This window comes from Gangjinia marincola (genome assembly GCF_039523415.1).
GTDB classification, from domain to species: Bacteria; Bacteroidota; Bacteroidia; order Flavobacteriales; family Flavobacteriaceae; genus Gangjinia; species Gangjinia marincola.
In genome coordinates this window covers 189,953-235,064 of the sequence record NZ_BAAAFG010000013.1, presented here as the reverse complement: position 1 = coordinate 235,064, position 45,112 = coordinate 189,953, and the positions used below count along the sequence as shown (strand labels likewise).

Sequence of the window (45,112 nt, the reverse complement as noted above, 5' to 3'; positions counted from 1 at the left end):
GTTGTCTCTTTAACAATACAACAAATTAAATCTTAATCGCTACTCTTAATCTCAAATGAACTTTTATCAGTCTTAATTCTTTTTTCTTACCAAGTATACCCCTAAAGGTATTCTTGTGCTGTCAATCAATATATCAATGAACATACATCTCACCACATAAACCTCAATCAAGAAGCGTATCACGTGAAACTTAACTATCGCTACTACTCAAGGAATCGAACCTCAATCAAATTAGAAATTCTCAACCGAATCCCTAACCCTAAAACCATCGTAATCTTTTAATGAACTTTTAACTTCTCAAAACATCTTGTCTCACATGTTTCTCTCAAAGCGGGTGCAAATATACACCAACCTTTTCCATTCTACCAAAACTTTATCCAAAAAAAAATGAAGTTTTTTTTATTCTTTTCTCAAACCATTGATTTACTTGTATATGTACACTGAAAAAACATGACTTTTTTTTGAATGGGGATTAGGGATTAGTTCCCTTAGAGGAGGAAGTGCGTCAGTTCATATCGGGTTAGACTTGGTTAGATGGGTTAGACTTGGTTAGATGGGTTAGACTTGGTTAGATGGGTTAGACTTGGTTAGATGGGTTGGTAGGTTGGTATATTGGTAGGTTGGTATGCTATATTGGTAGGCTGGTCCTACCGCGCTAAGGCTTAGGAGGTTGGAGAGCGTTATTGAGTTATTCATTATTAAGTTATAGGTTATTGAGTTATTGAGTTATTGAGTTATTGAGTTATTGAGTTATTGAGTTATTGAGTTATTAAGGAAATATACTTTTTTAGATGATGCTGAGGCTGAACACTGAATATTGTGACTGAATACTGAGAACTGAGACCAAGGTAATAGATTGCGTTGAAGCTGACGCTTCTCGCAATGCCCCCCCGGGAAGGGATTGAACGGCGTGTTTGAGCTCACCCCAAACAAGGTGGGGTAGCGAGTAGTGAAAGCCCGGTCGAGTCGCGAATAAGCGACGAGAGCACGCAGAAGAAATAGTATGTTATTTATTGTTCATTTTAGTTTCTATCTTAGAGGCTTTAATTAATACGTCATGAAATTTACTTCTCTTATTTTCCTTATTATTTGTTTTACCGCCGGGTTAAGTTTTGGTCAACAGCGCAAACTGCCGATCGATACCATCGTAGTAACCAACCATCAAGTGACTATTAATGGAATTCTTTTGAATTATAGCGCAGAGACCGGAACGCAGCCTGTTTGGGACAAAATGGGAGAACCCATTGCTTCTTTACACTATACCTATTACAAAAAAACACCTAAAAAAGGTGAAAAGGGCATTCGGCCGCTAGTTATTTCCTTTAACGGCGGACCCGGATCTGGAAGTGTATGGATGCATTTGGCGTATACCGGTCCGCGAATCTTAAAAATTGATGATGAGGGATATCCCATACAACCATACGGTGTGAAGGAAAATCCATATTCTATTTTAGATGTGGCTGATATAGTTTATGTAAATCCTGCTAATACCGGTTATTCACGTACAATTCCTGAAACCGGTGAAGAGGTTGACCGCAGTAAATTTTTTGGAATCAACGCTGACATTACTTACCTAGCCGAATGGCTTAATACGTTTGTAACCCGACATAATAAATGGCGCGCGCCCAAGTATATTATTGGAGAGAGTTATGGGGGAACGCGAGTTTCGGGATTAGCGCTTGCTTTGCAAGACCAACAATGGATGTATTTGAATGGGGTGATCTTGGTTTCTCCTGCCGATTATAAAGTATTACGCACCGGCGGACCAGTGAGCGATGCATTGAATCTACCTTATTTTACGGCTGCTGCCTGGTATCAAAAAGCCCTAGATCCTTCATTACAACAAAAAGATTTATTGGAGATATTGCCTGAATCTGAAGCATATACCGTGAGTACTCTTATCCCCGCATTAGCAAAAGGTGGTTTTATTACGGATGAAGAAAGAGAGGCTGTCGCCGAGAAAATGGCTTATTATTCTGGTTTGGAGAAAAAGGAGATATTACAGCAAAATTTGCGCGTGCCTACATCCTATTTTTGGAAAGCGCTGTTACGCGATAAAACGGGAAATACGATCGGGCGCTTAGATTCAAGATATTTGGGTATCGATAAAAAGCTTGGAGGTGAATCTCCTGATTATAGTGCTGAACTTACCTCCTGGTTGCATTCTTTCACTCCTGCGATAAATTATTACCTCCAAGAAGAACTCAATTTTAAAACTGACATCAAATACAATATGTTTGGTCCTGTAAGACCCTGGGATAATAGTGATAATAATACGAGAGATAACCTGCGCCAGGCGATGGCTCAAAATCCTTACCTCAACATATTATTTCAATCCGGGTATTACGACGGTGCAACAACCTACTTTAATGCTAAATATACGATGTGGCAAATTGATCCTAGTGGGAAATTGAAAGATCGTTTTGCGTTTAAAGGATATCGCAGTGGACATATGATGTATTTACGTAAAGAAGATTTACAAAAAGCGAATGAGGATCTGCGTCAATTTATTGTAAAAACATCTACCAATGTGGGACCTGCAAAATACTAGACGTGTTTTCCAGAAAGCTATGATGCTTTGGATAATTCTATTTTCCATGATAAGGGTTGATGTTCAGGCTCAGGATTTGAGCCCGGAGGCTATATCGGGATCGTATTCATTTCCTTCTACTAGCCCTGAGGGAGGTGCTCATTTAAGTATTTTTGAAGATACTTCTTTTATACTTACATACTTTGGTGGATATGTAAAAGGGATATATCGCATTTCTTCTCAACGTATTAATTTTATACCTGACGTGGCCAAACAATCTCTGGTAGTTTATGGAAGAAAAACTATACCCCTGAATGACAGCGTACGATTTACCTACTCCAACATTGATGATATGAGACTTTATGTAGGACTTTTGTCCAAAGATTATCTTGAAATGACCCCTATATTTAATAAGAGTCCAAATTGCTTTTCTTATCCCTATAAGGATATGAAAACCTCGATTCCTAAAAAAATACATTTCTATCTCAACAGCGATTATACACGTAAAAAAGAGATTTTGTATACTCTAGTGGTTGCTAACGAAGAAAATGATTTTATAGTTAGCACTATATCTTCGCAACGAACAGATGTATCTCCATTTATGGGAAGTTTTAAGGAAGATCAACTCTCCATCGACGGAAACCAACCCATGAAGAGGCGGCCTTTTGAGAATAAAAATGATGAAGATTATCTATATTTAAAGTACTTGGCTCAAAAAAAGCTCATTTCAGATACTGTTTACTATACGCATGATCCTAAGGAAGAACGATTCTATACTAAAGAGCAGGTCACTTCTACACCGTACGACATTACGAAAGATCATTATCGCTACCCTATGTACAATCGTGATACCAGAGACTTAACGGATACAATAATCGTCCATCCTTTATACAGGATGAAATTAACCGAAATCAGAAAAATACCCAAACGACTTACGCTGAGAGAAGAGCCGCTTTTCAAAGTGACTTGCGACTACTAATATTTTGATTAAAATATCCCTATGTTCACCAAAAGAAGTATTACGCTCACATCCATATACACCAGTATCGCATTTATCATAGCAATCTCTTGTGCCGATGGAAATGCTATTAAAGAAAAGAACGCTACAAGCAATCCATATGTAGGAACCTGGAGATTGTTCAAAACCACCGGAAATATGGTCGGAAGCGAAAGAACCGGTGAGGACCTTCCGTTTTACGAAGAATATCTCATTGATCCAGATGGTACCTTCACTAAAATACGCATTGACCATGGTATTACTAAAAGAGCTGAAGGTTCCTACACTTTTTCTGAAGAAAATAACGAAGCAACACTCACTTATTCTTCACCCGAAAATATGATTGTTAATTGTACCCAGGATAACACCGAGCACCTCATCTTCAGCTCCAAGAAAACATGCCATAACAGTGCTATGGCATGTGATCAACCAGGGTTGTTTTATGAAAAAGTCACGAATTAATTCGCATCTTTTAAACTCTGCATATCAATTACAAATCGGTACTTAACTTTACCGTCTTGCATACGATCGTAGGCATCGTTAATGTCTTGCATATCGATAAGTTCAATGTCTGAAGTAATATTATGCTCACCGCAAAAGTCTAACATTTGCTGCGTTTCTTTAATTCCGCCGATGAGCGATCCCGCAATTCTTTTACGCCCCATAATAAGATTCCCGCCGTGTAGCGGATCAATGGGTTCGATCGCACCCACCATCACCATTGTAGCATCACGTTTAAGTAGATTTACGTAAGGATTCACATCGTGTCCAACGGGAATAGTGTTGAGTAAAAAATCAAAACTACCCTCCTGTTTACTCATAGCATCTTCATCCTTAGAGATCAATACCTCATCTGCTCCAAGGCGTTTGGCGTCTTCGGCTTTCTCTGGGGAGGTCGTGATCATCACCACATGTGCGCCCATAGCAGCCGCGAATTTAATTCCCATATGACCAAGACCGCCAAGACCAATTACTCCTACTTTATCACCTTCACTTACCTTCCAGTGATGCAGCGGACTAAAGGTGGTAATACCTGCACATAATAGCGGAGCTGCTCCTTTGGGATCAAGGTTTTCGGGCATTTTTAGCACAAATTCTTTATTTACGACGATTGTTTCAGAATATCCTCCAAAGGTGTGACCATCTAAATGTTTATTCTTGCTATTGTAGGTCATGGTTGCCCCATTTTCACAAAATTGTTCAAGATCATCTTTACACGCGCTACAGGTCTGACAAGAATCTACCATGCATCCTACCCCAACCCAGTCGCCTTTGTCAAAACTATCAACATTATCTCCCCTCTTCGTTACTTTACCGATAATCTCATGACCGGGAACAACAGGATATTTGCTCCCACCCCAATCATTGTGAACCTGATGCAAGTCACTATGGCAAACTCCACAGTACATTATTTCTATATGAACATCATCGCTGGTGGGCTCCCTGCGATCGATAGACATTTGCTTTAAATCTGCTTTTTCTTCTTTAGCACCGTATGCTTTTACTGTACTCATTATTTTCTGTTTTTGTGAAATATACAGGAATTCCTTCTCTAATTACTTTAAGATTTTGTCTTTAACCCAACTTTAATGAGTTCTCTTAATTTTTCAAAAACATATCTGCGTCTGATATAACAAATGATAATGTTTTCTAAAGTTACTCAAAGCCTTGTTATTATTTCCTACTTTTCTGAAAATCAACATGGAACATGTCCTCCCTAAAAAAGTATGTAGAAAAAATTTTTAATGTTCTGCTTTCTGAGGAAACCCGAACTAAAACAGAACATGCCTTTATACTTGTTGCGGTACTTAGCTTTGTAGTTCATCTTCTCCTCATTTTTTTAGTAGACTTAGGCTGGATTGAAAATGTAAGAGACTCAGCTTTACTCACAGATCCAATTGCCGCTATTTATACCCCTTTTTCATTTATTCTTTTGTATGAAGTCTATTTGCTTATTTTTTATCTGCCTAAATCAATTTCAAACTACATTGTTAAGCAATATGAGATCATTACATTAATTGTTATACGGCGTATTTTTAAAGACTTAGCAAACTTAGAAATGACACCTAACTGGTTTAAAGAGCCAGACGATTTACAGTTTACTTACGATATCATTACGACTCTTATTCTCTTCTTTTTAATTTACCTGTTTTATAAAATGAAGTCCAGGTATGCATTTAAACATCAAAATGATCTTCCAAAACGGTTAAAGAAATTTATTTATCGTAAAAAAATTATTGCTATCGTGCTTGCTCCTACTTTTATTGCAATGGCTGTTTATAGTTTGTGGAACTGGATTTACGAGAATTTTATTTCGGTTGATCGAATGGTAAACAACCTCTCTGATATTAATGATATTTTCTTTGATGAATTTTTCACCTTATTAATTCTTACTGACGTACTTCTTTTACTTTTATCGTTTTTTAATACAGATCTATTTTACAAGATCATTCGTAACTCTGGTTTCATCATTTCTACTATTCTCATAAGGCTTTCCTTTACCGCTAGTGGCGCATTGAATAATGCTTTGATCGTCATGGCGGTCTTATTTGGCGTCTTAATTTTATATCTTCACAATTCATTTGATCGTTATAACGCTTCACTACGAGAAGAGGAACGCGAGATTCAAGAAGAATGATTTTTATGAAAAAATTTTTGATGTATTCCTTCGGAATTCTTCTCGCATTTATTGTGATTGGAGGAATTATTTATGTGATTAAAAACGAAGCTCTGCCTAAGGGTTCCTCTTCTACCGAAGCTGATCAACTCGCCCAAAAAATGCTTACAGCACTCAATTATGATGCTTACAAAGATACGCGATATCTAAAATGGACCTTTAGAAAGCGTGATTATGTATGGGATCGTGAGAATAACCTGGTGGATATCAAGTGGGATAATACAGTGGTTAACTTGCGGATTTTGATTCCCGAACTAAGCAATGTGTTTATCAATGGTGAAATCCCCAGTGCCAAAGATAAAACCGAAGCCATTGAAAATGCAATAAGTAGATTTAACAATGATTCCTTTTGGCTTATTGCACCCTATAAGGTGATGGATCCCGGAACTATACGAAGTTTAGTCACCTTAAATGAATCCACTCAGGGACTTAAGGTGACTTACTCCACAGGCGGAACAACTCCCGGCGATTCTTATGTTTGGGTGCTGGATGAGAATTACATCCCGCAGTATTACAAAATGTGGGTAGATATTATCCCGGTTGGCGGACTCAAAGCCACCTGGATTAATTTTGAAGAAATGGAAAGTGGTGCGCGCATTGCACAAAAGCGAGAAATAGAAGGTCTTATGGAAATTCCCTTAAGCAATGTGAGGGCTTGGAATTGAAGTGAGTGAAGATGAATTCGATGTTGAACTCGAATCTGAACTTGAACTTGAACTTGAAATTCAATTTCAGAATTACAGAACACTGTAATCGCTATTCGCACCATTTTGAAGACAAAATCACTTCCTAAGGTTTAATAAATTCTTAATTATTATGTCTCTTTAAAAATCGCGCTATTTTAAGTATCTTCGCGTCTTGCAGTTCTATGAGAAAAGAAGACGATTTTATTGAGGTTTTAGGTGCCCGAGTACACAATTTAAAGAACATAGATGTTCGCATCCCGCGGGAGCAGTTAGTAGTGATTACAGGACTTTCGGGTTCAGGTAAGTCCTCTTTGGCTTTTGATACAATCTACGCTGAGGGTCAACGCCGTTACATTGAAACATTTTCAGCGTATGCACGCCAATTTCTAGGTGGACTGGAGCGACCAGATGTGGACAAAATTGATGGTCTCTCCCCTGTGATTGCCATTGAGCAAAAAACTACGAGTAAAAGTCCGCGGAGTACCGTAGGCACCATCACAGAGATTTACGATTTCCTGCGGCTTTTATACGCACGTGCCAGTGACGCTTACAGTTACAATACGGGTGAAAAAATGGTGAGTTATAGCGATGAACAAATCAAAACGCTCATCATAGAAAATTTCAAGGGAAAACGCGTTAACGTGCTTGCTCCTATTATTCGTTCGCGCAAAGGGCACTACCGTGAGCTTTTTGAACAAATTGCCAAGCAAGGTTTTGTCAAAGTGCGGGTAGATGGCGAGATAAAGGACATCGAAAAAGGCATGAAGCTGGACCGTTACAAAACCCACGATATTGAAATCGTAGTAGATCGTCTTAATGTAGATGATGATGTTGATGAAAATAATCGTTTGACAGAGACTATCAAAACCGCTATGTATCACGGGGATGATGTGCTTATGATTATTGAGCAGGATAGCGAAGAAGCCCGTTTTTTTAGTAGGAATTTAATGTGTCCCAGTACCGGAATCTCTTATCCTAATCCAGAACCAAACACCTTTTCGTTTAACTCTCCTAAGGGCGCTTGCCCTAAATGTAATGGTATAGGAACGGTGCATGAGGTAAACCTCAAAAAAATTATTCCGGATCCAAAAAAGTCTATTAATGCCGGTGGACTCGCACCACACGGAGAAAAAAAGAGCAATTGGATCTTTAAGCAATTACAATTGATTGCAGATCGTTTTGAATTTAAGCTTACTGACCCTATTGAAAAAATACCGCAAGAAGGGCTGGACATGATCCTTTTTGGTGGGAAAGATAAATTTGAAGTCAATTCAAAAACGCTTGGTGTCACCCGAAAGTATAAAATTGACTTTGAGGGAGTCGCTACGTTTATTGAGAATACCTACACTAATAACGATTCCACTTCTTTACGCCGCTGGGCAAAAGAGTACATGGATAAAATCCACTGCCCGCAGTGTGATGGCGCACGCCTGAGAAAAGAATCACTTTATTTTAAAGTGGGCGGACTTAATATTGCTGAACTTGCCTCCAAGGACATTCAGGAGCTTACGGGTTGGTTTGATGAGTTAAAGAGTAATTTGAGCGAACGCCAAGAAAAAATCGCCGGGGAGGTGATTAAAGAGATTAGAACGCGCCTACAGTTTTTAGTGGATGTAGGATTAACCTATTTATCCCTAAACCGTGGATCAAAATCACTCTCTGGTGGTGAGGCGCAACGCATTAGACTGGCCACGCAAATAGGTTCGCAACTAGTAGGTGTATTATACATTTTGGATGAGCCCAGTATTGGATTGCACCAACGCGATAATGAAAAGTTGATCAATTCGCTGGTTTCACTTCGTGATGTAGGAAACTCTGTCATTGTGGTTGAACACGATAAAGACATGATTGAACGTGCCGATCATGTGATCGATATTGGCCCGTTGGCAGGAAAACATGGCGGGGAGATTATTAGCGAGGGAACACCTGCAGAATTGATGCTTCAAAACACCCTAACCGCTGACTATCTTAACGGAAACAAAGAAATCGCCGTTCCCCAAAAGCGAAGAGAGGGAAATGGCAATATGATTGTATTAAAAGGGTGTACAGGAAATAATCTTAAAAACGTTTCGGTTAAGCTTCCGCTTGGAAAAATGATTTTGGTTACCGGTGTTTCAGGAAGTGGTAAATCCACGCTAATTAATGAGACGCTCTACCCTATTATGAATGCGCATTATTTTAACGGGGTCAAGAAACCGCTTCCGTATAAATCCATCAAAGGATTAGAACATATCGATAAAGTCATTGATATTGATCAATCTCCTATCGGAAGAACACCCAGGTCTAATCCCGCTACCTACACGGGAGTATTTAGTGAGATACGAAGTCTGTTCGCTAAAATGCCCGAAGCTATGATACGTGGATACAAACCGGGGAGATTTAGTTTTAATGTAACCGGCGGTAGATGTGAGACCTGTAAAGGTGGTGGACTTAAGGTGATAGAAATGAATTTTTTGCCAGATGTTTACGTAGAATGCGAGACTTGCAATGGCAAACGCTTTAATCGTGAAACTCTGGAGATTCGATATAAAGGTAAATCTATTGCAGATGTTTTGGCTATGACAATAAATGAGGCCACAGCATTTTTTGAACATATCCCTAAAATTTATCGCAAACTCAAAACGATCAAAAGTGTAGGACTGGGATACATTACCTTAGGTCAACAGAGTACAACCCTATCTGGTGGTGAAGCACAACGCATCAAGCTTTCTACAGAGTTATCAAAACGCGATACGGGTAATACCTTTTACATCTTAGATGAACCTACTACAGGGCTTCATTTTGAGGATGTTCGTGTTCTAATGGAAGTATTAAATAAACTCACCAACAAAGGGAATACTGTATTAATCATAGAACATAATCTGGATGTAATCAAACTCGCAGACCATATCATCGATATTGGACCAGATGGTGGTAAAAACGGCGGTATGGTAGTTGTATCTGGAACACCTGAAAAAGTTGCTAAGTCAGCTAAAGGTTTTACTGCTCCTTACCTTAAAAAAGAATTAGAATTAAACGTATACACATGAATTTAGAACGTCGCCCCAAAGGATGGAACGAAATTAAGACTAATGATAGTTGGGCCATATTTAAAATCATGGGCGAATTTGTCGATGGATTTGAGCGCATGAGTAAGATTGGACCATGCGTCTCAATTTTTGGATCAGCCAGAACCAAACCTAATCATCCCAATTACCAATTAGCAATTGATATTGCCGAAGGTATAGTTCAACACGGGTATGGTGTCATCACCGGCGGCGGTCCAGGGATTATGGAAGCCGGTAATAAAGGAGCGCACCTGGCGGGAGGAACATCTGTTGGACTTAACATAGATCTACCGTTTGAGCAACATGATAATCCATATATTGACAATGATAAAAGCCTAGACTTTGACTACTTTTTTGTACGTAAAGTCATGTTTGTAAAGTATTCACAAGGATTTGTGGTTATGCCCGGTGGTTTTGGAACCTTGGATGAACTTTTTGAGGCGATGACTCTCATTCAAACGCATAAAATTGACAAATTTCCTATCATCCTGGTAGGAAAGGACTTTTGGGGTGGATTAGTGGACTGGATAAGAAGTACTCTTTTAGAACGTTTTGAAAATATCAGCCTTGGCGATATGGATATTTTTCACGTAGTTGACACCAAAGAAGAGGTGATAGACATCCTGGACAAATTTTATGACGAGTATAATTTATCTCCAAATTTCTAAATGAAATTCAGATTAGTTTTTTTTATTCTGGTTAGCATAGGTGGTGTGCACCATGTGTTTGGTCAGGCTACGCTGCGCACTATGTTTTATAATGTATTGAACTATCCTTCAGCTCCGCCCTCTAATCGTGAAGATTTGCTAGCAGAGATTTTGGAGGATATCAATCCGGATCTATTTATGATCTGCGAATTAGAAACTGAAGCCGGTGGAGACGAAATTTTGAGTGAGAGCTTTGCAAATCTTCCGGGGACGTATGACAGGTCAGAATTTGTTCCAAACGCTTCGGGAGGTGCAGAAATACATCAGATGATTTTCTACAATACGCAACGCTTCGACTTAATCGCTCAAGGAGAAATAGTTTCGGTCACCAGAGATATCAACTATTTTCGGCTTAATGTACTGGATCAAGGTTTTCCCACTCCAGTGAGTTTATACGTATTCGTTGCCCATCTAAAAGCCGGTCAGGGTGATTATAACGAGAACCGCAGATTCATCATGGCAGATGCCTTTACTGACTTCTTAGAAACTATCCCAGATGATAGTAATGTCATCTTTACAGGTGATTTAAATGTATATTCCTCGCAAGAGTTTGCTTACCTTGAAATAACAAATACATTAAATGGTACCAATAACATTACCATGAGGGATCCCATTGGTCAGGCCGGCGGCTGGCATACCAATTTTAATTACCGCGCTATACATACCCAAAGTACCAGAACCAGCAGTTCTACGGGTGCAGGTGGCGGACTGGATGACAGATTTGATTTTATCCTGGTGTCTCAAAATATGATGGATCCCAATCACGAGATTAGCTACGTAGAAGATACCTACGAAACCTACGGCAACAACGGCAATTGTTACAACGATAATATAGGAGACGTAGATTGCAGCGGATTTTACGGGCAGGATTTACGGCAAACCCTGGAAGATATGAGTGATCACTTGCCCGTAATCATGAATCTTGAACTCAACAGTGATCTGCTTTTAGTTGAAACTCCTCAAGAAAAACCACGTAAACCGTTGCTCAAAAACTCACTAGTTCGGCAAAATGTATACCTTAATCTTCCGCCGGATCAGGCAGAATTACATGTGGCTATTTTTGATTCCTTCGGAAAAAAAGTACTGGCTACACGCATCCCAACCGACCAGGAATCGCTTGAAGTAGCTACATTATCTCCCGGTGTCTATTTCTTTACCATTGAAGATGCCCGTTACTCACCTGAAAAATTTGTAATCTACCATTGAGACTAATTGCCTCCTTTTTATGCTTTTTCCTTTTACAAGCTGTACAGCTGCAGGCTCAGCATACTATGGATATCAGTGTGAAGTTGCTGGAGGAGAAAAGGTCGTTACAAATCGACCAGACAATTACCTACAAAAACACCTCTCCTAATGAACTTTCTGAGATTTACCTCATGGATTGGGCAAATAGCTTTTCGTCTAAAACCACTCCGCTGGGTGAACGTTTTTCTGAAGATTTTAGAAGACGGTTCTTTTACGCCGGGGATGATTCTCGCGGAGAAACCACACTTTCTAAACTGGTTAATACCAAAAAAGGAACAATTTACACCTGGGAACGTCCTGAAGGATTTCCAGATGTCATCAAAGTAACACTATCAAATCCATTATTACCCGGCGAAGAAGAAGTTCTAAACCTGCAATATACTGTTCGCGTTCCAGATGCTCAATTTACGCGTTTTGGTTACGATAATGGTAATTATAAGCTACGTTACTGGTATATTTCACCAGCAGTATATAACAATGAGGGTTGGCAGTTCTACAGCAATAAGAATATTCATGATCATTATACTCCGCCGGCTAAGGTTGATCTAAAAGTACAGGTTCCACGGGACTATTTTACACATTCAGATTTAGCAGTAAATGATACCCCCGGGGAACAACCGTATAATGAACGAAGATTTAAAGGAGATCAAGTCGTCAATGCTACATTGTACATTACCCGTGATCCCGATTTAGAAAAAATTATCGCCGAAGATTTTACAGTCACCACTAATTTAAAAGACGGTGAATTAAAAGCACCTATGCGTGCGTTGGCAATTGATCGTATACTCAATTTTTTAGAAGAGCGACTGGGAGAATATCCTCATGAATCTATGCTGATTACTCAAGAGGAATATAAGATTGATCCTGTCTACGGTCTCAATCAACTGCCCTCTTTTATTCGGCCGTTTCCAGATGGTTTTCAGTATGAAATGAAACAGCTCAAAACCATTACAGGAAAATACCTTAAGAACACGCTGTTAGTCAATCCCCGAAAAGAAAAATGGTTGTTGGATGGAATTCATATTTATCTCTTAATGGAATATGTGGATAAATACTATCCCAACATGAAAATTATAGGAAGCTTGAGTGATTTCTTTGGAATACGCTGGTTTCATATTGCCGATAAAGAATTTAATGAGCAATACACGTTTCTATATCAAAACACAGAGCGTTTAAACCTGCAGCAGGCCTTATCCACCTCACAGGATTCCTTGGTGAAATACAACCAAACGCTGGCAAATCCCTATAAAGCGGGCGTAGGAATTAAGTACCTAGACAGCTATTTGCAGGATAATGCCGTGGCTCAAAGTCTTAAGGATTTTTACGAATCCCATCGGCTTGAGATTTCTTCGGCGGCTGATTTTAAACGTATACTTCAATCCCATACCGATCAACCTACCGATTGGTTTTTTGAAGAATACGTAGATACGAACAAAACGATTGACTTTGTTATCAGTCGGGTACGAAGAAAGGAAGATTCGCTGGTCGTAACCATCAAAAGCAAATCTGATGCTATGATGCCGGTGTCTCTCTATGGATTAAACAAGAAAAAGGTTGTATTTAAAACCTGGATTGATCCCATTCGTAAAAAAACAAAGGTCACTATCCCTGCAGATAGCATCAGACGCCTGGGACTAAACCATGAAGGTATCATTCCTGAAATCAACCGGCGTAATAATTATAAAGCTGTCAAGACCTTGCTCAATAAACCCTTACAGTTTAGATTGCTTACCGATATTGAAGACCCACGATACAATCAGGTGTTTTTCATTCCAGAGTTTGATTTCAATGTGTATGATGGTATATCCGTTGGTCCAAAAATTTATAACAAGACTATCTTAAAACGACCCATTGATTACAAAGTAGCCCCTAAGTATGGTTTTAACAGTAACCAGGTAAACGGCTCTGCGGGGATTTCGTATACCCAGTTTTTTGAGAATAGTAACCTAAATTCTATTCGATACGGGATTAGCGGGAGTACATTTTCATTTGATGATGATCTGCGCTACACTAAGTACAACCCTTTTATTCAGTTTAGGTATCGCGATCCATATCTGCGTGCTAATGGAAAACAGTTTTTAACCTTTAGGTGGGTATCAGTGGATCAGGATGAGAACGAGGAGAATCCTTTAGAAGAGCCCAACTTTGAACTTTTTAATGCGCGTTACGCCTACATTGATTCCAACCTTACCAGTTTAGTGGGCGCATCTATGGATTATCAACTCGCTGAAGATTTTGGGAAACTCGCTGTCACGCTGAATTACCGAAAGCTATTTGTCAACAACCGCCAGTTCAACCTTAGGTTTTATGGTGGAGCGTTTCTGTATAACAGTACTGAGGGTGATTTCTTTAGCTTTGCCTTAGATCGCCCTAATGATTACCTGTTTAGCTACAATTACTACGGGCGTAGTGAGGAAGAAGGCTTGTTTAGCCAACAAATTGTGATTGGTGAAGGAGGCTTTAAATCACAGCTGCAACCAGAATTTGCCAACCAGTGGATTACCACAGTCAATGGAAGTGCCACAATCTGGAATTGGATCTTTGCCTACGGTGATGTAGGATTGGTCAAGAACAAAGGGTTCTCGCCGGAGTTTGTCTATGATAGCGGAATACGATTGAATTTAGTAGAAGATTATTTTGAACTGTTTTTCCCCGTATATTCTAATTTGGGTTGGGAGATCGCTCAGGATAATTACGATCAAAAAATCAGATTTATCGTTACGCTTGATTTACAAACCCTAACCGGCTTATTTACCCGGCGTTGGTATTAAGATATTTCTTCTTAAAACCCTCCTGACTTTTTTCATTGCATAAAAAGCAACAAAAATCAACTTCTATTCATTTTGTTGCATAATTAGTAGTCAAACAGCTTTTTTACTGCATTTTTAATAGTTTTTTCACGTGACAGGCTATTGTGAGACTAGGTGGTATTCGCTATTTTTACACTCCTTAAAACTAAGCTATGCAAACGCCAGATACTTCAAAACAATCCTTGTCTTTTGATCAGTTTAAAGCCCAGGTTCTTGATGACTATACACTTGCTGTGACCAGCCGTGAGTGCAGTTTATTGGGTCGGCGTGAGGTGTTGACGGGCAAGGCTAAGTTTGGGATTTTTGGTGATGGGAAAGAAGTACCTCAATTAGCCATGGCTAAAGCCTTTAAAAACGGGGATTTTAGATCAGGATATTACCGCGATCAAACCTTTATGATGGCCATTGGTCAATTGAGCATAGAGCAGTTTTTTGCGGGGTTATACGCCAATACAGATTTAGCCCAGGAACCCATGAGTGGGGGCCGACAAATGGGCGGGCACTTTGCTACCCATAGTTTAGACGAAAACGGAAACTGGAAAGACCTTACCAAACAAAAAAATTCCAGTGCAGACATCTCTCCTACCGCAGGGCAGATGCCCCGACTATTGGGATTAGCACAAGCCTCTAAAATTTACCGTCATGTAGAGGGTATTGACGGCACCAACTTTAGCGAAGCGGGAAATGAAGTTGCCTGGGGAACCATTGGAAATGCCAGTACCAGCGAGGGCTTATTTTGGGAAACCATTAATGCTGCGGGGGTCTTACAAGTCCCCATGGTGATGAGTGTGTGGGATGATGAATACGGGATTTCGGTCCACGCGCGGCACCAAACCACCAAAGAAAATATTAGCGAGATTTTAATGGGCTTTCAGCGGGATGAAGACCATAACGGATATGAAATCATACGCGTACAAGGATGGGATTATGTCGCCTTGGTTGAGGCATATGAAAAAGCTTCGGGCATTGCCCGTCAAGAACATGTACCGGTATTGATTCACGTGCAGGAGCTCACTCAGCCGCAAGGTCACTCCACTTCAGGTTCTCACGAACGCTATAAGAGTAAAGATCGATTGGCTTGGGAGGCTGCGCATGATTGTAATGTAAAGATGCGGGAATGGATGATCGCGAACAGCATCGCCACCGACGAGGAACTTTCCGCCCTAGAAAAAGACATTAAAAAACAGGTAAGAGACGGTAAAAAAGCTGCCTGGAGCAATTACCTCAATCCTATTACGACCAAACGCGATGAAGTAGTTGAATTATTGACCGCTTGTGCGGAAAATTCCGAAGAAAACAACCAGCTTAGCCCACTGATCGACCGACTTAAGGGATTAGACACGCCCACCAAGAGTGATTTATTGAGTAGTGCCCGAAAAGCCCTGCTTTATTTGCGCCATGAGAGCACCTCTGAAAAACGGCAGCTTTCAAACTGGGCCGAAGATTTTAAAAACACCGTACAACCTGAATACAGTAGTCATCTCTATAACGACACAAACAGCGGAGCATTAGGCGTTGCTGAAGTGTTGCCTCAATACGATGACCAAGCCGAAGAAGTGGATGGTCGCGTGATCCTTCGGGATAATTTTGATCACATCTTTAGTCAGGATAAAAAGACGCTCATATTTGGTGAAGATGCCGGAGAGATTGGGGATGTGAATCAGGGATTAGAAGGCTTGCAAGAAAAACACGGAAAGCTGCGTGTTGCAGATGCCGGAATACGTGAAGCGACCATCTTAGGGCAAGGCATTGGGATGGCGATGCGGGGCTTACGCCCCATAGCCGAAATCCAGTACCTGGATTACGTGCTATACGCGCTACAGATCATGAGTGATGACCTGGCCACCCTACTCTACCGCACCAAAGGAACTCAAAAAGCACCTTTGATTGTACGTACGCGCGGGCATCGCCTGGAAGGTATTTGGCACAGTGGTTCACCGATGGGTGGGATTATTCACTTATTACGCGGAATGCACATTTTAGTCCCCCGAAACATGACCAAAGCCGCAGGTTTTTACAATACGCTACTAGCAGCAGATGAGCCTGCGCTGATCGTAGAATGTTTAAACGGGTACCGATTAAAAGAAAAAATGCCGTCCAATATAGGTGCATTTAGGACTCCGCTGGGTGTGGTTGAAACCCTTCGTGAGGGAAGCGATATTACGCTGGTATCCTACGGTTCTACCCTACGCATCGTTGCCCAAGCTGCAGAAACCTTGGCTAAGATTGGCATAGATGCCGAAATTATTGATGTACAAAGCTTGCTTCCGTTTGATTTAGCGCATAATATCGTAAAAAGCGTGGCCAAGACCAACCGACTGCTGGTGATAGATGAAGATGTACCCGGTGGCGCTAGTGCGTATATCTTACAAGAGATTTTAGAGCAGCAAAATGCCTACCGCCATTTAGACAGCAAGCCTCAAACCTTAACCGCCAAAGCCCACCGACCGGCCTACGGGACGGATGGAGATTACTTTTCTAAGCCCAGTGTAGATGATGTGGTAGAGAAAGTGTATGCCATGTTTCATGAGGTAGATCCTGGGGAGTATCCTAAGTTGGGGTAGGTTTTTTTAGTAGTTGCTTTTTTTACTTTAATTGGGATCGGCGGATTTAATTTTCCTCATTACCATCTAATTGTCTATTTGTATCCAAAGGTGTAAAGGCTAAAAGTGTTCTGAGCGAAGACGAAGTACATTTCACATAATGTATCCGCCAGTGGTCAGACAAGTAACCATGGGGCGTCCCGAGACTTCGGGAATAGCTATCTGTGGTGCCTTACCCCACTGCCTGCACTGAGCGAAATTGAAGTGCCATAAATAAATCCTGGAGCGGATTTTTTTGAAAATACGTAAATCATATAAATTTATTTATGATAGTACTCTCTAACTTTATTAAATAATTATTTAAAAACCAGTATTGCCTTATAAATAAATGCTTATTACCTAAATTTGGGATTAGTAAAGATTTAAATAGTCACTATATGAACGAAATAAATACTACTTTTTTAAGACTTTCTAAACGTGCAGAAACTAAGGATAATTCTTATTTGGTTAATACATTTGTTAACGTCGGTCCGCTATTTACGATTCTATCAAACAGAGATCATGAAATACTTTATGGTCGAAGAGGTACTGGTAAAACACACGCTTTTGCATATTTAGGTAACTCATTAAAAAATGAAGGAGATATCGTAATCAATGTTGATTTAAGAACAATAGGATCAAATGGTGGTATATTTTCTGATAGTTCTTTGCCAATTACTCAAAGAGCAACTAGGCTATTAATCGACACTTTAACATATGTCATAGATGGAATAATTGATGAAGTTATAAGCGATCAATCTGATAAGTATGACTTAAGTATTATTAGTCCGTTGGCAGATAGCTTATGGGAGGCAATTACAGAAATAATAGTTGGTGGTAATATAGAAATTGAAACAGATAAAACATCTAATCGAACTGAAAATAAAGAAATAGGAACCAGTTTAAATATATCATTGAAAAATCCATCTTTAGATTTATCCGATAAGAGTGTAAAATCAGATAATGTATCAAAAACTGAAAAAGTAAAAAGGCAAGGAGTTGAACACCACAGAATTCATTTTTCTTCGGTATTCAAATCATTACAACTTATGTCTCAAAAACTAGCTGTTCATATTTGGATTCTATTTGATGAATGGGCAGAAATTCCTCAGGAACTTCAACCATATTTATCTGAATTGATAAGAAGAACCATTTTACCTAATACAGGTATTACAGTTAAAATTGCTGCAATAGAGCAAAGAACTAATCTTTCATTATTTGATGCTAATCATACTAGAATTGGAATTGAAGAAGGAGCAGATATCTCTACAAGCCAAAATTTAGATGAATATATGGTATTCGATAATGATGAAGGAAAATCATTAGAATTTTTTAAAGAATTATTGTTCCACCATTTTAATGGTATAAATGATTCAGCAAACATTATTGATTCTAATGACTTAATTAATAGAGCTTTTACTCAATCCAATACGTTTCACGAATTTGTAAGGGCTTCTGAAGGAGTTCCAAGAGATGCAATAAATATTTTAGGCATTGCGGCTACTAAAGCTTCTGATTCTAAAATCTCAATGGATAACATTAGAAATGCTGCAAGAATATGGTTTTCCAGAGGTAAAGAAAAAGCTATTTCCACGAATGAAAATGCGTTTAATTTACTTCAATGGATTCGTGATAAAGTTATTGGAGAACGCAACTCACGTGCATTCCTCTTAAGAACTAATCATAAAGACCCTTTAATCGATTATTTATTCGATGCAAGAGTAATACATATGATTAAAGAAAACGTATCTGGAAAAGATGAACCAGGGGCACGCTACAATGTATATAGTATTGACTACGGATGTTATGTAGACTTGATGAATACAAATAACGCTCCTAAAGGATTATTTGAGGCGACAGAACAAGATTCTGAAAACTCTATTTATGTTGATGTACCTAGGAATGATTATCGTGCAATTAGAAGGGCAATATTAGATTTAAGCGAATTCTATGAAAACGTCGCTTAACATCAGTATAGAATATAGAGATATTTTGTTCTTAAGAAAAAGGTCTTTGTTCATTAGCTAAGTTGTCAACTATAATGTTTGACGTTTATAAAAATGATAAAAGAAAATATTTATTTTGCTTAGTATCAATCCGAAACATTGTGGTCATAACCTGCCTACGTTTCTTATACGAAACCGTTGATGTACAATTCACCTAAAGGTGAACTCAAGTTGCTACATTGTCGCTGCGCTCCAATTCCTGCTCATTGAGAATTGTACATCATCGCTGGGCTATGCCAGATTTCATAGGAATATAAATTAAAAAGATAGCTTACAATCACCTTTAGGTTAGATCGAAGTATGCCTTCCTCTCTCCGTCAGTTGGCGTATCGTCGGAGGCACTATCAACAGCTATATGCTACCTGTCCACATTTAACATGTATTTTAAATTATCAGCAATAAATTGTATAAATTTAAAATCCATAACGTGGCTTCACATAGTCCAGCGTTGGCAACAAGCTAAAAAAACCAGAACTAAATTAATGGACAGAACTAAATCTTTACAATTAGAAAAAGAAATCAAAGGAACTGAATTGAATGGATATAAAGTTATTTCATTAATAAATAACGGAAAATCCGCAGCTGTATTTAGAGCGACGAAAGATGGTAAAGATTTTGCTTTAAAAGTTTTTGACAACTACTTGGTTGAAAGGTTTGGTCATGAAATTCAAACTAAAAGAATTCAGCAAGAAATAGATTTGAAAAATCATACAATACCAAACTTGATAAAGATATTCGAAGGTGGTAATACTGATTTTGACAATCAAACATATTATTATCTCGTTATGGAATTTATCCTAGGAGTTAATCTTAAGGATTACATTTTAAAGAAAGATTACTCATTTGAATTCATCAAAAATGTTCTATTAAAACTTGTGACAACTACAAGCAAGCTTCTTGAAGAAAAAAACATAGCTCACAGAGACATAAAGCCTGAAAATATTATGGTTTCAAATAGCGGAGAAATTATTTTAATGGATTTGGGTGTTTTAAAACTCGTTGGAGCAAAATCATTTAGCGATGAAGAGGAGAAATCGTTTGTCGGAACTTTAAGATATGCAGCACCAGAATTTTTGTTGAGAACTGAAGAAGATTCCATTTTAGGATGGAAGTCTCTGAATATTTATCAAATAGGTGCGACTCTTCACGATTTGGTTATGAAAAGAGAAATCTTTTCGGACAAAACACCATATTCGAATTTAGTCATAGCTATTAAAGATGATATGCCCGAAGTATACAATGACAAATATCCATTTGAACTACTGCAACTTATAAGAGATATGTTGGTAAAAGATTGGAAACGAAGATTAACTTTAATAGACAATTCAAGATTAAAAAATTTAGATTCGATAAAAGAAACCTTTGATAATTCATTTGATGAAGATGCTGACGTATTATTAAAGATGACTATGGGTCATAAAACTAAATTTGAAGAAATAGAAAAACTTCGGAGAACTCAACAAGAACTAAAAAAAAAAGAAAAACAAATTGGTGAAGATTTGAAAAATTCTGTTGATTTATCTTTTCAAAAGATTAGAGAGAAAGGAATTTATAATTCTTTGAAAAAATCTAAAAATTTTAGGTTTAATTCTGATAAAAGAAATCCTGATGCATTGATTCAAAATTATTTATATGAAGTACAAGGAGATTTAAAATCAGGCTTTCCAAGAAGTCTATTTGTATTAGTTAGGATTTCAAACGATTCATCAAGTTATTCAGAAATTGAAGTTTTTGGAATATTCCCTTCAGTATTTTTAAAAGCAGATGTAAAACAACCTTTAAGAGTATTTCAAGAATTAGCTAAAGAATCACAAGTCGGAAACAGATATGCTACACAGGCTAATAAGTATCATTCTTTTCAAACTTTTAATATTTATAGAGGAGTTGCAGAAATAAATGATTCTTTTGAAAATCATTTAAGTGGACAACTTTTAAAACTTTTTGTTACCGCTTTAAAAAGAGTAGAAGATTATGTGAAGAAAGAAATCCAGTATTATGAAGATATGGCTAATAATAAAAATACTGGAAGTTCAAGAATTACTACAGGTATGAAAAACATAATAATAAATAAATTAGGAACGTGAAAAGCCAATTGCCAACAACAGCTCCTATAAAAAGCCTTAGTCCAGTACTTTAACGTTAAATAATATTTTTTTACTTAAACCACCTTTTTTTTCAGTATAACTTGCACTCCCCTGATCCATCAGGATCATAGGATGTAATACTCCCCATTACAATTGAATTGTCTATTTTTATCCTAAGGTATAAGGGCAAAAGTCGTGCTGACCGAAGACAAAGTGCATTCAACACAGTGTATCCACCGGTAGTTGGACAAGTAACTATGGGCGTCCCGAAGCGTCGGGAATGGCTGCCCGTGGGGCTGCGCCTTTAAAATGCCTTCCTCTCTCCGCCGGCTGGCGGATCGTCGGAGGCAGGACATAAATCCCCTTAGCTTTAATTTATACAAACTCTTTTGGCAGAAAAGAAAGACATAGAGAAACTAATAGTTCATAATAAAAAAAGTAATCTGAAAAACCATTGGAATGATGCATTTTTCTACAACACTACAAAGTACAGCGGAGAAATTAAACCGAATGAACTTTTGATTTGGCGTTCCTCTTATTTTTTGCGTGGTGTATATCCTATTTTCCATCTGACTTTTGACCAGAACAAAAAACTGACCGGAATAAAAAAGGAAAAAAATCCCTATCACAAATTCCTAAATAAAATTACTATGGGATTTTTAATTGTTATGATTTCAGGTTTGTTTCTATCCACTGATTTTAAAATGGCAATAATTGGAACATTCGGGATTTTAGTTATCGGACTGTTATTGAGTTTTGTTTTGGGAAAAGCCAAGAAATACGAAACCAAACTACTGACTGATGAATTACAAAGGGACATCGAGAATATTGAACTAATAAATAATCCTGGATTGACTGATAAATCGAAATTAAAACAGGAAAAGATTAAAGAATGGACTTTTATAAAAATATTGACAAGGTTTATCCTTTATCCTTTTTGTTTATTTATCCTTTATTTATGTATTCAAATGATTTTAAATCCTGACCCAAATCACCAAAGACAAATACTATTAGGAATTGTAGGTATTGTAATTATTTTGGGATACTTAACAGCTAACATAACGATTATTTTTAAAAATTTAATAAAAGATAGAAACTATAATTAATAATGTGAATAATTCATTGCTAGTTCTCGCCTAATTATGAATCCAGAAATTTCTGGGATTGCGAATTTCCAGTTTGGTGTGTATTCTTATAAAGTTAAGTTGCATTGCCTTCCTCTCTCCGCCAGCGGGCGGATCGTCGAAGGCACTACGCAACTATTATTATTCAAACACGTAGCTCCAATACTTTGAGAAAAACAGATGCTGCATGACAAAAAAAGAACCTAAAGAAATATTCTATAAATCTCTTATTGCCTGTATAGCTATTGTAGGATTTGGAATTTACTTATCCATTAGAGGAAGTAAAGAAAAAACTGAATTTGAAAGCGTCACTGGAAAAATAGATTATTTTGACAAAACATTTCAAGAAATAAATTATCGTAATAAAGGAAATCATCGATTTATACACATTGAAGATTTCCCTCTTGTCTTTGACATATTTGTTGGAAAAGAAAAAGGAGACTTCGGCCCCAAATTTGAACAATTGGACAACTTAAAAATCAGAGATGAAATTACCGTTTATCACGCGGACAAAACACCGCTTCAACGAAATAGGGATTTGAGATTTAATAAGACTGTGCAATTCATCGATAAAGGTGGAGAAGCATATTTTATTCGGGGAAATAAAGACAAATTTGGAGGATATATTCTTAGCGGAATTGGGATCTTACTTGGAATAACCCTATTGATCCTAAAGAATATAGGAAAAATAAAATAACATTTAAACGTTTGTTACAAACCAACATAGAAAAATTACCGAAAGAGGCACTCAATATACTAATCGCTCAAAAAGGGCGATATAATTATTTCTATACATATCAGTCTAAAACATAGTGGTTCCTATGCAGTGGCTCAACTCCCCATATCCGTTACTACAAAACGCTAAATACAAGTGGCTATTTGCGTTATTGTCGGGTATTTTTGTTTTTGTATTTTTAATTGTTTTTCAACCTTTTGGTGCAGCGCAGTCAATATCTTATAAGTATGTATTCTTGGCGGGTTTTGGGGTTTCAGTTTTTCTTGGTGTGGCTACCACCTATTTTATTCTTCCTGGACTATTTCGAAAGTTTTTTAACCCAGAAAAATGGACCATAGCAAAGGAAATTCTATTACAATTTTGTTGCATCTTGATCATAAGTGCGTTTAATTCCTTGCACAATTACAATTGGTGGCGCACTATTGATTTATATCACAACTTTTTTATTTTTCTAAAAATTACTGCTTCGATAGGGATTTTCCCTATCATAGGTTTAATCTTTTATAAAGAGCGAAAACTTTCAAAACGTAATATTGAGAGAGCACGATTACTTTCTAATCAGTTATCACCCTCACGGGTAGAAGAGACCATTACAGTTCAAATACAAGACGAAAGTGTAAAAGCATCACCTCTTGTAATGCTATTATCAGATTTTCTATACGCGCAATCAGAAGGGAATTATATCACGATATATTATTTGGACGGTAGTACGTTGACGCATAAACTAATCAGACTTTCTTTAAAACAGCTTGAAATACAAGTAGAACATCTTTCTCAAATAAAACGTTGTCATCGCTCTTATCTTATTAACACACAACATATAATGGCTATTGATGGTAACGCCAGGTCACTCAACATACATTTAGATAATGTTGCTACGAGTATTCCCGTTTCCAGATCCTTTTCAAAAGCTGACTTTTACTAGCCTTCCCGTTTATCACAAAAGAGGCACACCCATCCCAATTTTTTATAACGTACTGATTTCAGGACTATTTTTGAGCTAAATAACGTTAAAAAAAGACTTATGAAAATTCAGATGCATATCATCTATATCTTAGTGGGAGGTGTCTTCTTATTAAGCAGCGCTACAAGTATGGAGTCAAACAAAGAAAATTCTGATCTTGAATTAAAACTGAATGAGGCGGCATCCTATATTGCTCTAAGGGATACCATAAACCTTGAAGTGTCAGAAGCTCCAGTTGCGTGGCATATGGATCACATTTATTTAATGGTAAATCAGTTACACAAAGCACTCCAATATTCTGATGAAAGTAATTACCAAGGGGATTCCAATACGACACGAGACTATGTCTTTACCTCTTACACGTTACCTAGAGGAAAAGTGACTGCGCCAGAGTCCGTAAGTCCAAAAGGAACTATCACTATAAACACCTTACAAACACATTTTGATGAAGCCATTGCTACAGTCGAAAAGTTACCGACGCTTGCAGAAAAGAAGCACTTTAATCATCCTATTCTTGGGACTATGAATAGAGACGAGACTATTAAGTTTCTTACTATTCATACAGAACATCATCTTAAAATCATACGGGATATATTAAAGGAAAAGTAGTTTTCTAGACCATAACTCATTAAACGAGGTAATAAATCGTAAACCATCTAAAAATGAAAAAAATAATTATCCTTATAGTTCTCATTCAACTATCGTACAATGGATTTTCACAAACGTCTGACTGTGCTGCGAACCTAAAATGGCTCACTGAAACATTTGAAAAAAATGATGCAGGATTTCAATATGTTATTGACCTAAAAGGAGAAGGTTCTTATGCGATACATAATACACATTATATTGAAAAAGCGTCAAAAATATCAGACTTGAATGAATGCCATAAATTACTAAATGACTGGACAAGGTTTTTTAGAGAAGGCCATCTCAATGTTCAGTTAATAGCTCAAAGCCAAAATACAGGTGAGCAAACTCGACCATCAGACGAAGAAATCATAGAGAAGTATAAAAATTCAGAGAAATATCTAATTGAGGAACAACAATTTAATGACTACATCGATAAACTTGGAAACAATCCAGGTTTTGAAGGTGTATGGTTTTCAGAACCTTATACAATTGGAATAATAAAAGACGATAAATATCCAAACAGAGAATATGTAGGATTTATAATCAACACAACACGTCCTAATTGGCAAAAAAATCAAGTGAAACTTGAAATTTCGAAATCAAATGAAGGCGCGTATAATATGAAGTATTATATGGGTGATCATTCAGAACGAAATTTTGAGATAGTTGAATTATGGGGCAAGAATTACATACGTGCTGGTTCAGGCTTTATTCTTCTTAAAAGGGTGTTGCCACAAATCAAAGCAGATCAAAATATTGACCGTTATTATAATTTAATGAATGCCGGCAAACCTTCTTTAGAAAAGATATTGGATAATACCTTGCTATTGAAAGTTCCATCATTTAATTATTCTAACAAAAAATATATTGATAGTTTATTAAGCAGCCATGATAATTTATTAAAGAGTACTGAGAATCTCATTATAGACGTAAGATACAATGGTGGTGGATCAGATTATAGTTATGAAGAAATAATGCCTTACTTATATACAAACCCAATAAGAAAAGTCGGTGTAGCATATTTATCAACAGCATTAAACAATCAACGAATGGTTGATTTTATGAATGATCCAGACTGGTCAAATGATGATAAAAAATGGGCAGAAGAAGGTTTAAACAAATTAAACAAGCATATCGGAAAATTTGTGAACTTAGATGAAAGTATTGTAAGCATTGACACGCTCAAAACGGTCTATCCAAACCCAAAGAATGTAGCCATTTTGATCAATAGATTTTGTGGTAGTACTACAGAACAATTTTTACTAGAAGCAAAACAAAGTAAAAAAGTAAAACTAATAGGAGCCACTACGGCAGGTGTATTAGATATTTCAAACATGTACAATATTACATCACCATCAAAAGAATTTAAATTGTGGTATGGTTTGTCAAAAAGTTACAGAATTCCTGAAATGACAATTGATGGAAAAGGAATACTACCCGATTATTATTTTGATGAAACGATTGAACCTTACGAGTGGATTGATAAAACCATAGAGATATTGAATTATAAGTAGCCAGTTGACTACGAAAGGGAAGTGCTTTAAAACCACCTCAAGCCATACAAAAACCATTGAAGGCAATGGCCCAAAGGGCACTTTTTTTGCATTCCTCTCTCCACCAGCTGGCAGATCATAGAAGGCGGGATACAAATCCCATTGTAGAGAATTTGACGGACTTATAGATTGAAAAAAAAATGCAAAAACAAATAGAATTAATTTATTCTCATAAGAATTTAAAGGGACTGAAAACTAAGTATTGGAAAAGGAATATACTTTCAGTGATTGTAGTATTTATAAGCGGTTTATTAGTGCTGACGTGTCAGCAGAATCATATAGAGAACTCTAAAGACACCAGATCTGATTCGTTACAAAAAGCAAAATCAATTTTAACTAGTACAAAAATTGATTCAAGTGATTTTTCTCATCTTAAACTAACCCTCACAAGAGGAGCCTTTCATTGGGATTCATTTGAATTAAAGGGCAATGAATTGACCTATATTCCTTCAAAATCTGACTATCTTGAAGATTATCCTGAGTATCAGAATGAATCAATGGTTAGATTAAGTGATGGTGCTGTAATTGCCCTTATAAATGATTTGATGGACAATGGGATTTTTGAAATGGATAGTTTGTATGAGAATTTGACAACGTGTAATAGTATGATTGAAGTTGAGTTTTTATTTATTGATTCTAAAATAAAAATTAAATGTAGCGACTATCAAAAGGGATGTCCTGAAATACTTACTCAATTAGAAGACAGATTAATAAAACTACATGGTAAAGGCCTAAAAAGAATTGTTTTACCAGGATAAAATTCCCTCTTTACACTAATTGCAATGCGGTACAGCTTCAAAACCCCAACAGTCTAATAGGATTAAATTATAGCCTTAGCTATATTTGAATAATAGTTACTTTATGTAAGAAATAAATGTCACTGCAAAAATAAACAACAAGTACACTATCATAAAAGATGACCCAAGAATTAAAGGATTATGAATCCACCATTAAGAAAAAGCACAGGGTCCATTGGACTCCAAAATTTGAAGATGAATTTAGAACCGGTTTAAGTAAAACTGTTTTCATACCAATTGTTGTAAAAACATTTGAAAAATTAGCATGGGATTTGGTTTTTCAAGATGAAAACTCGGCAGAAGCGAAACGAAAAGGAAGTTGGAACATTTGGACTGAAAAAATCTCAGTAACCTATGAATATGGAAGGGTTAGAGTAGTGAGTATTTCGCTTGGAAATGAAATGTGGGATAATGGACGAAATTCAAAAAGAGTCCGACTATTTAAATACGCCTTTCAACAAACTGAAAAAGAATTTGATAAGAAAGCCTTAGCTGAATTAGAAGATGAAGTAGAAAAAGCGAATAATTGGGATGATTACGAAATTCCTAAAAGTTTACCCCGACCCAAACGACAGAAAAATCCACAATTATGGATTCCTATTCTTGGAGGAATAATTACGGCCCTGGTTCTTGGATTTATTATAGCTTTTCTTTCTGTACTAGGAGTTTATATCATTTTCCTTTTTGAAATTGGAGTAGCCATCGCTATGGGATTTATCTTAAAACAATTCATAAAGGCCGGTAATTATACGTTTTATGACCATTTACATTATTTACTAATTGGAATGATTTTAATCACCTATACGTCCAATCAATACTTCCAATATCAACTCATCCTTAATGAAAACAACATTCAAGTTTTTAGCTTTTGGGAATTAATGAAAGCAAGATTTGAAGCAGGCTTAACATTAAAATCATTAAATACAGGTTGGATAGGTTTATTAATAAGTTGGGTTTTACAATTGGTAATTACCTATTTCGTAGGGGTTTTACGACTTTCGTCAGGTCTTATTTCTTATTCGATAGAACGAATACCAGGCGAGGTTGTTGATTTTGCTTATTACCACTTTGTAAAGGACAAAACTGAAAATCAAGTAAGAGAAGAGTTGGCAAAAATGGGTTGGAATAAAACACAAAACCAAGATGAAGTGTTCAAATCCATTTGCGCCTTACACGGAGCGACTGAGTTTAGAAGAATGGAGTAAAAACTTGTGGTCGCAAAGGCAACTATTACTTAACGCCATAAAAGCTAAACTATTAATCCATAGAATCTTATAATCAATCATTTCATTACAGGTAAAAAAATTGTAGATTTAGGATTAGACAGCAAGCCAAAGCAGACATTAAAGAAAAATTTTAATATACTTATATCACCTATCTCGCCTTTTGCTTATTACGTAATTCATTACTTGGTCACACATTAAATTATCAACTAAACCATATAATTATAATTTTAACTGTTTTATTATATTTTTTCCTATCAAAAACAATCATGAATTGAGTATATGATTCAACAGGTTTAATTACACATTGATACATAATCTTTTTATTCTCTCGTTTAGCATACTCATTTCTGAATTGATTTGCCTATACCTTGTCTTTTGCTCAGCAACGTCAAAAAGATCATCTTACTGTTTTATACGAAAGTTTTAAATAAGAAAATCAGCTTTTTTGAAACTAAATTATATTCTGCATAAGATACACTGCGCTAAACAGCAGTAATTTCTCAACTATTACAATTTAACCTTAAAGCTCATTAGTAGTGTTAACCTTAATTTATAAACATCATAAAAAGTAATAAACTAAAATAAAAAATACGATTTAGAATTTCTCACTAATTGAAAGAGTCTTAGTGTAATATTAATATTTTGATCCTTACTTAAATAACAAATACTATTGACTTAAGCTTAAGCAAATAATCTCGAATCAAAATCCAGACTATAAATAACTAGATCAAGAATATTCTTACTTTTTTTAAAAATTAATTAAAACATTATGCCTGAAATAGGAGCAAAGCGCGGAGAATGGCTTATGAAAGATAGGTCCATAAAAAAAAACGTCCCTGGAAGATTCAATGGGAAAGCGATAGATAGTTTTAATCCTGCTTATTCATCTATCTCATTTGGCTTTGATCCTTCAGGACTAAGACAACGTTTTATACTAAATGAAGAAGGTATAGTTTTAGTAGAGCAAGCTGATGGTAGTTATATACCCCTTATTGACCCTTTAGATGAAAACGAGGTGGCGATTGCATATAGAAATAAATCAAATGGAAAATCAATTCCTCTTCCAAAATTTGATATGCTTGCTGCAAGCAGAGGACGTCTTCTCGCTAAGGTTAAAAATAAAAATCAATATTTCCATCTGAAGCTAAGTGAATTATTCTGGACTGAAGATAATAAACCTGTTCCAAGTAATTTTATTAAAATGGATTCCGCATTTTACGGTAAGGATATATCTAAGCCTGAAGTTCCATCAGAACTTAAAGACGATTACAAAGGACATCCATCTGCTGCGAGATTTAGTTTATTTACTATGTTTCTTAATCATGGGTATTTGGCAACTGATTTTAGTGTAGTACCAATGAAACCTCTGGTTTGGTATGAAATTGATGACAGACCTCCTTTACCAGTCTTAGATTTTCAAGATTACTTGGACATTAGAACAAAGCATGTGCAAAAAGTTTTTGAAGATGATAGTAAAATTTTAAATCGTATTGTTGGTAAATCCGTAAATAGAGAATACCATAAACTTGCTATCGACGAATTATTAAAACCTAGACTTTTTACTGAGCCAGTTGAAGCCATCAACGGAATACGTGATACTCTATTCTCTTGGATTCCGGATTTTCCATGGCCATTTGAATATCTAAAAACAGCATTGGAATATCTCTTTTCGGCTGTACTGGTTTTAATTCTTGATATTATAACCGCTATAGTGGGAATTATATTAATTATCCTTTGGCCATTACTTGTAACTATTATTACATCAACTATTGTATCTTCTATTAAAGATCCCTTGATGAAAGAAAACGATCCATCTCCTTTGATAAATGCCGTAATTACGTTTGGAAGCGTCGAGTTAAAAAATTTAATGTCTACTGAGGAAAATGGCCGACCTGCTGCTATAAGAATAGATGAAGTAAAAAATTCTGATGGGGAAGACGGCCGGTCTGCTACTGTAAGAATAGATGAACAAAGAGACCCTAAGGAATCTAACATATATTTCTTACCAAAAGCATTTTATGAAAAATTATATGAGAAAAATGAAGATGATGAAAATCCTGACGTGGCGATTTTCATAGATCGCTTAATTCGTAACGTAAGAATAGATAAAGATAGAATTTTCCCGTCTGATCCACCTACAGATATGCCATTGAATAACTCAATTCCTTCACGAGTTTCAGTTATGTATAGTGAGAATACATCATTTCCTGGTTCTGATTTAAAAGGTAATTATAGAACTACTCAAAGACGTACCATTGATTATCAAGAAGTGTTAGACATTGGTATAGGATACAGTCATTGGTTTGAACGTTGGACACCTAAATATGGAGGTGAAATGCATTCTTTACTGGCAAAGAGACCGATATTTCAGCAGGAAAAATTCAACAGTATCATGTATCGATTTTTAAATGGCCCAATTAAGGACGGTGATGGATATAATGATGGAACTACTAATTTTTACAAATTTGTTAAACTATCCAATATTGCAGATGATCAAAAACAGAAAGTTGCTATTTTATGGATTGATGAACAAACCTACTTTTCACAGCGATGGCGGTTAGTGCATCCTACCAAAGATGTTGCCGGAGATTTATTCTCTCAATCAAAAGTTCTATCAGAAAACCCGCATTATTTTGAGTTCGAAGAAAAAAAATACTACGATCCAATGGCATGGGGACACGTCGATGATACAAGTAGAATGGTTACTGCACGGCAAACTATTTTGCTTACATGTTCAAAAAAGAGCGTTTCCATTGGCGACACCAAAATTTTTTCATTTAACTACAATTATGGAACTTCTGATTATAGCTGGCGTTGGCGTAAACCTCCCAATGCGATTGTACTTTATGAAAACAATGACATAAGAAATGATGCAGAACAAAATAGGCTAAAGGATATTGTATATATTGATTCAATAAAACTTAGAGAAGATCTTATAATATTGCTTAAAGGAAAAAAAATGGTGGATGATAAACTGATTAATGGATATTGGTATCAACACGTTTTTCCCGCAGACACGTTACCTAGACCCTTAAAAAGATATTTAAAGTCTGATAGTCAACCTATGAACGGATATGATCATCCGTGGTATTTTATGGGTGAAGCGGGCTTTCATTTGGCAGAAAAATTTCCCGTTTTTGCTGCATATGAATCTAAAATAGTTCCAAGAACGCAATATTACACTGTAGAGTTACTAAATTCCCCTGGGAGGGAATTAGATATTCACGAAATTAAGGAATTCATCTGGTATAATGGAGGTTGGGATCTACAAGATGATTCAAAAAAAGCACTGTATCATAACACTGTAAATTTTACTTGGAAATTAAAAGAGGTATCAAGCCCTGAAGTACAAAACTACGATGAAATTCCTTTAAGACAATTAGTGAAAAATCGAAGAAATAACAACAATCTTTCAATGTTCGAAGATAAAACTCCCTTTAAACTTCTTGATCGAGGTCCTCTGGGTTTGATCTTAGTATTTGCTGATATAAGAGATGACGATTTGCAAGTTGTCAGTAACTTACCTCAAGAAATTTGTTTAGATAGACCTATTAAAAAATCTCCCTTGAATCCAAAGGAATTTGATCGCATTGGTCAAAAAGATCAATTGTCGCAAATGAATCAAGAAGCTCCTGATGAAATTAAGTTAATTCTTAAGGAACATCAAGAGTTTGTAATGCCTCCTATCGTCGACTTAATAAAAATTAAATGGAAACATAATCATTCTAAACTTCAGATTGAAATTTATAGTCCATTAGCAGAACATCGTTTGTTGGAGAATATTTGGATTATGACTATTGGATATATCGAAGATGGAGTGGAATATATCCTTGTAAGATTACAAGTGGCTGGTAATTTTGAACGAAATAAAAAAGATCATATTGGATTGATCGATAGCGCAACTATAGAGCAACGAATAGATCCTGAAAGAGCATATTGCGGTACTCTTATTTTTTCTGAAGAAGACATATTAAAAGCAAAAGAAATACTACATCAAAAAAATATAACTTTGAGAGGTCTGAGTATATGGCTAGAAAATGCTGTCGGTCAAATAGCTTTACCGGATAGAATAGAAATCGATAATTAAAATTTAATTGGAGAATGAAATATTGTTGGAGTATAGTACTATTGATACTGTTGTCATGTGCCGGAAAAAAAGAGAACTTTGAACAACCCCGCAGTCTTGAAGAAAATGCACAATTTGATCTAACCAAATTGACTTTTGAGGAGGATGTAAAGGCCTTAATGTCCAAAGTGATCGATACATTCGAAAGCGATTACAGCTTTTCCAATCCTCCCACAATTGCAATAGTAGATGCGCCGGCGATAGCACAAGGTGGCTACATTACATTTGATGAAAAAAGATATTATTTCAAGTCTTTTGAACGAGATAGTATGGCTCAATTTTTTGGTTTGAAAGCATCTTTAGTCGAGATTGAAACAGATTCAGATTTGAACATACTAACATGTTGGGCTACGGCAAAAGTATTTGATAGTATAGAACTAAACGCTGCATTGCACGACATGTATAGGACGTATGGTAAAACTAATTGGATGAAAAAATACGAATCTGAACTAGGTATGCAACGAGTAGTGTATGCTCACACAGACGAAAATGGCCAAGTTACGCATGAAGTAAAATATCAGGAATATAATAATATAGATTATGAAGCATATTTATACGAATATCATTTAAGTAGTGATTACTATAAACAATGGAATTTGCCCGATAGAATGATCCAGATCAATATTACTAATGGCACAGAATCTATTGTTGACCTAACATCTGGGAATTATGAAAATAAACCGTATTACAGGATAGAATTTTTATCGATCAGGAAGAGCGAGTTTGACCTGATAACACAATTTCTCAGATTGAAATCCACCGCAGAAAACTATCCATTGCGCATAGTTAAGTCGTATTATCTTCGTGAATTGGATTTCTATACTAATTTTGATAAATATTACATTAGTGAAACTCCTGATGGAGTTAAAAAGTATGATTTCACTAGATAGATAAGTTTATCCAAAAGTCTCAGTAAAAATTGATCACGCATTTTATTCTAACACCACAGTTTACTTCCAGAAAATTAATTTAACACTTAAGTAATAATAGATGATGTCTTATATCCAAAAGCTTATACAAAAAGATGACTATCCTCAGACTGTTATTACATTTTAATCACTAAAATATTCCTAAAAAGTAGCTTAGTTTAAAATTTTCGGGCGTTCTTGAATTTGTTCGTATTTAACCGACTTAACCAATGTTATCCCTAGAAAAGAAAGGATGAAATTCACCCTTAATTTCTGAAAACCAACCAACAAAAAAAACATTATATGGCTTCAGGATTTTTTGCCTTATTTGATGATATAGCACTACTTATGGATGACGTAGCATCCATGAGCAAAGTGGCGACTAAAAAAACTGCAGGTATCCTCGCTGATGACCTGGCCGTAAATGCTGATAAAGCTTCTGGATTTGTATCATCCCGGGAATTACCTGTCTTATGGAAAATCACGAAAGGATCCTTTCTCAACAAAATCATTATTCTTCCCATTGCTTTTTTATTAAGTGCGTATTTTCCACCAGCCATCATTGCTATTTTGTTAATTGGCGGAATATACCTCGCCTTTGAGGGTGCTGAAAAAATCTACGAATGGATCTTTCACAGAGGGCATCAAAAGAAGAAGAGGGCGATCAAAGAAATGACCAGAGCTGAAGCCATGGAGTATGAAGAGGAAAAAATCAAAGCAGCCATTACCGTAGACTTTATCCTATCCATTGAAATTATCATTATTGCGTTGGGCACTGTCGTGGATGAACCTATGCAAATTCAAGTCGTTGTAGTATCTGTGGTAGCCCTTTTAGCCACGGTTGGAGTATACGGCATAGTTGCGCTACTTGTGCGAATGGATGATTTTGGATTTAGACTTATTGCCATTGATGATAATACTACAGGTTTTGAAGACTGGCTTGGCAATGCACTAATAAAAACTTTACCTTACCTCATACGAGGTCTTGCTGTTATTGGAACGCTGGCCATGATTTTAGTTGCCGGCGGAATTTTTGTTCATAACGTTCACTTTATTCATGATTTAATGCATGACCTCCCCTCAATAATGGGAGAATTCATTACAGGGTTAGTAGTAGGATTTCTTTCTTTGTTAATCATCACACCAATTGCGAATGCCTTCAACAAAAAAGAGAAAAACTAGACTAGCTTTTTTTCAAGAGTTTTACTGCGATGAATTTTTCCGGTTTGAGTTTGGATAAAGGTGTCTATAAATAGAATTTTCTTAGGATATTCAAAACGATCCAGACTTTTAAGCTGTTTGATTTCTTGAGTCAAGGAATCCAGCGCTTCCTGAGAAAATTCTCGCTCCACCACCAGTATCAATTTATCTCCCAAGGCATCATCTGGTAAGGCAGTTACAAAAAATCTATGCCCGATGATTTTTTCAAGTTTGGCTTCAATCTCTTCCGGGTAGAGTTTAATTCCGCCACTGTTGATCACATTATCGTATCGACCACGCCAAATAAATTTTTTATAGGTGACCAGTTCTACGACATCATTCGTAACGATAGCGTCATAAGATATTTTAGGCGCCTTGATCACTAAACAATCACGCTGATCTATAGTTATAGCTACGTTTGGCAAAATTTTAAACGGAATAATTCCGCGTTTAGGTTTTTTAGGATTAATCCTGCGGGCGGCGATATGCGTGATGGTTTCGGTCATACCATAGGTTTCATATACCTTGGTTTTAATTCCTTCAACCAGCTTCATGAGATTGGTAGAGACTGCTCCCCCACCCACGATCAGTTTTTTGATCAAATGCAATCGGCTTAATGAATTATCCAATTGAAAAGGGGTCATCGCACAAAAATCATATCGTTTGTACACCTGATCCAGCGGATTAGCCCGTGGCACCACAACATCCAACTGCCAACCCAAGACCATTGCTCTCACTAACATCATTTTGCCCGCTATATATTCGGCAGGGAGGCATAGTAAGGCTGTGCTATTTTCAGGCAGTTCAAAAAAGCTTCCGGTGGCAAGGGCACTATTTACCATATGCTCTTTGCTGAGTTTAATCGCTTTAGGCGTACCCGTAGAACCCGAAGTTTGTACCGTTATGCTTTCTTCGGCGTTAAGCCAGTCCAATAAAAAACTACCGATAGACTCTTCATGGGGCTCCCCTTCTTTGATGAGATTATACCCTACAGATTCCAAATCTTTGGCACCATACGGTTGCCCATTTAATTTAAATGATGGATGGATATCAACGCTTTTCATACGCAGTAACTTAATGGTCGTTTAAGAACAGAAGAATACCACTTATACGTTAAGAAAAGGTGACCTGGGTATTAAATTTCTGTCGATTTATCTACAAGCGATGGCGAAGTCACCTTTCCGAATAACTTTTCTTTCCAATTGCTCCATTTATACAGCCTTGAGAAAATAAGTAAAATCAACGGATAAATGACTAACACCGGAATAAATACTTCCATCCCTACCTTTGGGTCAGCTATGGATTTCAAAAGAGAATGTGTTTGTAAGGCCGTGTAATCTGCCGTAACCAATAAGGCAATAAGAAGGTTATTGCCAGCATGAAAGCCCATAGCAAGTTCGATACCTTCATCCATTAACGTCAAGATTCCTAAGAAAAAACCGGTCCCAATGTAACTAACCATTACAATATATCCCATTTTAGCAATTTCGGGATTGGCGATATGAAGCAATCCGAAGATAAGTGAAGTCGCCAACAAAGCGATAAAACGACTACCGGAAAATATGCCAAAACCTTGCATGAGATATCCCCTAAAAACAAGTTCTTCAACCGTGGTTTGAATAGGAATCAGTATTACTGCAATCATTAACAAAATCACAAATTTATCAGGCTTAAAGTTCCATATATAGTCTGCGGGATTAGCATAATAATCATAGAGTGTTAATGGAACGAGCACTAAAGCGACGGCTATAAAACCAACCAATACCCTACCCCAATCTATTTTGAATCGGGACGTGATAATGTCTTTAAATTTTTGCGAATGAATAAAATGTACCGCGACATAAATTCCCACTAAGGCAAAAACAAAAGAGATCATCAATAAAAAGAGATTCAAGTTGGGTTCCAGTAACCCAAGTATGACGGCTTCATCCCCAAAAGGATTAAAGTCCTTATTCACAAAGAGTGCTACCATGAATGGCACCTGACCGATGAGAGATGCAATGAATATGACAACAGACCCTATTAAATACCGCCAAAATTCGTGTTGTGCTTTATATGCTTGTTTTATAAACATTGATTAAAAATTAAAAATCCAATCCTTTTCAGGATTATAATGAATAAACCCCTTTTTTATTTCAAGAGGACTGGTAATATTATTGGTATATAAACCCCCTGTTCCCAGCCCTTGTGGCATGGAAACATTTTTCGTAAACGTCCATTGACTAATTGCATTTAGTCCCACATTGCTCTCCAGCGCACTGGTCACCCACCAATCTACGTTTCGCGTCTCACAGGCATCAATCCATTCTTGAGTTCCTTTAAATCCGCCAATTAAACTGGGTTTAAAAATGACAAATTGAGGCTGAATCGTATCCAAGACAAGACGTTTAGTTTCATTATTTGTTACACCGATCAACTCCTCATCCAACGCGATGGGCAAAGGAGTTTTCTCACATAATTGTGCCATTTCGTGCCACTGGTTGGGCTTGATGGGTTGTTCTATGCTATGCAAATCAAACTGAGCCAATTGTTCTAATTTTTTTAATGCCGCTTTCGCGGAAAACGCACCGTTTGCATCCACTCTAAGTTCGATATCGGCGCTGCTTAACTCGCTTCGAATATAGCCTAATAATTCCAGTTCTTCCTGAAAGTCAATCGCTCCAATTTTCAATTTGATACAACGGAAGCCTTCCTTAATTTTTGAAACAATTTGTTCCTTCATAAACTGCTTCTCACCCATCCACACTAACCCATTGATAGGAATTGCCTCCTCCCCACGCGTAAAAGCCGAAGGGAATAATTCAAAAGGCTGCTGAGACCTTAAGGATTGAAATGCCATTTCTACCCCAAACTGGATAGAAGGAAACTCGGTAAGAGAATTCCACAGCATCTCTGGTCCTAACGCAATATTTTCACACACCCACTGTAATTTTTCCTCATAGTCTGGGCGATCATCCACACTTAGACCACGCAACAAGCCACATTCTCCAATTCCCTTTCGTTCACCATCTTGAATAATCAAAAACCAGGTTTCTTTGATTTTTAAAACTCCGCGAGAAGTCCCGCTGGGGCGCTTAAATTCTAATACATGTCGGTGGTAGGTTGCTTTCATATGGAAGAAGCTACGATTATACCTAGAAACATTACGCTAAACAAAAACGTAGAGAGCGCCACTTTTTTAAGTTCGGGATCTAATCGCACGGGCATTTTTTCAGGCAGTACACGTTTTAAATGACCAATTAATAGGGCACATGGGATTAGCGTGACCCAGTAATAAAGAGGTATTTCGGCGTATAAGCCGTATACCAATACAGCTAATATTCCGCCAAAAATAAGTCCTGCATGGTATTTCTTCCCATTGTTATAGCCCATCTTAACTACTAATGTATTTTTATTAGCGTTTTGATCACCTACCACGTCACGTAAGTTATTCAAGTTAAGTACAGCAGTACTCCATAAACCAATAGCCAGAGCAGGAAAAATATACATGATTTGTAACTCTTGTGTATATAAAAAGGTGGACCCTAATACACTCACAAGTCCAAAAAATATAAATACAAATACATCACCTAGCCCTTTATATCCATAAGCACTTTTGCCCACCGTATATAAAATAGCCGCAGCAATTCCCCCAATTCCCAATACTAAAAAGATAAGACTTATGATAAAATTGTCTTGTCCAAAAGACACGTAGATGAGTGCCACCGCCATTAAAAACGTTAGGATGACAGTAAGGATAATCCCCTTTTTCATTTCGGCATCGGTGATCATACCGCTTTGTATTGCACGCATAGGACCAACACGATCTTCATTGTCTGTTCCTTTAACCCCGTCACCATAATCATTTGCAAAATTTGAAAGCACTTGCAAACCAATTGTGGTTAAAAGAGATAAAATAAAGATTGTACTATTAAAGGCATCTGCTTTTAACGCTAGTGCAGCTCCCACTACAATACCAGAAATAGAAAGGGGTAGTGTTCTTAGTCGCGCTGCAGAAATCCAGGCAGAAATTTTAGACGTCATTGCGGTAAAAATACACGCTTTCAGGATTTATTCCGAAGAAATTTGAAATAACCTGAATCAGATTAACACGATTTTTTAATTTAGTGGCTCACAAATGATAACTATGAGACCAGCATCACTCCTATCCGTACTTTTTGTCCTCTTTCTTAGCTCTTGTAATTCTGATAAAAAAGAAGCTAAACCCAACACTGAAACTGCAGAAGTCAACACTCCCTTTACCTGGGAAAACTTAAACCTTTACTTTTTGCTCACCGATCGGTTTCACAATGGTGATCCCAGCAATGATGTCAATTTTAACCGCACCAAAGAAGCCGCAAAACTGCGTGGATTTGAAGGGGGCGATTTTGCCGGTATCATTCAAAAAATTGAAGAAGGCTATTTCGATAAATTGGGAATCAACGCCTTATGGTTTTCGCCGGTTGCGGAACAAATTCATGATGCTACAGATGAAGGTACAGGAGTAACCTATGGCTTTCATGGCTATTGGGCAAATGACTGGACTTCCATAGAACCTAATTTTGGCACAGCCGAAGAACTTCAACAAGTCGTTAATACTGCCCACGATCATGGCATCAAGGTTTTATTTGATGTGGTGCTTAATCATACCGGCCCGGTGACCGATGCTGATCCTTATTGGGGAGAAGCCTGGGCGAGAACCTCACCCGGATGCTCTTATCAAAATCAAGAAACAGCAGTAACTTGTACCCTGGTGGAGAATTTACCGGATATTAAAACTGAATCGGATGAGGAGGTTGAATTACCTCAAGCTCTAATCGATAAGTGGACTGCAGAAAATCGATTGGAAGAAGAACTGGCAGAACTGGAAGAATTCTTTGACGAAACCGGTCTAAAACGCACACCAACAAATTATTTCGTTAAATGGCTTACTGATTACATCACTGATTATGGTATAGATGGTTTTAGAATTGATACGGTAAAACACGTAGAAGAAGATGTATGGCAAACCCTTGCCGAGTATGCAGAAAAAACCTTTGCTACCTACAAATCCAATCACCCAGAAGAGGACTTTTTAAGCGATCACTTTTACATGGTGGGTGAGTTGTACGGTTATACCGCTACTAACGGCAGAGCCTTTAATTTTGGCGATAAAAAAGTAGATTACTTTGATCATGGCTTTGATGATATGATCAATTTTCAATTTAAGTATGACGCTCAAAAGCCCTATGATAGTCTTTTTACTCAGTACGCAACTCTATTGAATGAGGGGGAGCTAAAAGAGGTGAATATCCTTAATTATTTAAGCTCTCATGATGATGGCCAACCGTTCGATCCTAAACGTGAAAAAAGCATGGAAGCCGCTACAAAACTTATGCTTTCTCCAGGTGGAGCTCAACTCTATTACGGAGACGAAACCAATAGATCCCTTGTTATCGAAGGAACTGTTGGCGACGCCACGCTAAGGTCTATGATGAATTGGGAAGATATTGAAAAAAACCAAGAAACTAAAAAGCTACTCGCCCACTATCAAAAATTGGGACAGTTTAGAAAACAACATCCCGCCATAGCCGCAGGAACCCATAAGCTAGTCACGGTAGAACCCTATTATTTTGAACGCTCTTACACCAAAGAAGGGGTTGATGATCATGTGGTTGTTGGTTTAGATTTAGCTAAAGGTAAAAAGAAGATACCTGCACCGGGATTTGAACCTAGAAGCGAAGTGCGTGATGCATACTCTGGTAAAACCGGTAAGGTGGTATATGGAACGGTAGAACTAGATACTCCATACACCGTCGTATTACTAGAAAAATTGGAGTAAAGAACTAGTCCATGATCTTAATCAGCAACTCTTTGAGCAACTGCCCTTGTCCAATATTAGTTGCACCAAGACCCTTGCCTTTTAAATCGGTTTCTCTTAGCAAGGAAATGATTTGGCTAATGCGTTTCATGGGATAGTTTCGGGCAGCAAGAGCGTAGTCTTTGACAAAGAAAGGATTGATACGCAATGCAGAGGCAACGCTTCCTTTAGATTTATCTTGCAATCCGTGATATTGTAATAGCTGACTAAAAAAGCTATAAATCATGGCGACGGTAACCACCATGGGATGCGCTTTTGGATTTTCACCAAAATAATTTACAATTTGATGCGCCTTAACTTTATTACGTTCGCCTATGGCTTCGCGTAACTCAAAGTTATTAAAGTCCTTGCTTATACCAATGTTCTTTTCGACCAGTGCTGCCGTAATTTGTTGCTCCTTAGAAATAATTACCTTCAATTTTTCAAGTTCCTGAGACACGCGACCCAAATCATTCCCTAAAAAATCAGCTAACATTTGAACAGCTTTGGGTTCTATGCTATATCCTTTTGACGTAAGTGCACGATGAATCCAATCTGCCAATTTGTAGTCAGGTACTTTTTTAGAGGTGTAGACAACACCCGTCTTTTTCAAAGCTTTGTATAAGGCTTTTCTCTTATCTAAGGTTTTGCCCTTATAACAGATTACTAAAGCCGTAGAAGGTTGAGGGTTTTCAGCATAGTCTTTGAGCTTTTCAATATTTCGGGAGAGCGCCTGGGCTTCTTTAACGATGATGACTTGATGCTCTGCCATCATGGGGAAACGCTTGGCATTACTCACCACATCTTCAATACTCACATCCAGTCCATAAAGTGTCATTTGATTGAATCCACGCTCCTCTTCGGTTAAAATAGACGACTCAATATAATCTGAAATAATATCAATATAGTAAGGCTCATCTCCCATTAAAAAATAAACGGGGTGTATGATTCCTTTCTTTAGGTTTCGTATGATTTCAATGACTTCATCCATTGGCACAAATATGATCCTTTTCAATCCATTTTGCAACCCAGACCTTGGGATTTATGGTACGAGTTAGCGTACTTTGCGGGATGCAAACCCTTAATTTCAATTCGTACTCTTTTCGGCTCAAAAAGCAAGAGAAACAAACGCTGATTTATGATCCATTACGTAAGCGTTTTTTCAGGCTAACGCCTGAAGAGTGGGTACGTCAACATTGTATTCAATTTTTACATCTGGAGAAAGGCTATCCGCTCTCCTTAATGAATGCCGAAAAGCAACTCAAGCTTCACGATACTACAAAGCGGTACGACATCATATGCTTTAAACCCAATGGCGATATTCATGTGATTGTTGAATGCAAAGCGCCAGAAGTCAATATCACCCAGGCTACCTTTGATCAAATTGCACGTTATAACATGGCACTTAAGTCAAACTATCTTATGGTAACTAATGGCATTAGCCATTATTTTTGCACCATTGATTATGAAAACGAAACTTACCGGTTTTTAAATGAGCTCCCACCCTATACGTAACGGGTAAATTTCTTTTCTTTGCCCCGTATGCAAGATGTTTCTCACATCGCCGTCGCGATCTTAAATTGGAATGGTAAGGCCTTGCTGGAGCAATTTCTACCTTCGGTTATTGCACATTCTCACACTGCGGTGATCTATGTGATTGACAATGCCTCTACCGATGAATCTGTAGCCTTCCTCAACGAAAATTTTCCGCAGGTAAATCAAATTTTATTGCCTGAAAATTACGGCTATGCCGGGGGCTATAATCATGCAGTTAGACACATCAAAGAAGAAATTTTAATTCTACTCAATAGTGATGTTGAAGTAACTAAGGAATGGTTATTTCCCCTTGCTGCTGCGTTCAACGCGGAAGAATCTACTGCTATCCTACAGCCTAAATTGTTGGATTACACCCGAAAAAATTATTTTGAATACGCAGGTGCAGCGGGCGGATTTATAGATCAATTAGGCTATCCCTACTGCCGTGGAAGGATTTTTGACACCCTAGAAAAAGATACCGGGCAATACGATGATTCAACATCAATATTCTGGGCCAGCGGAGCCTGTTTCTGCATCAGAAAAAGCGTGTTTGAGCAATTAGGCGGATTTGATGAAGATTTTTTTGCTCATCAGGAAGAGATTGATCTTTGTTGGAGAGCTCACCAACATGGATTTGAGGTAGCGTATATTCCGCAGAGTGTAGTCTATCATTTAGGCGGGGCTTCTTTGAGTGCTATGAATCCTAAGAAAACGTTCTTAAATTTTAGAAATACACTTTTAGCTTTATTAAAGAATGTGAACGGCAACAAGGTTTTGTTGCTGTTATTTTTGCGCTTGGTTCTGGATGGAATCGCAGGTATGATGTTTTTACTACAAGGAAAACCTAGACATCTTCTGGCTATTCTCAATGCTCACTTAAGCTTTTATCGTTTACTACCTAAATTCTTGAGAAAAAGAAAGCTACTAAGAGCAAAGACAAAGGCATCATATTACTCTATTTCATCCGTTGTAGTTGCTTATTTTATTCAGAAAAAAAGAAAGTACACCCAGTTGTAATATTTTCATTAAAGTATAGTTAATCTTTATCGAAAGCTTTAACATTATGCTACTTTTGAATTACGATTGAACTAATTAAAATTAACGACAAAATGAAACGAATCATGTTACTTTCCGCGACAGCGGCTATACTTCTAACAGGTTGTGTATCAAATAAAAAATACGCCGAATTAGAAGCAGAACAACAACGAACTCAAGACTTACTTAATACCGCTACTGTAAAATTAAATGCGTGTTTGGCAGATGAAGCTGCCGCAAGGGCACGATTAAGTGCGTTAAAGGAAGAAGTAGCTAATCTAAGAAAATCAAACAATGATTTGATTAGTACTCAGGGAAACTTAACCACCCTTTCTGCGAAAGGAGCAGAAAATCTTGAAAAATCACTAGAGAGTTTAAAAGAAAAAGATCTACAGATCACCCGCTTGCAGGATGCGCTTACGCGGAAGGATTCTGTAACCTTGGCACTGGTAACCAACTTAAAACGCTCTTTGTCTGATCAAAATGATGAAGATATTGAAGTAAATGTAGAAAAAGGAGTCGTATTTGTATCGATTAGTGATAAGCTATTATTTAAAAGCGGAAGCTACACCATCCAGCCAAGAGCAAAAGAGGTGATTGGTAAAGTAGCTAAAATTGTAATCGATAAAAAAGACGTAGAGTTTATGGTTGAAGGACATACAGATAATGTACCAATCACCAACAACTGTGTACGTGATAACTGGGATTTAAGTGTATTGAGAGCAACTTCTATCGTTCGCTTATTACAAGATGAATTTGATGTAGATCCAGGTCGTATGACGGCTGCCGGTAGATCTGAGTTTGTGCCACTAGCTAGTAATGATACCGCAGCAGATAGAGCTAAAAACAGACGTACGCGTATCGTAGTACTTCCAAAATTAGATCAATTCTATGAAATGATTGAAGAAGGAATGGAAGAAGCTAAACAAAAATCAGGAGAAGGAGGAAACTAAGAATTTCTCACACAGAAAAAAGAAAGGCTACCAAATTGGTAGCCTTTTTGGTTTGTGTGCTATTGAACTATTATCCCCCAAACATATTGGTAACTTTATAATCAGACATACTTAAAGTTTTATTGGTCTTGCCCAACTCAACTACTGTAGTAACGTATTTCTTCTGTCCTTTTTTATCAAACATTTCAGTTTCAATCACAGCACCTTCCAACATTGGAAACGTGATGGCAAGATTACCAAAGCCCATACCTTCTGCCAAATCTTCTTTTAATTGTTGAAAATCAAAATCTAAATCTTTTGTGATCCACAGGTGCATTTTCTCATTGCTTTCGGTATTACTAAAAATGTGCTTTATGCAATTGTAATCCCCAATTTTTCGGGTTTCATCCGTCACTTCATGCGTAACGGTTTCATCCTCGATCTCCACCTCATATTTATCAATGACTTTATTCATCATCTTTTTCATCATTTTAGTAGACATGGTCATCGCGGTGTTCTTTTTAACATCGATCATAATCGCCGACTCATTTTTGAAATCGTGCACCATGTGGCTATCTTCAGACATCGTAGTGTAGGTCGCCTCATCACTTAAAAAGGTTGACATTTGCTGTGAGGATTTTACCTTACCCTTTTTGTACTCCTTCATAATGGTGGTTACCATATAATCAAAAGCATAACTATCTTCGATTTCTACATTACCGCCCATCATGCTTTGCATCATAGCAGAGATACCATCATCATCGTCTTGTGCTGAAAGCTGACCAAAGGTTGCTAAAAAAATAAATAAAATTAGATTGAATTTTTTCATGATTTTATGTGTTGTTTTTATTTAATGTCCAATTACTTTAATGGTTAACATCAGTAATTGATAATCAGGGGTAATGATATACATTCAAAAATTTTACCTTGTCTACTATGATCAAAAATTAATTCGAGTTTATTTTCTACACCAATAGAGAATGAAATTTCGTGCTGATTCAATTTTTCAAGATTCTCCGGTAAATCATATTCTTTTAAAATGAAGTTAACACGAGTAAGTTTTTCAATCTGCAGTTTTTCCTGCAAATTATTTTTATACTCCGGTTGGTAATCCCGATAAGGAAGTCTAAATGTCCATGGTGCTTGAGCATTTGTC

At 37.1% G+C, this 45,112-nt stretch carries 34 protein-coding genes (1 of these 34 only partly in view); 26 read left to right on the top strand and 8 right to left on the bottom strand.

Annotation, left to right across the window (positions count from 1 at the left end; translation table 11 throughout):
* Window positions 1–1,057: 1,057 nt before the first annotated feature.
* The 3 genes from ABD000_RS06805 to ABD000_RS06795 are packed head-to-tail and all read left to right on the top strand — an operon-like array spanning window position 1,058 to window position 3,989.
* Window positions 1,058–2,551, top strand: coding sequence for a S10 family peptidase (locus ABD000_RS06805; RefSeq protein ID WP_343765089.1), 1,494 nt, complete (start codon window positions 1,058–1,060; stop codon window positions 2,549–2,551).
* Window positions 2,552–2,597: 46 nt separating this feature from the next.
* Window positions 2,598–3,509, top strand: coding sequence for a hypothetical protein (locus tag ABD000_RS06800; protein WP_343765087.1), 912 nt, complete (start codon window positions 2,598–2,600; stop codon window positions 3,507–3,509).
* Window positions 3,510–3,530: 21 nt separating this feature from the next.
* Window positions 3,531–3,989 carry a hypothetical protein gene (locus ABD000_RS06795; RefSeq protein ID WP_343765084.1) on the top strand — a complete coding sequence of 153 codons (459 nt, stop codon included), beginning with the start codon at window positions 3,531–3,533 and terminating at the stop codon, window positions 3,987–3,989.
* On the opposite strand, the gene ABD000_RS06790 is transcribed toward ABD000_RS06795, so the two are convergent.
* Window positions 3,986–5,041 carry an NAD(P)-dependent alcohol dehydrogenase gene (locus ABD000_RS06790; RefSeq protein ID WP_343765081.1) on the bottom strand — a complete coding sequence of 352 codons (1,056 nt, stop codon included), beginning with the start codon at window positions 5,039–5,041 and terminating at the stop codon, window positions 3,986–3,988. The genes ABD000_RS06795 and ABD000_RS06790 overlap by 4 nt on opposite strands.
* Before the next feature lie 194 nt (window positions 5,042–5,235).
* On the opposite strand from ABD000_RS06790, the gene ABD000_RS06785 reads away from it, so the two are divergent.
* The 19 genes from ABD000_RS06785 to ABD000_RS06695 all read left to right on the top strand — a co-directional run bounded on the left by ABD000_RS06785 (window position 5,236) and on the right by ABD000_RS06695 (window position 34,617).
* Window positions 5,236–6,165, top strand: a complete 930-nt coding sequence (locus ABD000_RS06785) for a hypothetical protein (RefSeq protein ID WP_343765079.1) — start codon at window positions 5,236–5,238, stop codon at window positions 6,163–6,165.
* Window positions 6,166–6,170: 5 nt separating this feature from the next.
* Window positions 6,171–6,869, top strand: coding sequence for a hypothetical protein (locus ABD000_RS06780; RefSeq protein WP_343765077.1), 699 nt, complete (start codon window positions 6,171–6,173; stop codon window positions 6,867–6,869).
* 203 nt (window positions 6,870–7,072) lie between these two features.
* On the top strand, window positions 7,073–9,919 hold the full coding sequence (gene uvrA, locus ABD000_RS06775; RefSeq protein WP_343765074.1) for an excinuclease ABC subunit UvrA: 2,847 nt from the start codon (window positions 7,073–7,075) through the stop codon (window positions 9,917–9,919).
* Window positions 9,916–10,605 carry an LOG family protein gene (locus tag ABD000_RS06770; protein ID WP_343765071.1) on the top strand — a complete coding sequence of 230 codons (690 nt, stop codon included), beginning with the start codon at window positions 9,916–9,918 and terminating at the stop codon, window positions 10,603–10,605. The genes uvrA and ABD000_RS06770 overlap by 4 nt, the downstream gene beginning before the upstream one ends.
* Window positions 10,606–11,850, top strand: a complete 1,245-nt coding sequence (locus tag ABD000_RS06765) for a T9SS type A sorting domain-containing protein (protein WP_343765068.1) — start codon at window positions 10,606–10,608, stop codon at window positions 11,848–11,850.
* 65 nt (window positions 11,851–11,915) lie between these two features.
* Window positions 11,916–14,660 (top strand): gluzincin family metallopeptidase, encoded by a 2,745-nt coding sequence (locus tag ABD000_RS06760; protein ID WP_343765066.1) that lies wholly within the window; start codon window positions 11,916–11,918, stop codon window positions 14,658–14,660.
* Between the two features lie 191 nt (window positions 14,661–14,851).
* Window positions 14,852–17,263 carry an alpha-ketoacid dehydrogenase subunit alpha/beta gene (locus tag ABD000_RS06755; RefSeq protein WP_343765064.1) on the top strand — a complete coding sequence of 804 codons (2,412 nt, stop codon included), beginning with the start codon at window positions 14,852–14,854 and terminating at the stop codon, window positions 17,261–17,263.
* Window positions 17,264–17,679: 416 nt separating this feature from the next.
* Window positions 17,680–19,248 carry a hypothetical protein gene (locus ABD000_RS06750; RefSeq protein WP_343765062.1) on the top strand — a complete coding sequence of 523 codons (1,569 nt, stop codon included), beginning with the start codon at window positions 17,680–17,682 and terminating at the stop codon, window positions 19,246–19,248.
* A 521-nt stretch (window positions 19,249–19,769) separates the two neighbouring features.
* Window positions 19,770–21,371, top strand: a complete 1,602-nt coding sequence (locus ABD000_RS06745) for a protein kinase domain-containing protein (RefSeq protein WP_343765060.1) — start codon at window positions 19,770–19,772, stop codon at window positions 21,369–21,371.
* 389 nt (window positions 21,372–21,760) lie between these two features.
* Window positions 21,761–22,477, top strand: a complete 717-nt coding sequence (locus ABD000_RS06740) for a hypothetical protein (protein WP_343765057.1) — start codon at window positions 21,761–21,763, stop codon at window positions 22,475–22,477.
* A gap of 205 nt (window positions 22,478–22,682) precedes the next feature.
* A complete protein-coding gene (locus tag ABD000_RS06735) occupies window positions 22,683–23,192 on the top strand; it encodes a hypothetical protein (RefSeq protein WP_343765054.1) in 510 nt (169 codons plus the stop codon).
* 124 nt (window positions 23,193–23,316) lie between these two features.
* Complete coding sequence (locus tag ABD000_RS06730; protein WP_343765051.1) at window positions 23,317–24,156, top strand: LytR/AlgR family response regulator transcription factor; 840 nt, start codon at window positions 23,317–23,319, stop codon at window positions 24,154–24,156.
* Window positions 24,157–24,255: 99 nt separating this feature from the next.
* Entirely contained in the window at window positions 24,256–24,804 is a 549-nt protein-coding gene (locus tag ABD000_RS06725; protein ID WP_343765048.1) for a DinB family protein, read from the top strand.
* Between the two features lie 53 nt (window positions 24,805–24,857).
* Window positions 24,858–26,339 (top strand): S41 family peptidase, encoded by a 1,482-nt coding sequence (locus ABD000_RS06720; protein WP_343765045.1) that lies wholly within the window; start codon window positions 24,858–24,860, stop codon window positions 26,337–26,339.
* 179 nt (window positions 26,340–26,518) lie between these two features.
* Complete coding sequence (locus ABD000_RS06715; RefSeq protein ID WP_343765042.1) at window positions 26,519–27,136, top strand: hypothetical protein; 618 nt, start codon at window positions 26,519–26,521, stop codon at window positions 27,134–27,136.
* Window positions 27,137–27,294: 158 nt separating this feature from the next.
* The gene (locus ABD000_RS06710; protein ID WP_343765039.1) at window positions 27,295–28,380 is read left to right on the top strand and encodes a hypothetical protein; all 1,086 of its coding nucleotides are present in this window, start codon (window positions 27,295–27,297) and stop codon (window positions 28,378–28,380) included.
* A gap of 790 nt (window positions 28,381–29,170) precedes the next feature.
* Window positions 29,171–32,488, top strand: a complete 3,318-nt coding sequence (locus ABD000_RS06705; RefSeq protein WP_343765036.1) for a hypothetical protein — start codon at window positions 29,171–29,173, stop codon at window positions 32,486–32,488.
* 14 nt (window positions 32,489–32,502) lie between these two features.
* On the top strand, window positions 32,503–33,417 hold the full coding sequence (locus tag ABD000_RS06700; RefSeq protein WP_343765034.1) for a hypothetical protein: 915 nt from the start codon (window positions 32,503–32,505) through the stop codon (window positions 33,415–33,417).
* Between the two features lie 321 nt (window positions 33,418–33,738).
* Window positions 33,739–34,617, top strand: a complete 879-nt coding sequence (locus tag ABD000_RS06695) for a DUF808 family protein (protein WP_343765032.1) — start codon at window positions 33,739–33,741, stop codon at window positions 34,615–34,617.
* Here the strand turns inward: ABD000_RS06695 and ABD000_RS06690 are convergent.
* The 4 genes from ABD000_RS06690 to menA form a co-directional block, all read right to left on the bottom strand.
* Entirely contained in the window at window positions 34,614–35,699 is a 1,086-nt protein-coding gene (locus tag ABD000_RS06690; RefSeq protein WP_343765030.1) for an AMP-binding protein, read from the bottom strand. The genes ABD000_RS06695 and ABD000_RS06690 overlap by 4 nt on opposite strands.
* A 71-nt stretch (window positions 35,700–35,770) precedes the next feature.
* Window positions 35,771–36,709 (bottom strand): CPBP family intramembrane glutamic endopeptidase, encoded by a 939-nt coding sequence (locus ABD000_RS06685; RefSeq protein ID WP_343765029.1) that lies wholly within the window; start codon window positions 36,707–36,709, stop codon window positions 35,771–35,773.
* Window positions 36,710–36,712: 3 nt separating this feature from the next.
* Window positions 36,713–37,747 carry an o-succinylbenzoate synthase gene (locus ABD000_RS06680; RefSeq protein ID WP_343765028.1) on the bottom strand — a complete coding sequence of 345 codons (1,035 nt, stop codon included), beginning with the start codon at window positions 37,745–37,747 and terminating at the stop codon, window positions 36,713–36,715.
* Window positions 37,744–38,658, bottom strand: a complete 915-nt coding sequence (gene menA / locus ABD000_RS06675; RefSeq protein WP_343765026.1) for a 1,4-dihydroxy-2-naphthoate octaprenyltransferase — start codon at window positions 38,656–38,658, stop codon at window positions 37,744–37,746. Before menA ends, ABD000_RS06680 begins: the two co-directional genes overlap by 4 nt.
* Before the next feature lie 103 nt (window positions 38,659–38,761).
* Here menA and ABD000_RS06670 point away from each other — a divergent pair, with 103 nt between their 5' ends.
* On the top strand, window positions 38,762–40,435 hold the full coding sequence (locus ABD000_RS06670) for an alpha-amylase family glycosyl hydrolase (RefSeq protein ID WP_343765024.1): 1,674 nt from the start codon (window positions 38,762–38,764) through the stop codon (window positions 40,433–40,435).
* Window positions 40,436–40,439: 4 nt separating this feature from the next.
* Here the strand turns inward: ABD000_RS06670 and holA are convergent, their stop codons facing one another.
* Window positions 40,440–41,444: a DNA polymerase III subunit delta gene (gene holA / locus ABD000_RS06665; RefSeq protein ID WP_343765103.1), complete on the bottom strand. Its 1,005-nt coding sequence runs from the start codon at window positions 41,442–41,444 to the stop codon at window positions 40,440–40,442.
* 53 nt (window positions 41,445–41,497) lie between these two features.
* Between holA and ABD000_RS06660 the strand changes: the two genes are divergently transcribed.
* From ABD000_RS06660 to ABD000_RS06650, 3 genes are all read left to right on the top strand, one after another.
* Complete coding sequence (locus ABD000_RS06660) at window positions 41,498–41,968, top strand: type I restriction enzyme HsdR N-terminal domain-containing protein (RefSeq protein ID WP_343765023.1); 471 nt, start codon at window positions 41,498–41,500, stop codon at window positions 41,966–41,968.
* Window positions 41,969–41,995: 27 nt separating this feature from the next.
* Complete coding sequence (locus ABD000_RS06655) at window positions 41,996–43,006, top strand: glycosyltransferase family 2 protein (protein WP_343765022.1); 1,011 nt, start codon at window positions 41,996–41,998, stop codon at window positions 43,004–43,006.
* A 92-nt stretch (window positions 43,007–43,098) separates the two neighbouring features.
* Window positions 43,099–43,977, top strand: coding sequence for an OmpA/MotB family protein (locus ABD000_RS06650; protein ID WP_343765021.1), 879 nt, complete (start codon window positions 43,099–43,101; stop codon window positions 43,975–43,977).
* Between the two features lie 70 nt (window positions 43,978–44,047).
* Here the strand turns inward: ABD000_RS06650 and ABD000_RS06645 are convergent, their stop codons facing one another.
* A complete protein-coding gene (locus tag ABD000_RS06645; RefSeq protein ID WP_343765020.1) occupies window positions 44,048–44,785 on the bottom strand; it encodes a hypothetical protein in 738 nt (245 codons plus the stop codon).
* Between the two features lie 50 nt (window positions 44,786–44,835).
* Window positions 44,836–45,112, bottom strand: the 3' portion of a protein-coding gene (locus tag ABD000_RS06640) for a hypothetical protein (protein WP_343765017.1). The gene runs 365 nt beyond the window's last position; the window shows 277 of its 642 coding nt (coding positions 366–642); its start codon lies beyond the right edge, outside the window; it ends in the stop codon at window positions 44,836–44,838.

What these genes read in the sequence shown, in the direction of transcription:
- ABD000_RS06805 (WP_343765089.1), top strand. Translation starts at nt 1,058, where the DNA reads ATGAAATTTACTTCTCTTATTTTCCTTATTATTTGTTTTACCGCCGGG.
- ABD000_RS06800 (WP_343765087.1), top strand. Translation starts at nt 2,598, where the DNA reads ATGATAAGGGTTGATGTTCAGGCTCAGGATTTGAGCCCGGAGGCTATA.
- ABD000_RS06795 (WP_343765084.1), top strand. Translation starts at nt 3,531, where the DNA reads ATGTTCACCAAAAGAAGTATTACGCTCACATCCATATACACCAGTATC.
- ABD000_RS06790 (WP_343765081.1), bottom strand. Translation starts at nt 5,041, where the DNA reads ATGAGTACAGTAAAAGCATACGGTGCTAAAGAAGAAAAAGCAGATTTA.
- ABD000_RS06785 (WP_343765079.1), top strand. Translation starts at nt 5,236, where the DNA reads ATGTCCTCCCTAAAAAAGTATGTAGAAAAAATTTTTAATGTTCTGCTT.
- ABD000_RS06780 (WP_343765077.1), top strand. Translation starts at nt 6,171, where the DNA reads ATGAAAAAATTTTTGATGTATTCCTTCGGAATTCTTCTCGCATTTATT.
- uvrA (WP_343765074.1), top strand. Translation starts at nt 7,073, where the DNA reads ATGAGAAAAGAAGACGATTTTATTGAGGTTTTAGGTGCCCGAGTACAC.
- ABD000_RS06770 (WP_343765071.1), top strand. Translation starts at nt 9,916, where the DNA reads ATGAATTTAGAACGTCGCCCCAAAGGATGGAACGAAATTAAGACTAAT.
- ABD000_RS06765 (WP_343765068.1), top strand. Translation starts at nt 10,606, where the DNA reads ATGAAATTCAGATTAGTTTTTTTTATTCTGGTTAGCATAGGTGGTGTG.
- ABD000_RS06760 (WP_343765066.1), top strand. Translation starts at nt 11,916, where the DNA reads ATGGATATCAGTGTGAAGTTGCTGGAGGAGAAAAGGTCGTTACAAATC.
- ABD000_RS06755 (WP_343765064.1), top strand. Translation starts at nt 14,852, where the DNA reads ATGCAAACGCCAGATACTTCAAAACAATCCTTGTCTTTTGATCAGTTT.
- ABD000_RS06750 (WP_343765062.1), top strand. Translation starts at nt 17,680, where the DNA reads ATGAACGAAATAAATACTACTTTTTTAAGACTTTCTAAACGTGCAGAA.
- ABD000_RS06745 (WP_343765060.1), top strand. Translation starts at nt 19,770, where the DNA reads ATGGACAGAACTAAATCTTTACAATTAGAAAAAGAAATCAAAGGAACT.
- ABD000_RS06735 (WP_343765054.1), top strand. Translation starts at nt 22,683, where the DNA reads ATGACAAAAAAAGAACCTAAAGAAATATTCTATAAATCTCTTATTGCC.
- ABD000_RS06730 (WP_343765051.1), top strand. Translation starts at nt 23,317, where the DNA reads ATGCAGTGGCTCAACTCCCCATATCCGTTACTACAAAACGCTAAATAC.
- ABD000_RS06725 (WP_343765048.1), top strand. Translation starts at nt 24,256, where the DNA reads ATGAAAATTCAGATGCATATCATCTATATCTTAGTGGGAGGTGTCTTC.
- ABD000_RS06720 (WP_343765045.1), top strand. Translation starts at nt 24,858, where the DNA reads ATGAAAAAAATAATTATCCTTATAGTTCTCATTCAACTATCGTACAAT.
- ABD000_RS06715 (WP_343765042.1), top strand. Translation starts at nt 26,519, where the DNA reads ATGCAAAAACAAATAGAATTAATTTATTCTCATAAGAATTTAAAGGGA.
- ABD000_RS06710 (WP_343765039.1), top strand. Translation starts at nt 27,295, where the DNA reads ATGACCCAAGAATTAAAGGATTATGAATCCACCATTAAGAAAAAGCAC.
- ABD000_RS06705 (WP_343765036.1), top strand. Translation starts at nt 29,171, where the DNA reads ATGCCTGAAATAGGAGCAAAGCGCGGAGAATGGCTTATGAAAGATAGG.
- ABD000_RS06700 (WP_343765034.1), top strand. Translation starts at nt 32,503, where the DNA reads ATGAAATATTGTTGGAGTATAGTACTATTGATACTGTTGTCATGTGCC.
- ABD000_RS06695 (WP_343765032.1), top strand. Translation starts at nt 33,739, where the DNA reads ATGGCTTCAGGATTTTTTGCCTTATTTGATGATATAGCACTACTTATG.
- ABD000_RS06690 (WP_343765030.1), bottom strand. Translation starts at nt 35,699, where the DNA reads ATGAAAAGCGTTGATATCCATCCATCATTTAAATTAAATGGGCAACCG.
- ABD000_RS06685 (WP_343765029.1), bottom strand. Translation starts at nt 36,709, where the DNA reads ATGTTTATAAAACAAGCATATAAAGCACAACACGAATTTTGGCGGTAT.
- ABD000_RS06680 (WP_343765028.1), bottom strand. Translation starts at nt 37,747, where the DNA reads ATGAAAGCAACCTACCACCGACATGTATTAGAATTTAAGCGCCCCAGC.
- menA (WP_343765026.1), bottom strand. Translation starts at nt 38,658, where the DNA reads ATGACGTCTAAAATTTCTGCCTGGATTTCTGCAGCGCGACTAAGAACA.
- ABD000_RS06670 (WP_343765024.1), top strand. Translation starts at nt 38,762, where the DNA reads ATGAGACCAGCATCACTCCTATCCGTACTTTTTGTCCTCTTTCTTAGC.
- holA (WP_343765103.1), bottom strand. Translation starts at nt 41,444, where the DNA reads ATGGATGAAGTCATTGAAATCATACGAAACCTAAAGAAAGGAATCATA.
- ABD000_RS06660 (WP_343765023.1), top strand. Translation starts at nt 41,498, where the DNA reads ATGGTACGAGTTAGCGTACTTTGCGGGATGCAAACCCTTAATTTCAAT.
- ABD000_RS06655 (WP_343765022.1), top strand. Translation starts at nt 41,996, where the DNA reads ATGCAAGATGTTTCTCACATCGCCGTCGCGATCTTAAATTGGAATGGT.
- ABD000_RS06650 (WP_343765021.1), top strand. Translation starts at nt 43,099, where the DNA reads ATGAAACGAATCATGTTACTTTCCGCGACAGCGGCTATACTTCTAACA.
- ABD000_RS06645 (WP_343765020.1), bottom strand. Translation starts at nt 44,785, where the DNA reads ATGAAAAAATTCAATCTAATTTTATTTATTTTTTTAGCAACCTTTGGT.